General features: G+C 71.4%; 58 protein-coding genes (2 of these 58 running past the window's edge). 42 read left to right on the forward strand and 16 right to left on the reverse strand.

Annotated features, from left to right (window positions below; genetic code table 11):
• From MMF94_RS28295 to MMF94_RS28305, 3 genes are all read left to right on the forward strand, one after another.
• Positions 1-125: the 3' portion of a phosphoglyceromutase gene (locus tag MMF94_RS28295; protein WP_241040260.1), read on the forward strand. The gene continues 610 nt to the left of window position 1, outside the view; only the last 125 of its 735 coding nucleotides appear in the window; its start codon lies off the left edge, out of view; it ends in the stop codon at positions 123-125.
• Between the two features lie 153 nt (positions 126-278).
• Positions 279-1484, forward strand: coding sequence for an ATP-binding protein (locus tag MMF94_RS28300; RefSeq protein WP_277398844.1), 1206 nt, complete (start codon positions 279-281; stop codon positions 1482-1484).
• Between the two features lie 14 nt (positions 1485-1498).
• The gene (locus tag MMF94_RS28305; protein WP_241040262.1) at positions 1499-2188 is read left to right on the forward strand and encodes a response regulator transcription factor; all 690 of its coding nucleotides are present in this window, start codon (positions 1499-1501) and stop codon (positions 2186-2188) included.
• Positions 2189-2250: 62 nt separating this feature from the next.
• On the opposite strand, the gene MMF94_RS28310 is transcribed toward MMF94_RS28305, so the two are convergent.
• The 4 genes from MMF94_RS28310 to MMF94_RS28325 all read right to left on the reverse strand — a co-directional run bounded on the left by MMF94_RS28310 (position 2251) and on the right by MMF94_RS28325 (position 5034).
• Positions 2251-2559: a hypothetical protein gene (locus MMF94_RS28310; RefSeq protein WP_241040263.1), complete on the reverse strand. Its 309-nt coding sequence runs from the start codon at positions 2557-2559 to the stop codon at positions 2251-2253.
• 134 nt (positions 2560-2693) lie between these two features.
• A complete protein-coding gene (locus tag MMF94_RS28315; RefSeq protein WP_241040264.1) occupies positions 2694-4058 on the reverse strand; it encodes an MFS transporter in 1365 nt (454 codons plus the stop codon).
• Positions 4059-4390: 332 nt separating this feature from the next.
• On the reverse strand, positions 4391-4816 hold the full coding sequence (locus MMF94_RS28320; protein ID WP_379660300.1) for a DUF6941 family protein: 426 nt from the start codon (positions 4814-4816) through the stop codon (positions 4391-4393).
• Entirely contained in the window at positions 4816-5034 is a 219-nt protein-coding gene (locus MMF94_RS28325) for a hypothetical protein (RefSeq protein WP_241040266.1), read from the reverse strand. Before MMF94_RS28325 ends, MMF94_RS28320 begins: the two co-directional genes overlap by 1 nt.
• Before the next feature lie 202 nt (positions 5035-5236).
• Between MMF94_RS28325 and MMF94_RS28330 the strand changes: the two genes are divergently transcribed.
• The 9 genes from MMF94_RS28330 (at position 5237) to MMF94_RS28370 (ending at position 13532) form a co-directional block, all read left to right on the forward strand.
• Positions 5237-6247 (forward strand): Ppx/GppA family phosphatase, encoded by a 1011-nt coding sequence (locus MMF94_RS28330; RefSeq protein WP_241040267.1) that lies wholly within the window; start codon positions 5237-5239, stop codon positions 6245-6247.
• Positions 6244-7773 carry a hypothetical protein gene (locus MMF94_RS28335; protein ID WP_241040268.1) on the forward strand — a complete coding sequence of 510 codons (1530 nt, stop codon included), beginning with the start codon at positions 6244-6246 and terminating at the stop codon, positions 7771-7773. Before MMF94_RS28330 ends, MMF94_RS28335 begins: the two co-directional genes overlap by 4 nt.
• Positions 7770-8621 carry a sugar phosphate isomerase/epimerase family protein gene (locus tag MMF94_RS28340; RefSeq protein ID WP_241040269.1) on the forward strand — a complete coding sequence of 284 codons (852 nt, stop codon included), beginning with the start codon at positions 7770-7772 and terminating at the stop codon, positions 8619-8621. The genes MMF94_RS28335 and MMF94_RS28340 overlap by 4 nt, the downstream gene beginning before the upstream one ends.
• Positions 8622-8755: 134 nt before the next feature.
• Positions 8756-9553 (forward strand): thioesterase family protein, encoded by a 798-nt coding sequence (locus MMF94_RS28345; RefSeq protein ID WP_241040341.1) that lies wholly within the window; start codon positions 8756-8758, stop codon positions 9551-9553.
• A gap of 51 nt (positions 9554-9604) precedes the next feature.
• Entirely contained in the window at positions 9605-10417 is an 813-nt protein-coding gene (proC, locus tag MMF94_RS28350; protein WP_241040270.1) for a pyrroline-5-carboxylate reductase, read from the forward strand.
• Positions 10418-10641: 224 nt separating this feature from the next.
• Positions 10642-10851, forward strand: coding sequence for a helix-turn-helix domain-containing protein (locus tag MMF94_RS28355; RefSeq protein ID WP_169399268.1), 210 nt, complete (start codon positions 10642-10644; stop codon positions 10849-10851).
• 179 nt (positions 10852-11030) lie between these two features.
• Complete coding sequence (locus MMF94_RS28360) at positions 11031-11132, forward strand: 30S ribosomal protein bS22 (protein ID WP_010241351.1); 102 nt, start codon at positions 11031-11033, stop codon at positions 11130-11132.
• Positions 11133-11296: 164 nt separating this feature from the next.
• Positions 11297-12334: an NAD-dependent epimerase/dehydratase family protein gene (locus MMF94_RS28365; protein WP_241040271.1), complete on the forward strand. Its 1038-nt coding sequence runs from the start codon at positions 11297-11299 to the stop codon at positions 12332-12334.
• A 202-nt stretch (positions 12335-12536) separates the two neighbouring features.
• Positions 12537-13532 carry a lysophospholipid acyltransferase family protein gene (locus MMF94_RS28370; protein ID WP_241040272.1) on the forward strand — a complete coding sequence of 332 codons (996 nt, stop codon included), beginning with the start codon at positions 12537-12539 and terminating at the stop codon, positions 13530-13532.
• A gap of 23 nt (positions 13533-13555) precedes the next feature.
• On the opposite strand, the gene MMF94_RS28375 is transcribed toward MMF94_RS28370, so the two are convergent.
• From MMF94_RS28375 to MMF94_RS28385, 3 genes are all read right to left on the reverse strand, one after another.
• A complete protein-coding gene (locus MMF94_RS28375) occupies positions 13556-14437 on the reverse strand; it encodes an HAD family hydrolase (RefSeq protein WP_241040342.1) in 882 nt (293 codons plus the stop codon).
• A gap of 224 nt (positions 14438-14661) precedes the next feature.
• Complete coding sequence (locus tag MMF94_RS28380; RefSeq protein WP_241040273.1) at positions 14662-16167, reverse strand: DUF5667 domain-containing protein; 1506 nt, start codon at positions 16165-16167, stop codon at positions 14662-14664.
• A gap of 187 nt (positions 16168-16354) precedes the next feature.
• Entirely contained in the window at positions 16355-17158 is an 804-nt protein-coding gene (locus MMF94_RS28385; protein WP_241040274.1) for a sigma-70 family RNA polymerase sigma factor, read from the reverse strand.
• Between the two features lie 444 nt (positions 17159-17602).
• Between MMF94_RS28385 and MMF94_RS28390 the strand changes: the two genes are divergently transcribed.
• From MMF94_RS28390 to MMF94_RS28425, 8 genes are all read left to right on the forward strand, one after another.
• Positions 17603-19174 carry an AMP-binding protein gene (locus MMF94_RS28390; protein WP_241040275.1) on the forward strand — a complete coding sequence of 524 codons (1572 nt, stop codon included), beginning with the start codon at positions 17603-17605 and terminating at the stop codon, positions 19172-19174.
• The gene (locus tag MMF94_RS28395; RefSeq protein WP_379660299.1) at positions 19171-19428 is read left to right on the forward strand and encodes a glutaredoxin family protein; all 258 of its coding nucleotides are present in this window, start codon (positions 19171-19173) and stop codon (positions 19426-19428) included. Before MMF94_RS28390 ends, MMF94_RS28395 begins: the two co-directional genes overlap by 4 nt.
• 85 nt (positions 19429-19513) lie before the next feature.
• Positions 19514-21106 (forward strand): molybdopterin-dependent oxidoreductase, encoded by a 1593-nt coding sequence (locus MMF94_RS28400; RefSeq protein ID WP_338104375.1) that lies wholly within the window; start codon positions 19514-19516, stop codon positions 21104-21106.
• A gap of 228 nt (positions 21107-21334) precedes the next feature.
• Positions 21335-22015: a fasciclin domain-containing protein gene (locus MMF94_RS28405; protein ID WP_241040276.1), complete on the forward strand. Its 681-nt coding sequence runs from the start codon at positions 21335-21337 to the stop codon at positions 22013-22015.
• A 333-nt stretch (positions 22016-22348) separates the two neighbouring features.
• Complete coding sequence (locus MMF94_RS28410) at positions 22349-23098, forward strand: redox-sensing transcriptional repressor Rex (RefSeq protein WP_241040277.1); 750 nt, start codon at positions 22349-22351, stop codon at positions 23096-23098.
• Complete coding sequence (locus tag MMF94_RS28415) at positions 23095-24468, forward strand: glutamyl-tRNA reductase (protein ID WP_241040278.1); 1374 nt, start codon at positions 23095-23097, stop codon at positions 24466-24468. Before MMF94_RS28410 ends, MMF94_RS28415 begins: the two co-directional genes overlap by 4 nt.
• Positions 24465-25433, forward strand: a complete 969-nt coding sequence (gene hemC / locus MMF94_RS28420; protein ID WP_241040279.1) for a hydroxymethylbilane synthase — start codon at positions 24465-24467, stop codon at positions 25431-25433. Before MMF94_RS28415 ends, hemC begins: the two co-directional genes overlap by 4 nt.
• A complete protein-coding gene (locus MMF94_RS28425; RefSeq protein ID WP_241040280.1) occupies positions 25433-26974 on the forward strand; it encodes a bifunctional uroporphyrinogen-III C-methyltransferase/uroporphyrinogen-III synthase in 1542 nt (513 codons plus the stop codon). The genes hemC and MMF94_RS28425 overlap by 1 nt, the downstream gene beginning before the upstream one ends.
• Before the next feature lie 148 nt (positions 26975-27122).
• Here MMF94_RS28425 and MMF94_RS28430 read toward each other — a convergent pair whose 3' ends face one another.
• On the reverse strand, positions 27123-27911 hold the full coding sequence (locus tag MMF94_RS28430) for a hypothetical protein (RefSeq protein ID WP_241040281.1): 789 nt from the start codon (positions 27909-27911) through the stop codon (positions 27123-27125).
• Complete coding sequence (locus tag MMF94_RS28435; protein ID WP_241040282.1) at positions 27908-28333, reverse strand: hypothetical protein; 426 nt, start codon at positions 28331-28333, stop codon at positions 27908-27910. Before MMF94_RS28435 ends, MMF94_RS28430 begins: the two co-directional genes overlap by 4 nt.
• Before the next feature lie 123 nt (positions 28334-28456).
• Here MMF94_RS28435 and MMF94_RS28440 point away from each other — a divergent pair, with 123 nt between their 5' ends.
• From MMF94_RS28440 to MMF94_RS28490, 11 genes are all read left to right on the forward strand, one after another.
• Positions 28457-29143, forward strand: a complete 687-nt coding sequence (locus MMF94_RS28440) for a hypothetical protein (RefSeq protein ID WP_241040283.1) — start codon at positions 28457-28459, stop codon at positions 29141-29143.
• 9 nt (positions 29144-29152) lie between these two features.
• The gene (hemB, locus tag MMF94_RS28445; protein WP_241040284.1) at positions 29153-30133 is read left to right on the forward strand and encodes a porphobilinogen synthase; all 981 of its coding nucleotides are present in this window, start codon (positions 29153-29155) and stop codon (positions 30131-30133) included.
• Between the two features lie 111 nt (positions 30134-30244).
• Positions 30245-30736, forward strand: a complete 492-nt coding sequence (locus tag MMF94_RS28450) for a DUF4282 domain-containing protein (protein ID WP_241040285.1) — start codon at positions 30245-30247, stop codon at positions 30734-30736.
• 43 nt (positions 30737-30779) lie between these two features.
• Entirely contained in the window at positions 30780-31655 is an 876-nt protein-coding gene (locus MMF94_RS28455) for a DUF2157 domain-containing protein (protein ID WP_241040286.1), read from the forward strand.
• Between the two features lie 48 nt (positions 31656-31703).
• Complete coding sequence (hemL, locus tag MMF94_RS28460; RefSeq protein WP_241040287.1) at positions 31704-33050, forward strand: glutamate-1-semialdehyde 2,1-aminomutase; 1347 nt, start codon at positions 31704-31706, stop codon at positions 33048-33050.
• 70 nt (positions 33051-33120) lie between these two features.
• On the forward strand, positions 33121-33747 hold the full coding sequence (locus MMF94_RS28465) for a histidine phosphatase family protein (RefSeq protein WP_241040345.1): 627 nt from the start codon (positions 33121-33123) through the stop codon (positions 33745-33747).
• A complete protein-coding gene (locus MMF94_RS28470; protein ID WP_241040288.1) occupies positions 33744-34319 on the forward strand; it encodes a TlpA family protein disulfide reductase in 576 nt (191 codons plus the stop codon). Before MMF94_RS28465 ends, MMF94_RS28470 begins: the two co-directional genes overlap by 4 nt.
• Positions 34320-34418: 99 nt before the next feature.
• A complete protein-coding gene (locus MMF94_RS28475; protein WP_241040289.1) occupies positions 34419-35195 on the forward strand; it encodes a cytochrome c biogenesis CcdA family protein in 777 nt (258 codons plus the stop codon).
• Between the two features lie 2 nt (positions 35196-35197).
• Positions 35198-36994 (forward strand): cytochrome c biogenesis protein ResB, encoded by a 1797-nt coding sequence (resB, locus tag MMF94_RS28480; protein WP_379660298.1) that lies wholly within the window; start codon positions 35198-35200, stop codon positions 36992-36994.
• Positions 36994-37929 carry a c-type cytochrome biogenesis protein CcsB gene (gene ccsB / locus MMF94_RS28485; RefSeq protein WP_241040290.1) on the forward strand — a complete coding sequence of 312 codons (936 nt, stop codon included), beginning with the start codon at positions 36994-36996 and terminating at the stop codon, positions 37927-37929. The genes resB and ccsB overlap by 1 nt, the downstream gene beginning before the upstream one ends.
• A gap of 108 nt (positions 37930-38037) precedes the next feature.
• Complete coding sequence (locus MMF94_RS28490; RefSeq protein WP_241040291.1) at positions 38038-39351, forward strand: MinD/ParA family ATP-binding protein; 1314 nt, start codon at positions 38038-38040, stop codon at positions 39349-39351.
• A 439-nt stretch (positions 39352-39790) separates the two neighbouring features.
• On the opposite strand, the gene MMF94_RS28495 is transcribed toward MMF94_RS28490, so the two are convergent.
• Positions 39791-40018, reverse strand: coding sequence for a BldC family transcriptional regulator (locus tag MMF94_RS28495; protein ID WP_169400036.1), 228 nt, complete (start codon positions 40016-40018; stop codon positions 39791-39793).
• 158 nt (positions 40019-40176) lie between these two features.
• Here MMF94_RS28495 and MMF94_RS28500 point away from each other — a divergent pair, with 158 nt between their 5' ends.
• Positions 40177-40536: a DUF4229 domain-containing protein gene (locus MMF94_RS28500; protein ID WP_241040292.1), complete on the forward strand. Its 360-nt coding sequence runs from the start codon at positions 40177-40179 to the stop codon at positions 40534-40536.
• Here MMF94_RS28500 and MMF94_RS28505 read toward each other — a convergent pair.
• The 6 genes from MMF94_RS28505 to MMF94_RS28530 all read right to left on the reverse strand — a co-directional run bounded on the left by MMF94_RS28505 (position 40492) and on the right by MMF94_RS28530 (position 46542).
• Positions 40492-41373, reverse strand: a complete 882-nt coding sequence (locus MMF94_RS28505; protein WP_241040293.1) for a 1,4-dihydroxy-2-naphthoate polyprenyltransferase — start codon at positions 41371-41373, stop codon at positions 40492-40494. The two genes, MMF94_RS28500 and MMF94_RS28505, sit on opposite strands and share 45 nt — an antisense overlap.
• 9 nt (positions 41374-41382) lie before the next feature.
• Positions 41383-42645: a hypothetical protein gene (locus tag MMF94_RS28510; RefSeq protein WP_241040294.1), complete on the reverse strand. Its 1263-nt coding sequence runs from the start codon at positions 42643-42645 to the stop codon at positions 41383-41385.
• A gap of 115 nt (positions 42646-42760) precedes the next feature.
• The gene (gene menE / locus MMF94_RS28515; protein WP_241040347.1) at positions 42761-43912 is read right to left on the reverse strand and encodes an o-succinylbenzoate--CoA ligase; all 1152 of its coding nucleotides are present in this window, start codon (positions 43910-43912) and stop codon (positions 42761-42763) included.
• A gap of 59 nt (positions 43913-43971) precedes the next feature.
• The gene (locus MMF94_RS28520) at positions 43972-44895 is read right to left on the reverse strand and encodes a 1,4-dihydroxy-2-naphthoyl-CoA synthase (protein WP_241040295.1); all 924 of its coding nucleotides are present in this window, start codon (positions 44893-44895) and stop codon (positions 43972-43974) included.
• Between the two features lie 142 nt (positions 44896-45037).
• On the reverse strand, positions 45038-46282 hold the full coding sequence (locus MMF94_RS28525) for a PP2C family protein-serine/threonine phosphatase (protein WP_241040296.1): 1245 nt from the start codon (positions 46280-46282) through the stop codon (positions 45038-45040).
• Between the two features lie 53 nt (positions 46283-46335).
• Positions 46336-46542 carry a DUF4177 domain-containing protein gene (locus MMF94_RS28530; protein WP_241040297.1) on the reverse strand — a complete coding sequence of 69 codons (207 nt, stop codon included), beginning with the start codon at positions 46540-46542 and terminating at the stop codon, positions 46336-46338.
• 135 nt (positions 46543-46677) lie between these two features.
• Between MMF94_RS28530 and MMF94_RS28535 the strand changes: the two genes are divergently transcribed.
• From MMF94_RS28535 to MMF94_RS28580, 10 genes are all read left to right on the forward strand, one after another.
• Positions 46678-47376, forward strand: coding sequence for a GntR family transcriptional regulator (locus MMF94_RS28535; RefSeq protein ID WP_241040298.1), 699 nt, complete (start codon positions 46678-46680; stop codon positions 47374-47376).
• 106 nt (positions 47377-47482) lie between these two features.
• Positions 47483-48295 carry an N-acyl homoserine lactonase family protein gene (locus MMF94_RS28540; RefSeq protein ID WP_241040299.1) on the forward strand — a complete coding sequence of 271 codons (813 nt, stop codon included), beginning with the start codon at positions 47483-47485 and terminating at the stop codon, positions 48293-48295.
• 38 nt (positions 48296-48333) lie between these two features.
• Positions 48334-49629, forward strand: coding sequence for a hydroxyacid-oxoacid transhydrogenase (locus MMF94_RS28545; RefSeq protein WP_241040300.1), 1296 nt, complete (start codon positions 48334-48336; stop codon positions 49627-49629).
• Positions 49630-49685: 56 nt separating this feature from the next.
• A complete protein-coding gene (locus tag MMF94_RS28550; RefSeq protein WP_241040301.1) occupies positions 49686-50171 on the forward strand; it encodes an FmdB family zinc ribbon protein in 486 nt (161 codons plus the stop codon).
• Positions 50172-50175: 4 nt separating this feature from the next.
• Positions 50176-53058, forward strand: a complete 2883-nt coding sequence (locus MMF94_RS28555) for an FAD-binding and (Fe-S)-binding domain-containing protein (protein ID WP_241040302.1) — start codon at positions 50176-50178, stop codon at positions 53056-53058.
• A 102-nt stretch (positions 53059-53160) separates the two neighbouring features.
• Positions 53161-53985 carry a hypothetical protein gene (locus MMF94_RS28560; RefSeq protein ID WP_241040303.1) on the forward strand — a complete coding sequence of 275 codons (825 nt, stop codon included), beginning with the start codon at positions 53161-53163 and terminating at the stop codon, positions 53983-53985.
• Positions 53986-54073: 88 nt separating this feature from the next.
• On the forward strand, positions 54074-54736 hold the full coding sequence (locus tag MMF94_RS28565) for a DUF998 domain-containing protein (protein WP_241040304.1): 663 nt from the start codon (positions 54074-54076) through the stop codon (positions 54734-54736).
• Positions 54733-55572 (forward strand): patatin-like phospholipase family protein, encoded by an 840-nt coding sequence (locus MMF94_RS28570; RefSeq protein ID WP_241040305.1) that lies wholly within the window; start codon positions 54733-54735, stop codon positions 55570-55572. The genes MMF94_RS28565 and MMF94_RS28570 overlap by 4 nt, the downstream gene beginning before the upstream one ends.
• A 30-nt stretch (positions 55573-55602) precedes the next feature.
• The gene (locus tag MMF94_RS28575) at positions 55603-56430 is read left to right on the forward strand and encodes an aldo/keto reductase (protein ID WP_241040306.1); all 828 of its coding nucleotides are present in this window, start codon (positions 55603-55605) and stop codon (positions 56428-56430) included.
• Between the two features lie 62 nt (positions 56431-56492).
• A protein-coding gene (locus MMF94_RS28580) for an adhesin (protein WP_241040307.1) crosses the window boundary here: on the forward strand, positions 56493-56693 show its 5' portion. It continues 108 nt past the right edge of the window; only the first 201 of its 309 coding nucleotides appear in the window; its start codon is at positions 56493-56495; its stop codon lies off the right edge, out of view.

Raw genomic sequence — 56693 nt, forward strand, 5'->3', positions numbered from 1 at the left:
CCACGGGCATCCCGCTGCGCTACGAGCTCGACGACGACCTGCGGCCCACGGAGCCCGGCGGTACGTACCTGGATCCCGAGGCCGCCCTCACGGCCGCCGCGGCGGTGGCGGCGCAGGGGCGCTGAGGCCTGTCCGTTCGCGGCCGCCCTGTGCCGATTCCTGGCTGGGTGAACGCGCTGTGAACTGCGGTCGAAATCTGGCGTTCTGCGACGTCATCAGGATCACGACCTGCACATGAACTGGCCCTGACCGTTGCCGTGCTGCCTACGATGCGGTCTGTGAACCCGCTGGTGTGCGTGGCGATCGCCGTCGGCGCGCTCGTGCTCGGCCTCGTAGTCGGGGCCTGGCTGGCTCGTCGTCGGGCTGTCGCCACCCCGGCCGGCGTTGCACCCTCCCCCGGCCCGCCCATGGCGGACCTCCTCCAGCGGGTGTTCCGCTCGGCCGACGAGGGCCTGGTGGTGCTGAACCGTGGCGGTGAGGTGGTGCTGCACAACGCACGCGCCGTAGAACTCGGGGTCGTCCGTCTCGGTCGTCCCGACTCCCGCGCCGCCGCCGTCTGCCAGCAGGTGCTGGAGTCCGGGGCGTCGATCGCCGTCGACCTGTCACCGCTCGACCACCGCGGACGCCAGCCCGCCGCAGTGCTGGCTCACGTCCGTCCTCTCGGCGAGGGCTTCACCATGGTGGAGGCGGGTGACACGTCCGACGCCGTGCGGCTGGAGGCCACCCGGCGCGACTTCGTGGCCAACGTGAGCCACGAGCTCAAGACGCCGGTTGGGGCGGTCGGGCTGCTGGCCGAGGCCGTGCTCGACGCGGCCGACGACCCGGTCGAGGTGCGCCGTTTCGGCACCAAGATCCTCAACGAGGCCACGCGGCTGGGCAACCTCGTCACGGAGCTGATCGCGCTCTCCCGTCTCACCGGGGCCGAGCGGCTGCCCGAGATGGGCGTCGTCGACGTCGACGAGGTGGTGCGCGAGGCGCTCGCCCGCTCGCGGCTCTCCGCCGAGTCCGCGCATATCGAGATCATCGTGGACAGCCCGACCGGCCTGGAGGTCGAGGGCGACCTGACCTTGCTGGTCACCGCCCTGTCCAACCTCGTCGAGAACGCGATCGCGTACTCGCCGCCCGAGGCGTCGGTGTCGGTCTCACGGCGCCGCGCGGGTGAATGGGTGGAGATCGCCGTCACCGACCGCGGCATCGGCATCGCCCCCGAGCACCAGAAGCGGGTCTTCGAGCGGTTCTTCCGGGTCGACCCGGCGCGGTCACGCGCCACCGGGGGCACCGGGCTCGGTCTCGCGATCGTCAAGCACGTCCTCGCCAACCACGGCGGCGAAGTCCGGCTCTGGAGTAGCCCGGGCACTGGATCGACATTCACCATGCGGCTGCCGGCCCACGCGGAGCCTGACGACGAGTCCGGCGCGGACAGCGCCGGCAGCGCCCCGGCCGACCTCGTCCGGCGGCCAGAACTACCCGATCGAGTCGGGTGAGCTGGGAGGAACCCATGACCAGAGTGCTCATCGTGGAGGACGAGGAGTCCTTCGCGGACCCCCTCGCGTTCCTCCTCCGCAAGGAGGGTTTCACCACCGCCGTGGCAGCCACGGGACAGGACGCGCTCGAGGAGTTCGACCGCAACGGCGCCGACATCGTGCTGCTCGACCTGATGCTCCCCGGCATGAGCGGCACCGATGTCTGCAAGGCGCTGCGCTCCCGTTCCACCGTGCCGGTGATCATGGTGACGGCCCGCGACAGCGAGATCGACAAGGTCGTCGGGCTCGAGCTCGGCGCCGACGACTACGTCACCAAGCCGTACTCGGCCCGCGAGCTCATCGCGCGCGTCCGCGCCGTCCTGCGCCGCGGCGGCGACGGCGTCACCGAGACCGACGGGCTGCCCGGCGTGCTGGAGGCCGGCCCGGTGCGGATGGACGTCGAGCGGCACGTCGTGTCGGTCAACGGCGACGACGTGGCGTTGCCGCTCAAGGAGTTCGACCTGCTCGAGTACCTGCTGCGCAACGTGGGCCGGGTGCTCACCCGCGGCCAGCTGATCGACCGCGTGTGGGGAGCCGACTACGTCGGCGACACCAAGACCCTCGACGTCCACGTCAAGCGGCTGCGGTCGAAGGTCGAGGCCGACCCGTCCGCGCCCAAGCACCTGGTCACCGTGCGGGGGCTGGGCTACAAGTTCGAGAGCTGAAAGCTCGAATGATCACCCCCGGGGCCTCGGGTGAGGCTCCCGGGGGTGTCATGAAGGCACGATCAGTCGGTTTCGGCCAGACGTGGGACCACCACGAGACGATGTAGTGCCTGCGCGGCTCGCAGAGAGCGCTCTGCGTCGTACAGGTGTTGGCGAATGTCGCTACCGGCCGTGCTGTCTTCGTCGTACTGGACGATCTGCAGATTCATGCTCAACTCGTCGAGTTCGTCGAAGCTCACTGCGATGTCCGCCAGCGCTTTGGCCACGTTGGCGCTGAACTCTGTGCGTGCGTGCTCCACTCGCTCCTCGCGATCCGCGAGCTGGTCGGCGAGGCCCGTTGTGGGCTGACCGGTGCTTTCAAGATTCGTCATGCTGCGATCTCCTCCGCCTCGGAGAATGATCATCGCGGATCAAGCACTCTCGCCGAGAAGCGGGACAGCTGCCCGTTCGAGAGCTGACACGCGATCTCCCACCGGCAGGCGTCATGCCGACCCTGCCGGTGGCCTCACGCTGTGCGGCCCCGGAAGCCCAGCTGCCCCCGTGCGAGGGCCGGCGCATCTCGGTGTTCCCGCGCGAGGAGGCCGTCGCTGTAGTCGGCGGTGCGGGTCTCGGCCAGGAACGGCAGGCACACCAGGGAGAGCACCGCGATCCCGATGATGTACCAGGAGATCCCGGTCGTGGAGTGGGTGCCGGCGAGTATGTCGGTGGCCACCAGGGGGCTGATGCCGCCGCCGACGATCCCTGCCACGCCGTAGACGAACGAGGCGCCCGTGTAGCGGTAGCGCACGCGGAACAGTTCGGGACACCAGGCGCCGAGCGGCCCGTAGATCAGGCCGAAGCAGAGCAGCCCGACGACCATCGCGACCCCGATCAGCAGTGGCCGGTGGGTCTGCATCAGCCAGAAGAGCGGGAAGGCCCACACCGCGGACAGCACCGCCGCCGCGATGCACACCGGGCGCCTTCCGACCCGGTCCGAGAGCGCCGCGAATCCGAGCGTCGATGCGGCCATCACCGGTGCCGCCACGATCTCCTCGATCAGCATCGTGGTCTTGTCGATGTGCAGAGTTCCTGTGGCGTAGGACAGGCAGAACGTCGTGATGACGTAGAACAGCATGATCGCCAGCACGAACCCCAGCGTGGCCAGCACGAGCACTCCCGGCTGGCGCCGCCACACCTCGACGAATGGCACGCGAACCCGCTGGCCGGCGTCCAGCGCCGCGCGGAAAACCGGCGTCTCGGCAATTCGGATCCGGATGTAGTAACCGATGACGAGAAGCACGGCCGAGGCCCAGAACGGAATGCGCCAGCCCCACGAGGTGAACGCCGACGGGCTCATGACCGAGCCCATCACCAGGTACAACACGTTCCCGAGCACGAGCCCGATCGCTGGGCCGATCTGCGGATATGCGGAGTACAAGCCCCGGCTGCGCGACGGGGCGTACTCGGTGGCCAGAAGCACAGCGCCACCCCATTCGCCGCCCAGTCCGATGCCTTGCAGGAAACGCAGGACCGCCAGCAGAACCGGCGCCGCCACGCCGATCGAGGCGTAGGAGGGCACGCAGCCGATCAGCACCGTCGACAGCCCCATCAGCAGCAACGAGACGATCAGCATCCGCTTGCGACCCAGCCGGTCGCCGAAATGGCCGAAGATCACCGCGCCGAGCGGACGGGCGATGAATCCCACTGCGAACGTGGCCAGCGCGGCCAGCGTGCCGGCCGTCGCGGAGAACGACGGGAAGAAGAGCGTGCCGAACACCAGCGCGGCCGCGGTTCCGTAGATGTAGAAGTCGTAGAACTCGATCGCCGTGCCGATACAGCTTGCGACCGCGATCCGGCCGCGCGAGGGCGCCCTGGTGGCGACCGCGGTCATGCCGGCCGGGGAGCGTGGAGCGGCCCGTGGCCCCGGTTCTCGAGGTGCTCTCTCGGGTCATCGCTCATTGCTGTGTCCTGTTCCTCCCGGAACCGGTGCAGCGCGCAGAACACGCCGAAGTCCGTGCCTTCTCGCGATACACGCAGATGTCCGAGATTCTCGGATGCGCTCCCTGTCATGGGCCGGGATCGAGTATCAGCCGACCTTCGGCCGGGCCACAGTGGCTGTATCCAAGCTCACGCAGGCGTCGGGCCGCATTCGATCCGGCGCCACGGCATGGCCCGACCGGCACATCGGGTTGCAGTTCCGATTTTCCGGGTTCGGTGGCCCGGCTACTTGCGGCGCACCGTGAACGATTCGCTCACCGTGTGCTCGGCGAGCTCGAGCCGCCATTCGTAGCGGCCGGGTGGCAACGGCATCGGTGGAATGGAGATCGCCAGCACGGCGTCCAGCATGCTGCCCGCGGCGACCCCCGGTGGCCGGCCGGCCTCGATCTCGCCCGCATGTCCGATCGCCAGCTGATTGCCGTCCATTCCCGGCAGAGTGACCTGGTGGCCGTCGGGATCGAGCAGCTTCAGTTCGAGGCGCAGCCTCTGGTTCGCGCGATCCCACGGAATTTTGATCAACAGCGCCACGGCCTGTGGAGCCGTCGGTGAACTGGTGACCGACCAGCCCGCGCCGAGCATGTGCAGCTTCCCGGAATGGTCCGCTACAGCGGCGTCGCAGAGGATCAGCTTGATGTCGAGCGGTGATGCCATCAGTTGGCGCGCCCGATGGCGGCCAGGTTCTTTCCGCCGGGCAGGCCACCGAAGGGCAGTTCCAGGTGCACGTTCTCGGAGTAGGCGGGGGCCGTGGCCGCGCTCGGGCTCGTCGATGCCGTGTACTCGGCCCGGCTTGCGATGAGCCGTGCGAGGTCGCCCCCTGCCTGTGCCGCAGCTGTCCTGTCGTGGTCGTCCATCTCGGGCCCCTCAGCCATGACCACCATCCTGTCCCCACGAACCGGCGATGTCAGCACCCGACGCGCGCAGCGATCAACGCGCGGGTCGATCGAAACCCGACGTCAGACGCATAACCGGGCGTTCGGGCGGCCGGTGGACAGTGGCAGTACGTGATGGTCCGTCGCTGATTGTTACGGGATCGGTCACGGGCATGTCACGGGCGCGCAGTAGCCTGATCACGTGCGCCTTGGTGTGCTCGACGTCGGTTCCAACACCGTCCACCTCCTTGTGGTGGACGCTCACCGCGGTGGGCACCCGACGCCGATGATGTCCGACAAGGTCGAGCTACGGCTCGCCGAGCATCTCGATCCGTCGGGGGCGCTGACCTTGACCGGTGCGCAGGCGCTCGTCCGGGCCGTGCAGCGAGCACGTGCCACTGCGGCGGAGGCGGGGTGCGCCGACCTGCTCGCGTTCGCCACCTCCGCCCTGCGCGACGCCACGAACTCCGTGGCGGTGCTGGCCGAGGTGCGCGAACGCACAGGGGTGGCGCTGGAGATCCTCCCGGGCCCCGACGAGGCCCGCTACACCTTCCTCGCGGTCCGCCGCTGGTACGGCTGGTCGGCCGGGCGGCTGCTCGTGCTCGACATCGGAGGCGGCTCGCTGGAGCTCGCAGCGGGGCTCGACGAGCTGCCCGCTGTCGCCGAGTCGCTGCCGCTGGGCGCCGGGCGGCTCACGCGCGAGTGGTTCCGCAGTGACCCACCACCGCGTACCGAGATCGACCGGCTGCGCGAGCACCTCGACGATCAGCTCGCGCCCGTGGCCCGCAGCCTGCGCGTCGCCGGCGCCCCCGATCTCGCGGTCGGCACGTCCAAGACGTTCCGTTCGCTGGCCCGGCTCACCGGCGCCGCGCCCTCGGGGGCAGGCCCGCGAGCGCGCCGGGTGCTCACCCACGTCGGGCTGCGCCAGCTGTCCGCGTTCATCACGCGGATGTCGTCCGGCGACCTCTCCGAGCTCGACGGCGTGAGCCCCAGCCGGGCCCACCAACTCGTCGCGGGGGCGCTGGTCGCGGAGGCCGCGATGCGGGCTCTGGATGTGGTCCAGCTCGAGCTCTGCCCCTGGGCGTTACGCGAAGGGGTGATCCTCAGAAGGCTGGACACGCTCGATGGAATGGCCCAAACAGACCGCTCGGCGCAGGACGCCCTGAGTGGACTTGGATGCTTGACCTCGTACGAGGCACGGTGTACTGGATGAGTTCCGATACCGACCACCCGCGTCAGCGCACTGTCGCCGAGCTGCTTGCAGCGCATGGCGATTCCGGTGCGACCGGCCGTCGCCGTCGCCGGCGGGCTGCCGACGACGTGCCGGGTGAGGACGACGCGCCGCCGCCCGGCCATGTGACCGGGACGTTCGGGCCGCAGTGGCAACCCACGGCCGAGCCCGACCGGTCCATGCTGCGCGAGCGCGTGCCACCGGCCCAGTCGCCGCCGCTGCGGAAGCCGGAGCGGGAGCCACAGCCGTGGGAGTCGGAGCAGGAGCCGCGTGAGCGGCGGGCGCGCGAGGCGCCGCCGTGGGAGTCGAGCTCACGGGACGCTCCGTCCTGGGAGCCGCAGCCGCGGGAGCCGTTGCCGCGCGAGTCGTGGGAGTCCCGCACCCGGGACGCGCAGCCCCAGAAGCCGCAGCCGCGCGAGCCGCAGCAGCCGCGGATGCGGGAGGCACCGCCCTGGGAGTCGATCAAGCGCGACACACCGCCGTGGGAGTCTCGGCCGCGTGAGCCGCAGCCCTGGGAGGCACAGTCTCCGGGGCCGCAGGCACGCGTGCGCGAACCGCAGCCGCGCGATCCGCTCGGCCTGGACCCGTTGCCGCCGCGCGAGCCCCGTCAGCCGGAAGCCGCTCCGCGCCAGCCCGGGTCGCGCGATCCACTGGCGCGGGAGTTCCCGCCACGCGAGCCCCAGCGCGACAGCCGTCCGCGCGAGGGCGTGACATGGGAGCCCCGGCAGCGTGATCCACTGCCGCCGCCCCGCGTCGACCGTGACTCCGAGCCACGCCAGGCCCCGCCGGTCGTCCGCGATCGGCCTGCGCCGGTGGTGCGCGAACGTCCCACCGAGCTGATCGCACCGGTCCGGGATGCCCGCTCCGGTGTGCTGGACGCCCCGGCACCCGGCCGCGGCGCGCCGCCCCGTCCCGGTGCTCGGCCGGAGTTCGGCGCCGAGGGCGACTCCGGGCCGGCCACCGAGATCGGGATCGCCCCCGCGGGTGCGGAGGCGTGGCACCACGACCGCACGCTCGAGCGGCGCGGGGCCCCCGCCGACGACGGCGGGCCGCCCACCGAGGCAGCCGCGCCGCTGGACTTCGACCACCCGGCCGGCCTCGGTCGCACCGATCGCGAGGACTTCGACGGCGACGCGGACTACCACGGTGAGCTGGAGGACGACCTCGACGACGACCAGGACGGCGAGCCGGACGGTGCCGGCGAGCGGGCCGGGCGGCGGCAGCGCCTGCCCAACCTGGCCGACTCCGCGGGCCAGGTCTGGGCCGCCGTGGTCGCTCAGTGGATCGTCGGCGCGATCGGCGGTGCGGCCCTCTGGGTCGGCTTCCGCTTCCTGTGGCGCGGCCTCCCCGTGGTGGCGCTCGCGGCGGCGGTGCTGGTCACCGCCGGTCTGGTCGTGATCGTGCGGGCCCTGCTGCGCAACAACGACATGCGCACCACCCTGTTCGCAGTTCTGGTGGGCCTGCTCCTCACCGTCTCACCGGCGCTCCTCGTACTCCTCGGGAGATGACACCCGTGCAGTCCGAGGTCCGGCCTGCTGCGCCCGTTGCCCTCTCCAGCGCCTCTGTCTACCCCGAGCGGGCGGCGGCGGCGTTCGAGTTGGCCGCGGAACTCGGATACGACGGCGTCGAGCTGATGGTCTGGACCGACCCGGTGAGCCAGGACGTCGCCGCGATCGACCGGCTCGCCGAGCGCCACGGCGTGCCGGTGCTGGCCGTGCACTCGCCCTGCCTGGCCATCTCACAGCGCGTGTGGCACTCCGACCCGATCGTCCGCATCCGTCGGTCCGTGGCGGCCGCAGCCACTCTCGGGGCGCGCACGGTGGTCGTTCACCCGCCGTTTCGCTGGCAGCGCAAGTACGTGGCTCAGTTCGCCGACGAGGTGGCACGCGCCGGCGAGCATGTCGGCGTCGCACTCGCGGTGGAGAACATGTACCCGGTCATGCGTTCCACCGTGCGCACGGTGCCCTACAGCCCGGGCTACGACCCCACCGACGTCGGGTACGCGCACTACACGCTCGATCTGTCGCACACCGCGGCCGCGGGGTCCGACGCGCTCGCCATGCTGGAGCGGATGGGCAGCGCGCTCACCCACGTCCACCTGGCCGACGGCAGCGGGAGCGCCCGCGACGAGCATCTGGTGCCGGGACGGGGCACCCAGCCCTGCGCCGAGGTCTGCGAGCGGCTCACCGCGAGCGGGTTCGGCGGTGTGGTCGTCGTCGAGGTCAGCACGAGGCGTTGCCGCACGCGCGAGGACCGCACGGAGCTGCTGGCCGAGTCATTGTTGTTCGCGCGGCTGCACCTGCAGCCCACGGCCGGCGCCACGCTGGCGAAGAAGGCCGCGCACACCGGCTGGTAGACAACGTCACATCGCAACCGCTGGGGTCGGGTGCCCTCGCGGTGATAGTCCTGGTAAGTGCATCTTCGCGATCGACATCCTCTCCGCGGTGGCGGTGGGCGGTGACGGCCGGTGCCGACGTCCGCTCGGCGGCCATGCCGTTCAGTGCGGCCACGGCCCTCGAACCTCTCGGCGACGGCCGGTACAAGGCGGAGCTCGGACGAGACTGGTCCTTCGGCCCCAAGGCGCACGGTGGCTTCCTGCTCGCACTGCTCGCGAAGGCCGGGTTGGCCCGGCTCGATGCGGAGACGCCCGGAGCGGCCCCCGACCCACTGTCGGTGTCGGCGGACTTCCTGCGCGCTCCCGATCTCAGCCCCGTGGAACTGAGCACCGAGGTGCTCAAGGTGGGCCGCACCGCGTCGGTGGTGGCGGTCCGGATGATCCAGGACGGCAAAACGATGCTGGCGGCCACGCTGACCGCAGGCCGGCTTCCCGACGACGAACCGCGCTGGGCCGACCTGCCCGACCTGCCCGCCGAACCGCCTGCTGACGCCACCGACCCGAGCGCGGGGGCCGCGTCGAGCTCCCTCCACCATGCATGCGATCTGCGGCTCGACACCCCCACGCTCGCGTACCTCCGCGGGCAGCGGGGCCGGCCGGTGCTCCGCGGCTGGGCCCGTCCTCACGGGGAGCCGACGGACGTCCTTTTCGCCCTCCTGGCCGGCGACATCCTGCCGCCATCGGTGTTCAACCTGGGCGAGTCGGGCTGGGCGCCCACGGTGCAGCTCACGGCCCTCCTGCGGGCCCGTCCCGCCCCGGGGTGGCTGCGTATGGAGGGGCGGTCGAGCGCCGTTGTCGGCCCCTGGTTCGACGAGGACGTCATCGTGATCGACTCGGCGGGCCGGCTCGTCTGCCAGGCGAGACAACTGGCTCTCGCTCCGCTAGCGCGCTGACCGGGAGCGGCCGACGAGGGCGTGCGCGCGGCGCGGGCTACCGTCACGTGCATGACACGGATCGCGGTGCTCGGAGCGGGGAAGATCGGAGAAGCGCTGCTGGCAGGCTTGCTCGCCGCCGGCCACGGCGCCGACCAACTCGTGTTCACCGAGCGACACCCGGAGCGGGCCGAAGAGCTGACCGCGCGTCTCGGAGTACCCGCCGCCGACGTGGCGGCCGCCGCCGAGATCGCCGACATCATCGTCGTGGCCGTCAAACCCCAGGACATCGCGCCCGTCCTCGCCGAGTTGAGGCCTGCTCTGCGACCCGGCACGCTGGTGGTCTCGCTGTGCGCGGGGCTGCCGACCGGGCTCTTCGAAGGCGCGCTGCCGGCAGGCACCCCTGTCGTCCGGGTCATGCCGAACACGCCGATGCTGGTGGGCGAGGCGATGAGCGCCATCTCCCCGGGCAGCCACGCGGCCGACCACCACCTCGCCACGGTGGAGAAGCTGCTCACGTCCGTGGGAAGGGTCGTTCGCGTGCCGGAGTCGCAGCAGGATGCCGTCACGGCGCTGTCCGGCTCCGGGCCTGCGTACTTCTTCTTCCTCGTCGAGGCGATGATCGACGCCGGGATCCTGCTCGGCCTGCCAAGGGCGGTGGCGGCCGACCTGATCATCCAGTCGGCGTTCGGGGCAGCCCGCATGCTGCGCGAGTCCGACGACCACCCGGTGATCCTCCGCGAGGCCGTCACCTCACCGGCAGGCACGACGATCGCGGCCATCCGGGAGCTCGAGCGGCACGGGGTGCGGGCGGCGCTCATCGCGGCGATCGAGGCGGCGCGCGACCGGTCGGTCGAGCTGGGCAGGGCGGCGGAGCAAGGCTGATCATCCCTCCGTGGGGCTGCGGCCGGGCGGTGCTGACCCTTCGGACGGGCACTAGGCCCGAACGGCCTAGTGAGGTCACCCTGACGCGGGGCTGAATTCCGCCCCGGAGTGCCCTGGGGGTGTCGAAGCCGTCACAAGGGCACCGCTAAGCTCACGGGGAACATCTGGAGCCGTACCCGGCCGCAGCCGGGGACGTCCGGTGCGACCACGAAAGCGGTGATCGGATGCCGTCCGAGCCCCCTGAGATCCACCTCGCGCAGGTGCAATTCCTGACGGTGGCCGAGGTCGCGGCGATGATGCGGGTCTCGAAGATGACGGTGTACCGCCTGGTGCACGGTGGGGACCTGCCTGCCGCACGTGTCGGCCGCTCGTTCCGGGTGCCCAAGCGCGCGGTCGAGGAGTACCTCCGCACCGCGTACTTCGACGCGGGTTGAGGACGCAGTAGAGCTGACGTACGGCTGGCGGGCGCAAAGCGGTGTCAACTGCCCGGTAGAGTGGGCGCCCGGTCATCGCCCGGCCAGACGCGCGCCCGTCGCGCGGTAGCCGTCCGGGCACACCGCACACATCAGTGGCCCTTCTCGGGCCGCGCCACGACCAGGAAGGGTCGCCACGCATGGGTTCAGTCATCAAGAAGCGCCGCAAGCGGATGTCGAAGAAGAAGCACCGCAAGCTTCTGCGCAAGACCCGCGTGCAGCGTCGCAAGCTCGGCAAGTGATCGCAGCGGCCGGCGCATGTGTCGCCGGCCGCGCCGCGGTTCACCCGCTGGTGGTGCGATTGTCGCCCGCACCGGTGTGCCCGCTCACCTCGCGCCCTTTGGAGCCCCCGGGGGTCTAGCATCGGTCACTCGATGCATCCGATCGCAAGCCTGGGGTAGAGCCGATGACGCCATCCGTCGTGCTCGTCACCGGGGTCAGCCGTTTTCTGGGTGGTCACCTTGCCGCCCGTCTCGCGGCCAACCCCGCTATCGAGCGGGTTCTCGCCGTCGATACCGTGCCGCCCCCGCGAGATCTGCTGCGCCGGATGGGGCGTGCCGAGTTCGTACGCGCCGACATCCGTAACCCGCTGATCTCGAAGGTCATCTCCCAAGCCTCGGTCGACACCGTCGTCCACGCATCGCTCTCGGCCAACCCCGGCTCGTCCGGCGGCCGCACGACGATGAAGGAGATGAACGTCATCGGCACGATGCAGCTTCTCGCTGCGTGCCAGAAGGCGCCCACGGTGCAGCGGATGGTGCTCAAGTCCACCACCGCCGTGTACGGCTCGAGCCCGCGCGACCCCGCGATCTTCGACGAGTCGATGACGCCGAAGGACCTCCCGTCCGGCGGCTACGCGAAGGACGCCGCGGAGATCGAGGGCTATCTGCGTGGGTTCGCTCGTCGCCGTCCTGACGTGTCGGTCACTGTCCTGCGGTTCACCAACTTCATCGGGCCCCGCATCGACACCGTGTTCACCCGCTACTTCTCGCTGCCCGCCGTCCCCACCGTTCTCGGCTACGACGCGCGGGTACAGCTGCTCCACGAAGAGGACGCTCTCGCCGTGCTCGAACGAGCGGCCAGCGAGGACATCCCCGGCGTCTTCAACGTGGCCGCCGACGGCGTGCTGCTGTTGTCGCAGGCCATCCGCAGGGCCGGCCGCATCCCCGTCCCCGTTCCGAGCCCCGCGGTCGGGCCCGTCAGCCGTGTCTTCCGCAGCGCGCGGCTGGTCGACTTCTCACCGGAGCAGATGCGGCTGCTGAACTTCGGCCGCGTGGTCGACAACAGCAGGCTCAAGCACCAGTTCGGGTTCAGCCCGCGCTGGACCACTGGCCAGGCCTTCGACGACTACGTGCGTGGTCGCGCGCTCCGCCCCGTGCTGGGTCCGAAGCAGGTCGAGGCGCTCGAGCGACGGGTACTCGCCGCTGCGAGGACTCTGCGATGAGGGAGCGGGCGTGGTGGGGGAGTGCGATGAGGGAGCGTGCGAGCGAATCAGTGTCACAGCGCCTGCGCGCAGCGCCGACCGAGCGCAGCGAGGGAGTGCGATGAGCGAGGACATAGCGATGACACAGCGGCGCAGGTCGGCCCGGCGTGAGGGATTTCCGCCGCCGGGTACTCGCGCCAAGGCATCCGCAGGGGAGGGAGCCGTGTCCGAGGCCCGCATCATCCCGCTGCACGCCACCGACGACGAGGTGATTCCGCGGTGGCGCCCCGGCGAGTCCAGCGGTCGTTCCGCCGCCGCTGCGGATGACGACGCGGATCTCGGTCTGCCGCGCGAGCCGGACGCCGAGCCCGAACTGGCAGCCTGGGAGGAGGCGCTCGGCGAGACGCTCGCGTTCCTCCGGCGCCGGCTCTCCGGTGACTACGCGGTCGACGACTTCGGCTTCGACGCCGACCTCACCGACAACCTGTTGCTCCCTGCCTTGCGGCCGCTGTACCAGAAGTGGTTCCGCGTGGAGACGATCGGCATGCGGAACGTGCCGGACATCGGTGGTGCGCTGGTGGTGGCCAACCACTCGGGCACGTTGCCGCTCGACGCGCTGATGACGGCTGTGGCCCTGCACGACGACCACCCGGCCCGCCGCCACCTGCGGATGCTGGGCGCAGATCTGATGTTCCGGTTTCCCGTGGCCGGATCGCTCGCCCGCAAGCAGGGCAGCACCCTGGCGTGCTCGCCGGACGCGGAGCGTCTGATGTCCTCGGGCGAGCTCGTCGGTGTGTGGCCGGAGGGCTTCAAGGGCATCGGCAAGCCGTTCCGGGACAGGTACAAGCTGCAGCGGTTCGGCCGCGGCGGCTTCGTGTCGGCCGCGCTCCGCACAGGCGTGCCGATCGTGCCGTGCTCGATCGTCGGCGCCGAGGAGATCTACCCCAAGATCGGCGACGTGAAGCCGCTGGCCCGGCTTTTCGGAGCTCCGTACTTCCCGGTGACGCCGCTCTTCCCGCTGCTCGGCCCGCTCGGCCTGATCCCGCTCCCGTCGAAGTGGTACATCGAGTTCGGCGAGCCGATCCCGACCGACACGATCGATCCCGCTGATGCCGACGATCCGATGACGGTGTTCAACCTGACCGACCAGGTGCGCGAGACGATCCAGCACACCCTCTACCGGCTCCTGAGCCAGCGCCGCAACGCCTTCCTCGGCTAGTGCCGAGGAAACGACACTAGGGATCAGCGCTTGCGGGCCGCGAGACCCGCCGCCACGGCCCCGGCGATGGCACCGACACCGATCACCGACGGCACACCGATGCGCGCTGCCTTGCGGCCCGTACGGAAGTCGCGGATCTGCCAGCCACGTTCCTTCGCGACGTCCCGCAGCTCCGAGTCGGGGTTGACGGCGACGGCCGTGCCGACGGCCGAGAGCATCGGCACGTCGTTGACCGAGTCGGAGTAAGCCGTGCAGCGGCGCAGGTCGAGACCTTCCGTGACGGCGAGCGCGCGTACCGCATGCGCCTTCGCCGGACCGTGCAGGATCTCGCCGACGAGACGCCCGGTGTAGATCCCGTCGACGCTCTCGGCCACCGTGCCGAGAGCGCCGGTGAGCCCGAGCCTTCGCGCGATAATCAACGCGAGTTCGACGGGTGTGGCCGTGACGAGCCAGACCCGCTGTCCGGCGTCGAGGTGCATCTGGGCCAGTGCCCGCGTGCCGGCCCAGATCCGGTCGGCCATCAGTTCGTCGTAGATCTCCTCGCCCAGCTCGGTGATCTCCGAGACCGCACGCCCGGCGACGAACGACAGCGCGGTGTCGCGGCCGGTGGTGGTGGAGTACGCCGTCTCGCGGCCGCCCACCCGGAACTTGAGCTGCTGCCACGCGAAACCGGCGAGGTCGGCGGTGGTGAAGAACTTCCGAGCGGCGAGCCCGCGCGCGAAATGGAAGATCGATGCGCCGACCATCATCGTGTTGTCGACGTCGAAGAACGCGGCCGCGGTGAGGTCGGTGAGTGGAACGTCGGGCGGGAGGCCGTCGCCTGCCGCAACAGCGGCCGCAGCCGCCGCCTCGCCTGCGCGCACCGCGGGATCGGCCGAGTGGGCGGCCTCGAGCACGCCGGCCATCTCAGCGGCACCAGCCAGTTCACCGGAACCGATGGGCGAGAGGGGCTCGTCGGGTTCGTCTTCTGCAACCACGTGCGAGGCCTCCGGGTGCGGTTCGGGTCCCTCCCCAGCCTACTGGGCGGGTCCGGTCGGACAGTGCGTATCGGGCGGCGGGACCGACGACGAGACCGCCGCAGAGGGTCTCTCCGCGGCGGTCTCGTGGGTGTCTCCGGTTGTTCGGCAGGTCAGCCGATGGTGATTCCCGGCATGCCCGGAAGCAGCGGGGGCAGCGTGACCGGGGGCAGCAGCCGCGGCATGCCCGGCGGCGCCGGCTTGTCATCGTCGTCGCCGTTGCCGCTTTCCGGGTTGCGCGACCGTGTGGCCGTGGACGTGTCGTCCCCGTCCGACCCCTCGTTCGAGTCATTGTCGAACAGGTTGCCGTCGGAATCGAGATCAGGCAGCAGCGAGGGCGGCTCGTCGGCCCCGGGCGTCTGCGTTACGTCGCTGGTGGGGTCGTCGCTCTCGCCCGGGGTGGTCGAGGACGGGTCCTGATCGGTCTGGTTGCGCCCGTTGCCACCGGTGGTGTCCGTCTCCGGGGCGTCCGAGTCGTGCGGCCGTGGGGCGCACGCGCCCGCGGCGGGCAGCGGACCGAGGTCGTCGGTGCCGGAGGTGACCTCCGAGCAGGACGAACGCGCGGTCAGCGCCGTTGTGCGTCCGACGAGCCGATCGAGCAGCTTGATGGCGCCTTCGGCATCGGCGGCCGCCGTGTCGGGTAGGGCAGGTCGCAGCGTGGTGAGCCGGTCCGCCTCTTGGGAAGCCCAGCTCCGCAGGTCACCGAGAGCGGCGGTGTCGGCGGTGCTGCTCTCGTCGGCCTTGAGCAGGAGTCGTGAACCCTCGCCTGCAGCAGCGTCGAACTCCTGGATCGCCGACGCGTACACGTCGGGGGCGACGGGCGCCTGTGGAGTGCGATCGACCAGCTTCTGCACCTCGTCGAGCCGGGTGGTGGCGATGTCGAGGTGGCGCCGGGCCTTGGCCGATTCGTCGAACGTGAGGGCGAGGCCTGCGGACTCGGCCACCCGCTTCAGCGCGTAGAGGTTGTCGCCGGGAAGCGCGTCGCGGCTGGCGAAGACGCCGCCGCCTGCGATGGCGAGCAGCATGACCAGCGCTGCCGAACCCACGAACACCGCCCTGCGGCGAAGACCGCTGCCTGCCGGAGTGGTGGCAGGGCCGCGCGAGCCGCGGGTGCGGCCGGCGGGCCTGCTCACGGTGCGCCGCGAGCTGTGCCGTCCGGGCCGGGCTGCCGGTGTGGTCGGTGGCGTCCCCTCGGTCGTTGCGGGCTCGGTCGTCGTCGCCTCGACCGTGGTGCCGCCGCCCTCGTCGCCGCGCCCGGTGTAGGCCGGCAGCTTGCTGGTGACGGCGGAGGCGTTGACGCCCTCCTGTCGGGCCGGGAAGGACGGCTCGTTGATGCGGCCGAGCGGAGCGGTCTGCTCCTCGGCCGACGGTGGTGGCACCGGCGGCTGGGGGCCTCTCGGCCTCCGGTCACCCTGCTCTGCGGCGAGCACCGCCATGAGCCGCTGCTTCGCGCGCGCCTTGGCGTCCGGGTCCGGCGCGAAGGCCGCCCCTCGGGATCGCAGCATCGCCACGATCTCCAGCTCGCGGGCGAGGTCGCCGTCACCCGCGAAGCCGGGGGGTGTCCCCTGCTCCACGGCGGCGGCGAACCGCTCTGCGTCCTTGCCCTGTCCGGCGGGCATGTTGGCCGTCCTCACTGCATCCCTGCGCTGTCAGTCTGCGCGCCGTGGTGGTGCGTCGTGGCGCGACGTTCAGCTGTACAACGAGCCCGCGCCCGGCCGGTTACGGGAGCGGGACCGTTCACCGCATTGAGTCGTTCATTCGCCGCACCCGTAACAACCCGGATGACTTGTGCGATATCGCGCCCACTCATCGGATGCCTTCCGGTAGCAGCTGGGCGAGTCTGCGGACCGCGCGGTGCTGGAGCGCTTTCACGGCCCCTTCGTTGCGATCCATGATCTCGGCCGTCTCGGCCACAGAGAGGCCCTGCAGGAACCGGAGCTGGATGCATTCCTGCTGGTCAGGGTTGAGCTTCTTGACGCAGCGCAGCAGCTCGTCGTTGGTGGCGCCGTCCAGCACCTGCTGCTCGGGCCCGCTGGTGCTGGGCGAGAGCTCGATGATCTCGTTGGTGGTCTGCTCCAGCCGGTACCGGCTGGACTTCACGTGATCGAAGATCAGGTTGCGGGCGATCGTGACGAACCACGCACCGATGTCCCGGCCTTGGTAGCTCACCGAGCTGATGCGGCGCAGGGCCCGGACGAACGTCTCCTGGGTGATGTCCTCGGCGAGGCTGCGATCGCCCATCCGGAAGAGGACGTAGCGGAAGACGACCTCGTAGTACCGGTCGAACAGCTCACCGAAGGCGACCATGTCGCCGTTCTGGGACGCCTTGACCAGTGCCCAGGCCCCGGTCTCGTCGGGATGCCCGTAGGACTCGGCTGACTGCGCTGACTGCGCGCTCGCGGTCACGGAATGGTCCGAGCCGTCGGTGTCGTCGGAACCATCGGTGCGCTCGCCGGGGCCAGCGGGGTGCCCGGAGGGTGCGAGGAGCGCACCGGCCGAGCCGGGCTCGGAGGTGTACGGCCGCTGCCTGGGGAGCGGTGGGCCGTCAGGGGGAGCAGGGCGCGGCGGCCTGCGGGGCGCGCCGACGCGGGGAGCGGTGGTCGGGGGCATTTCTACCTCTCCAGCCGCCGGGGGACGGGCGGTCTCAGTGGGGAGCAACCGGGGCTGACGCGAGAACCGGGTCATGACTCCCGGCTGGTCCTGCAGCCGTGACTGACAGGACGCCGCGGGACACCCCGCGGTGTGCTGGCGGCAACGGTTCGCATGCCACTCCCTTGGGTGAGTCTCGCGGCGATCACTGAGTATCGGAACGTCGAGTCGGGTGTAGCGGCGGAGCATACGACCGGCAAAGTGGGGCGAAGCAGGCACCACCGCTTGCCGTGGCTACGTTCCGGTGAGTGGACGACTACCGGCGGTCAGCGTCACTGGTCGCTGCGTGTCGGTCAGGGGCAAGGGTTGCGCGTTTGCGATGAGCGTCGTCACGGCCGCGCCGCGCGGTTCGTGCCAGACTTCGCCGCAGGCTCCCCCGCCCACAGCGCCGACCCCTGGAGAACCGTGTACAGCCCGACCAACCGCCGAGAGGAGCGGGCGCCTGCCCACGTCGCCGATCTGGTGACCCGGGCGGCGGCCCGAGTGCCCAAGCACCCCGCGATCGTGGACGTGACCAGCGGAATCACCATGACGTGGGCCGAGTTGGACGGTGCCGTATCCGCGGAGGCCGCCCGTCTGCGCGATGCCGGGGTCGCCGCGGGTGATCGGGTGCTCGTCCGGCTCGGCAACGAAGCGGGTTTCTGCGTGGCGCTGCTCGGTGCGCTGCGCGCCGGAGCCGTGACCGTGCCGTTCGGCCCGATCGGCGTGGCCAGGGAGCTCGAGATCGTGCTCGCCGACTGCAGACCTGCCGTCGTGGTGGCTGCGGAGGGTGACGACACCGCGCGGACCTGTGCCGCTGCCACGGGCGCCACGGTGATCGCTCCGCCCGACCTCGGGGCGCGGGCCGAGGCTCCCGCTGCCGGTGCAGGCGGCGACGGGGAGGAGATCGCCCTCCTCGTCTACACATCGGGCACCACTGGCAGCCCGCGCGGCGTCCGGCTCTCGCACCGCGCGCTGCTCGCAAACCGGGAGCAGACTGCCGCGCTGCGGCCCTCACCGGTCATCCCTGTGGACCGCGTGCTGCTCTCGCTCCCGCTGTTCCACATCTTCGGACTGGCCGCGGGCCTCCTGCAGGTCTGCTGGGCGGGCGCCACCCTCGTGCTCGTCGAGCGGTTCGATCCCGACCACGTCGCCGACGTGCTCGTCGAGCAGCGGGTGAGCGTGCTCGCGGGCGTGCCCTCGATGTTCCGGGCGCTTCTCGACCTCCCGCCGGACGAGCTGCGTGCGGTCAGCGCCGGCATCCGGCTATGCACGTCGGGCGGCGCGCCGCTGCCCGCCGAGTGGTTCGCGGACTTCCGGTCGGCCACCGGCCTGACGATCGTGGAGGGGTACGGCCTCACCGAGGGAGGGCCCGTGCTGACCACCACGGCGGCCGACGGCGGCGGGAAGCCCGGTTCGGTGGGGAGCCCGCTGCCCGGCGTCGAGCTGCGGCTCGTCGACAAGGACGGCGTGCCGCTCGACGGTGAACCCGAACCCGACCTCGGCGACCTCGACGACCTCGATCTGGACCACTTCGACACCCACGACACAGGTTTGGTCGCCGTGCGGGGGCCGAACCTGTTCTCCGGGTACTGGCCCGACGGTGCGGGTGGCCCGGACGAGGAGGGCTGGTTCCGCACCGCCGACGTCGGCTTCTTCGACGCCGAGGGCGACCTGGTCCTCGTCGACCGTTCGTCCGATGTCGTGGTCGTCAACGGCTTCAACGTCTACCCGCGCGAGGTGGAGCAGGTGCTCGAGGAGCTCTCGGGCGTGGCGGAGGGCGCGGTCGTCGGGGTGCCGCACGACGTCACCGGCGAAGAGGTCAAGGCGGTCGTGGTGCTGGCCCAGGGCGCCGAGCTCACCGAGGAGGACGTGCGCGCCCACTGCGCCGAGCGCCTGGCCCGGTTCAAGGTCCCCACGGTCATCGAGTTCGTCGACGCGCTTCCGCGGACCCCCACCGGCAAGGTGGCCAGGCGGCAGCTGGCGGGTCAGTCGTGACGGCGGCGGACGGGACCGCGGTGCCGAAGGTCGTGCTGTACACGCGGGAGGGGTGCACGGCCTGTGCCGCGGCCGAGGCCGACGTGGCCCGGATCTGCGGCGAGCTCGGCCACAGCTGGGCCGCCGTCGACGTCGACTCCGACGCGGAGCTGTGCGCCGAGTACGGCGACCGGGTGCCGGTGATCGTGATCGACGGCAAGGAACACGGGTTCTGGAGGGTCGAGGAGGCGCGCTTCCGCGCCGCGCTGTCCTGAGTGGAGCTGCGTGACCGCAGGACCGTCCGCGAATCGTCATGATTCGGGCGGGCCATCCACCAGCTCGCAGCGCCACACTTCCCTTGTGAGCACGACGACCACGGTGCCGCACCGGTCGGCCAGGCCGACCGGCGCCGGTATCCCGCGCGGCTACTCCGTGCTCGTCGGCGTGCTGGCCGTCGCGGCGGCGATCTGCATCGGACATCTGGTGGCCGGCCTCGTCTCGCCCACGTCATCCCCATATCTGGCGGTCGGGGACACGGTGATCCGCTACGCGCCCCAGCCCGTCACCGAGTTCGCGAAGACCGCCTTCGGCACCTCGGACAAGGCCGTTCTGCTGAGCGTCATGGGGGTGATCCTGCTGGCCGTGGCGGCGGCAGCGGGCCTGATCTCGCGGCGCAGCCGCACCCCGGGTGTGCGCGTGGTCATGGTGCTGGGCGTGCTCGGGCTCCTCGCCGTGGTCACTGCGCCTGTCTTCTCCCCGCTCGACGTCCTCGCTCCGCTGGCGTCGATGGCCGCCGGTGTCGGTGTGTTCCGGCTGCTGCACAACCTCGCTCTGTCGCTCGACGATCCGCCGGCCTCGTCCGGGCCGACGGCCGGGGTGTCGCGCCGGGCGCTCCTCATCGGGTGCTCCGCCGCCATGGGTGCCGTCTCGATCGGAGCGGGCATCGGTGGCCAGGTGCTCGGCCGTGGTGTCGCCGAATCCCGGCAAGCCGTCACCGCTTCACTCGCGAGGCTCCGGCCGGCCCAGCCCGCTCCCGCGATCCCGCCGGACGCGGCCTTCCCACAGCTGGGCACCCCGACCTTCCTCACGGCGCCCGCGGACTTCTACCGGATCGACGTGGCGCTGCGGCTCCCGCGGCTGCTCGCCGAGGACTGGTCGATGCGCATCCACGGGATGGTCGCCAACGAGCTCACGCTGCGGTTCCAGGATCTGCTCGACCGGCCGCTGGTCGAGCGCACGATCACGATGACATGCGTCTCGAACCCGGTCGGGGGCGACCTGATCTCGACGGCGAACTTCATCGGTGTCGACCTGCGTGACCTCCTGCTGGAGGCGGGCGTCCGGCCGGGCGCCGACCAGCTGCTCAGCACCAGCACGGACGGCTTCACGGTCGGCACGCCCATGTCCGTGCTGCTGGAGGAGGGCCGGGGCGCGCTGCTCGCGATCGGCATGAACGGCGAGGCCCTGCCACAGGAGCACGGCTTCCCGGTGCGCATGGTCGTCCCCGGCCTCTACGGCTATGTGTCGGCGACGAAGTGGGTCACCGACATGGAGGCAACGACGTTCGCCGGCCGGAGCAGCTACTGGGTCGACCGCGGGTGGGCCGAGCTGGGGCCGATCAAGACCGAGGCGCGGATCGACGCCCCGCGCTCGTCCGCGTCCGTGCCGGGCGGGAGGGTGACGCTGGCCGGCATCGCCTGGTCGCAGCCGAGGGGGATCAGCAAGGTCGAGATCCGGGTGGACGGCGGTGCGTGGCAGGAGGCCGAGCTCGCGGCCGACGTCGGCGGGGACACCTGGCGGATGTGGCGCGCCGACGTGGTCCTCGCACCGGGCAGCCACACCGCACAGGCCCGGGCCACCGACGCCGACGGCAACATCCAGACGGAGACCGTCGCCGACACGGTGCCGGACGGGGCGACGGGATGGCCCGCCACGACCTTCAGCGTCACCTGAGCCGGATCCGGGTCCTCGATGGCAGGCAGCTCTGCGGTGGCGATCTGCCGTCGGCCGCGCCTTTCCTGCCGCTCGGCCGATTCGGCCGCCGCGCGCCGGGTGACGCGCGATGGGGGAGGCGCTGTGCCGTGACGGCAGCGTGACGCGCAGGATGTGAACCACATTCGGCGAAGCAGAACGTGGTGGCGACGCGTCCGGGGCGACCGGAGTGCCCGAGGAGGAACATCCGTGCGACAGACCCGGCGCCTGGCAGCACTCGCAGCGATGACGGTCCTGGCCGTGGCGCTGGCAGGTTGCAGCGCCTCCGAGGTGCCGCCCACGCCCGCTCCGACCAGCGCTCCGGACGCCGCCGCACCGACGTCCGGCGTGGCCACGGCCGACGACGGCGTGACCACCGTGGACGAGGCGTTCGGTCCGGGATGCAGCACGCTGCCGCAGGGGGACGCGCCGGGTTCGGCGGCCGCCATGGCGGGCCTGCCCGTGGCTGCAGCCGTCGGCTCCAACCCGTCGCTCACCACGCTGGCTCGCGCGATCTCCGCGGTGCCCGGCCTGGCCGAGACGCTGAACGCGCAGCAGGACGTCACCCTGTTCGCCCCGTCCAACGCCGCGTTCGACGCGACGAGATCCGCGCTCGGTGACGAGGCCTACAACGCGCTGATGGACGACCCGCAGCAGCTCAGCACGCTGCTCTCCTACCACGTCGTCGCACAGCGATTCGACGCCGCAGGGCTCGTGCGGGCCGGGACGACCACGGAGCTCACGGGTGGTGAGATCACCATCGGCGGCACCGCCGAGGCCCCGACGCTGACCGGCGGCGACGGCACGCAGGCCACGGTGCTGTGCGGTGATCTCCCCACGAAGAACGCCACGTTGTTCGTGATCGACAAGGTTCTGCGGCCGGCCGGTTGACGGCCCGGTGCTGCCCGGTTTGACCTCGCGGAACGCGACCGATCCCGTCTCGTCGCGGGCTCCGCTCGGCGGCCCTTTCCGGATGTTGCGCACGATGAGCGGGCGTCGTGGGGCGACTACCGGTCGTGACGTGCCGAACACCCACCCGAGCACGACCAGGTTCAAGATCGCAACTTTGTGCGTGCCTTCACAAGCGACTACCGTGTATTCCAGTCGCCGTCAACGCCCGATCCCGGGGTACTCGGCCGGGTGCATCGGCCCGTGGGTGTGTGGTTCGGTCGCCCGAGTACGCAGCAGGAAATCCGAGTACAGCACCATCGAGGAGACGTGAGCGTGACGAAGCCGCCGCAGGCCGGCTCCGAGGACGCAGCCGCCGCGGGGCTGCGGGCCATTCCCGAGGCCAGTGTCGCCCGGCTCGCCCTCTATCTCCGGATGCTCGGCGAGCTCGCCGAGCAGGGCGCGGAGACGGTCTCCAGCGACGAGCTGGCGGGCGTCACCGGGGTGAACCCGGCCAAGCTGCGCAAGGACCTCTCCTACATCGGCTCCTACGGCATCCGCGGTGTCGGCTACGAGATCTCCGCGCTGGTCCGCCAGCTCGAGCGCACGCTCGGGCTGGACCATCTGCAGGCCGTCGCGCTGGTCGGGGTGGGAAACCTCGGCCACGCGCTCGCGGGCTACACCGGATTCGGCGGTCGCGGGTTCCCGGTCACAGCGCTGTTCGATGTGGATCCCGATCTCGTCGGTATCCACATCAACGGCATCATCGTCGAGCACGTCCGGTCGATCCCACAGATCTGTGCGGAACGCGGGGTCACCATCGGCATGATCGCCACTCCCGGCCCCGCCGCCCAGGGTGTGTGCGACCTGCTCGTCGGCAGCGGCGTCCGCTGCATCCTCAACTTCGCCCCGGTGGTGCTGCAAGCGCCGCCGGAGGTCGAGATCCGCAAGGTCGATCTGGCCGTCGAGCTCCAGATCCTGGCGTTCCACGTGGCACGCAGACGCCTGGCCCAGCAGGACGGGGCCGTGCTCGACGGCCAGGTCAACGGACACGCGACGAACGGTTCCGGAGGGATGCTCACGTGAGCGTCTTGGTAGTTGGTCTCTCGCACCGCAGCGCTCCGGTTGAGGTGCTGGAGAGAGCCGCTGTGGTGGCGGACGAGGTACCCAAGTTGCTCGACGAGATGCTGCGCGCCACGCACGTGTCCGAGGCCGTGCTGCTCTCCACGTGCAACCGCATCGAGGTCTACGCCGTCGTCGACGCGTTCCACGGCGGCCTCGCCGACGTCTCCGCCGTGCTGTCCCGGCACGCCGGGATGCCGATGCCGGAGCTCACCGAGCACGTGTACGTGCACTACGCGGGGTCGGCCGTGCAGCATCTGTTCGCCGTGTCCGCGGGGCTCGACTCCATGGTGGTCGGTGAGGCGCAGATCCTCGGCCAGCTGCGCAACGCCTACGCCGCCGCCGACAAGGCAGGCACCGTCGGCCGGGTACTGCACGAGCTGGCCCAGCAGGCGCTGCGCGTCGGCAAGCGGGTGCACGCGAGCACCGGCATCGACTCGGCGGGCGCCTCCGTCGTGTCCGAGGCTCTCGCCGACGCCGCTGCCGCGCTCGGGGGGAGCCTGGCGGGCCGCCGGGCGGTCGTCGTCGGCGCGGGCGCGATGGGTTCGCTGGCCGCTGCCCACCTGCGGCGCGCGGAGGCCGCCGAGATCGTCGTGCTGAACCGCTCGCCGAAGCGCGCCGCCCGTCTCGCGGAGAACACCGCAGCGCAGGGCACTCCCTCCCGGGCCGGTGGGCTCGACGCCCTCGCAGGCGAGCTGGTGGACGCCGACCTCATGATCGCCTGCACCGGCGCCGTCGGCACCGTGGTCGACGAGGCCACCGTGGCGGACGCCGTCGCCGGCCGGTCCGCGCGCCCGCTCGCTGTCTGCGACCTCGGCCTGCCCCGCGATGTGGACGCGGCGGTCGCCGCTCTCCCCGGCGTCACGGTGATCGACCTGGTGGCCCTGCAGCGCAGGCTCTCCGACGGCCCGCGCGGTGCGGCCGTGGCCGCCGCCCAAGAGCTCGTGGCCGAGGAGGCGCAGGCCTACCTGGCCGCACAGCGCTCCGCCGAGGTCACCCCCACCGTCACGGCACTGCGCAAGCGCGCATCGGAAGTGATCGATGCCGAGCTGCTGCGGCTGGACTCCCGCCTCCCCGACCTGGACGCCCGGGTGCGTGATGAGTTCACCAAGAGCGTGCGGCGTGTCGTGGACAAGCTCTTGCACACCCCGACGGTGCAGGTGAAACGGTTGGCCGAGGGGCCGGACGGCGACAGCTACGCCGCTGCGCTGCGCGCTCTGTTCGAGCTCGACCCGCAGACGCCTGCCGCTGTGGCGCTCCAGCGCAGCGGTGACGTGATCGCCGCCCTGGAGGCTCGTACCGAGCCGACAGGTCCGGAGGAGGCGACCGGATGACTCTTCGCATCGGTACGCGGCCCAGCGCCCTCGCACTCGCGCAGTCCACTCTGGTCGCGGAGCGGCTGCGTTCGGCCGGGCACGACGTCGAGTTGGTGGAGGTGTCCACGTCGGGCGACCGGTCGATGGTCCCGGTCGCCGAGCTCGGCGTGGGTGTGTTCGTGTCGGCGCTGCGCGAAGCGCTGGTGAGCGGCCAGGTCGACCTGGCCGTGCACTCCTACAAGGATCTGCCGACCGCGCCCGACCCCCGGCTGCACCTGGCGGCCGTGCCACCGCGGGAGGATCCCCGCGACGCACTGGTCGCCCGCAACGGGATGGTGCTCGGTGAGCTGCCGCCCGGGGCGAGGGTGGGCACGGGCGCGGCGCGGCGGCGGGCTCAGCTCGACGCGCTGGGTCTCGGTATCGAGGTCGTGCCGATCCGTGGCAACGTCGACACGCGCGTCGGCAAGGTGCACTCGGGTGAGCTCGACGCGGTGGTCGTGGCCGCGGCCGGGCTGCGCAGGCTCGGACGCATCGACGAGGCCACCGAGCTGCTCGACCCACTACAGATGCTTCCCGCCCCGGCCCAAGGTGCACTCGCGGTCGAGTGCCGGGCCGACGACCTGGAGCTCGGTCGCGCGCTCTCACTGGCGCTCGACGACGAGTTCACCCGGGCCGCCGTCATCGCGGAACGCGCGGTGCTCGCCACGCTGGAAGCCGGGTGCAGCGCGCCGGTCGCCGCACTGGCCGACGTGGTGTCCGACTGGGAACCGATCGCCGGACCGAACGGCGAGGAAGAGGACGGACGCGCGGTAGACCGCCTGTCGCTGCGGGCCGTCATCGGCACGACCGACGGAGGCCTGTTGCGCGCCTCCGTCACCGGAAACATGGACGACGCCGAGAAGCTCGGAGCGGCCCTGGCCGCCGAGCTTCTCGACATGGGGGGCTTCTCCGCCCTCGGAGAACAGCTGGATCGGGAGATCTGATGAACCGAGCACCGAGTACCCCGGGACGGGTCGCCTTCGTGGGCAGTGGCCCCGGCGATCCCGGCCTGCTGACCGTCCGCGCGCGCGAGGCTCTCGCGAATGCGCCGTTGGTCATCACCGATCCGGATGTCCCCGAGGTCATCCTGGGCCTGGTCGCCGATGGCGCCGAGGTGCGGCCAGCGGTCGGCCAACCGGCCGACGTCGCCCGCGACCTGGTCTCCGAGGCCCGCTCCGGCCGTACCGTCACGCGGCTGGTCAGCGGCGACCCGCTGACCGTCGACTCGGTGGTGCAGGAGGCCATCGCGGTGGCCGCCGCCGACGTGCCGTTCGACGTCGTGCCCGGTGTGCCTGCCGGCACGGCCGTTCCGGCCTACGCCGGCGTGCCGCTCGGGTCGGGGCACATCGAGGCCGACGTCCGTGCCGGCGTCGACTGGCCCCGGCTCGCCGCGGCACCGGGCACGCTGGTGCTGCACGCCTCCCCGTCGCACCTGTCAGAGGTGGTGGGCGCCCTCACCGAGAACGGGATCGCCGCGCAGACCCCGGTGGCCGTCACCGCGGGAGGCACCGCCACCACCCAGCGGACGGTGCAGGCGACGCTGGCCACGATGGCTGCCGAGGCGGCCGATCTCGAGGGCCAGTTGGTGGTCACCGTCGGCCCCGAGGTCGGGCTGCGCAACGAGCTGTCCTGGTGGGAGTCGCGCGCGCTGTACGGGTGGCGTGTGCTGGTGCCCCGCACCAAGGACCAGGCCGGGGCGATGAGCGACCGCCTGGCTGTGCACGGCGCCACCGCGGAGGAGGTGCCGACGATCGCCGTCGAGCCCCCGCGCTCGCCCACGCAGATGGAGCGCGCGGTCAAGGGGCTGGTGGACGGCCGCTACCAGTGGGTGGTGTTCACCTCCACCAACGCCGTGCGCGCGGTGTGGGAGAAGTTCGCCGAGTTCGGTCTCGACGCGCGCGCCTTCTCCGGCGTCAAGATCGCCTGCGTCGGAGCCGCCACCGCCGAGAAGGTGCGCAGCTTCGGCATCGTGCCCGAGCTGGTGCCGTCGGTGGAGGAGTCGCAGGAGTCCTCGTCCGAGGGGCTGCTGTCGATCTTCCCGCCCTACGACGACGTGCTCGACCCGGTCGACCGCGTGCTGCTGCCGCGCGCCGACATCGCCACCGAGACGCTCGCCGCCGGTCTGCGCGACCGCGGATGGGAGATCGACGACGTCACCGCGTACCGCACGGTCCGCGCGGCGCCGCCGCCCGCCCCGATCCGCGAGGCGATCAAGACCGGCGGGTTCGACGCGGTGTGCTTCACCTCGTCGTCCACGGTGCGCAACCTGGTCGGCATCGCAGGAAAGCCGCACGCTCGCACGATCGTCGCGTGCATCGGCCCGCAGACGGCCGAGACGGCCCGTGAGTTCGGGCTGCGCGTCGACGTGCAGCCCGACGAGGCGCGCGTGCCCGCCCTGGTCGACGCCCTGGCGGCGCACGCGGCCCGGCTCCGTGCCGAGGGCGCTCTGCCGCCCCCGAAGAAGGCGAAGGCCCGCCGCCGCTGAGCCCGAGTGAGCGGCACTTCCGCCCGGCAGATCGGGCGGAAGTGCCGCTCACTTGCGGTTACATCAGCACCTGCCCGCCGGCCCGGCGCGCCCGCGCCGGCCGGCCCGACCCGAGCGGGCAGGCCGGCACAACCGCCGGCACGGGCGCTCAGTAGTTCTTGACCACCGACCGCGGGACGGTCCGCCACCGCCTGCGCCCGTCCGGGTCGACGACCGGTGGCTCTAGCAGCAGCACCGCCCGGCCGTCGAGCAGGACGGGGCGTACCCAGTCGCCGAGCTCGATGAGCTCGCCCGCCGCAGGTTCCTGCCGCTGGTGGTCGCGGACCTGGTCGATCGAGACGAGGTCGAGCAGCCTGCCGGCGGTCATGTCGCCGCTGATCTCGCGGATTCCCGGCATGAACAGAAACAGCCCGTCGCCGCCGGAGAGGTGCAGGCCCACGGCGGCGAGCGCACCCAGGACGCCGTCCTGCGTGCCACCGTGACCGCTCAGGTGCACGCCCGTCGCCGCCGCCAGCGTCCGCGCGGTCGCCGTGACCAGCACCTCGCGCTTCGCCCGTCGACCGAACTCGACGAGCCGCTCCCGCCGGCCGCTGCCCTCGGGCAGGTCCGGCAGCACCGCCACGGCCAGCCCCGGGTCCGCAGCGGGCGGGCAGACTCGCTCGAGAAAGCTCGCGGCGATCTCGACGACAGCGGGCACCACAGCCTCGGGATCAGCGGCCATGCTGCGCCATGCGATGCACGCGCTGGAGTTGTGGGACGTGTAGGGGATACGCGGGTCGACCAGGAGCTGATGACGGGTGGCGCCTGCCGCGCTGCCGAGCCCCGCCTCCTCCAGCTCCGTGATCAGCTGCCGGCAACGCCGGCCGGTACCCGGGCTCGCGAGGTCGTCGATGCCGATGAGCAGGTCGACGCCGAGCAGCGCTCTTCCGCTGGTCACGGGTTCGCCACCAGGGCGGTCACGTCGCGCACCCATCGGTTCGTGGGCAGGTCCGCGCCCGCGAGTTTGACGGTGCCGCGATTGGTCACGGCGAGGATCGGCTGGGCGGAGAGGTCCGTGGCGGACAGGGTCTGGGCGGGATCGCGACCCTCCACCCGCAGCGCCGACACGTCCGCCACTCCGGCCTTGTCGAGAACGCTACGGATGGTCGGGCCGGTCTGGACCTGGTCGCCCGCCGACTGGGGCGTGTCCACGTCCACCTGCTGCAATGTCTGAAGCGCGGCGAGATCGAACCGGGCGAGCTCCCGGTCGCCGTCCCGGATCACCACGGCGCCACTGCTCGACCCGTCGCCGCCGGCGCCCCCACCGGTGCCGGCGGATCCGCATGCGACCAGGGCCGCTGCCAGAAGAAGACCAACCACCGCTGTGAGACTCCGCCGCATCCGCGACTCCTTCGGACTTCGATCCTCAGGTATGAGGAGTTATATGCAAAATAAACTCGCACATGCGGTTCTATCATGGTCATCCAGAGCTATGCTGCCGCCATGAAGTCCTGGGCTCTGCCGGCCGTCTCGATCGGTAGCCGGGCAGCGGATCGCGCGCGAGATCTCGCACTGCCGCTCGTCGCCGTGGCCGGGATCGTGGCGGTGACCGACCTGCGCATACCCGTCGGGCTGCCCGGTCACCGAGGACTGATCTGGCTGACGCTGCTCGTCGCCGTGGCGCTGTCGGTCCGCCGGCCCGGCGTGGTCACCGCCGTCGGCGCGGCCTCGACCGTGCTCACCTTCGCGCTGGGCAGCGCTGTGGGCGACCCGCGGTATCTCGCCGCAGCGATCCTCCTGGACGCGACGCTGGCCGTCCCCATCGTCCGGCGCCATCCGGTGCTGCTGGGCCTCGCGGCATCGCCGATCCATCTCGTCGCGCTCGTCGCCCCGTTGCTGGGCGCGGTCGGAGCCGGCGGCGCGCTCGTCGGGCTCGGTTCGGGGCTCGCGACGAAGGCGGGCTTCCACCTCGCCTTCGGCCTCGTCGCAGGACTCCTCGGGTGGACGGTCGCAGCCGCCTTGGGGTGCTCCTGGACCGGCGGTGAGGGAGTGAGGTCGACGATGCGTCGCACCCTTGCTCGCCGTGGTGAGCGCCTGCGTGGCGGGAGCGCCACCGGAGGAACGTGCGACGCTCGCGGACACAGCATTTTCTTCTGCCCGCGCTGCCGGCGGTCCGCCGCCGAGTCGTAGCCTGGCGTCATGGCCTTCCCAGCTCATCGGCCGCGGCGACTGCGATCCACTCCGGCCATGCGCCGGCTCGTCGCCGAGATCGACCTGCGACCCCGTCACCTCGTGCTGCCGATGTTCGTCAAGGAGGGCGCGAGCGAGCCGGTTCCGATCGCGTCGATGCCCGGAGTCGTCCAGCACACGCGCGACTCGCTGCGAAAGGCGGCCACCGAAGCCGTGTCCGCCGGGGTGGGCGGGCTGATGCTCTTCGGCGTGCCCGAGAGCCGGGACGCCACGGGCACAGCGGGCGTCGACCCCGACGGGGTGCTGAACGTGGCCCTGCGCGATCTCCGCGCCGAGGTCGGCGACGCCACCGTACTGATGGCCGACACCTGCCTCGACGAGTTCACCGACCACGGCCACTGCGGAGTGCTGGACGCCGAGGGTCGCGTGGACAACGACGCCACGCTCGCCGTCTACGGGGAGATGGCCGTGGCACAGGCCGAGGCGGGAGCGCACCTGCTCGGCCCCAGCGGGATGATGGACGGCCAGGTCGGAGCCATCCGCGAGGCGCTCGACGCCGCAGGCCACGTCGACACCGGCATCCTCGCCTACACGGCGAAGTACTCCTCGGCGTTCTTCGGCCCGTTCCGTGAGGCGGTCGAGTCCCAGCTGCGGGGCGACCGCAAGACGTACCAGCAGGACAGCGCCAACGTGCGGGAGGCGCTGCGCGAGCTCGCGCTCGACCTCGAGGAGGGCGCCGACATGGTGATGGTCAAGCCCGCGCTCGCCTACCTCGACGTGCTGCGCGCCGTGGCCGAGACGGCCGACGTGCCCGTGGCGGCCTACCAGGTCTCCGGGGAGTACGCGATGGTGGAGGCCGCCGCGGCGAACGGGTGGCTGGACCGCGACCGCACGGTGCTCGAGACGCTCACCGGGATCCGCAGGGCCGGTGCCGACATCGTGCTCACCTATTGGGCCACCGAGGTGGCGACGCGTCTCACGACCGAGTGAACTTGCGCGGCCGTGACCGCTTCGCAACGCTCAATACGGCCGATAGAAACCTGAATGCGACCAAGCGGGCGATACGATCGCGAACCTCGTGAACGATCGTGGAGGCTCGCAATGACGTACGACCCCGGCAACCCCGGCGATCAGCCCCAACCGCCCGGCGGCCAGGGTTGGTCCGGGGGGCAGCAGCCGCCGTACCCGGGTGGGTACGGCCAGCAGCCTCCGCAGGGCTGGGGCCCGCCTCCCGGTCAGCCGCCTTACGGCGACCCCTCGGCGTACGGGCCGGGACCGGGACCAGGACCAGGGCCCGGCAACAGCCCGCAGGCGCAGGCCAAGGGTTTCTTCTCGGCGTTGTTCGACTTCGGGTTCAACCACTTCGCCACGCCGTCGGTCGTGAAGATCCTCTATGTGGTCGGCCTGGTGCTGCTGGGGCTCGCCTACATCGGCTTCGTCATCGCGGGCTTCGCGCAGGGCGTCGGCCCCGGGCTGCTCGTGCTGATCCTCGGTGCGATCGTGGCGCTGTTCTACCTCACGCTGTTCCGCATCACGCTCGAGTTCTACTACGCCGTGGTCCGGATGTCAGAGGACATCCACCACCGGCGCTGAGACCTGCGTGGACAGCGAATCGGACCGGCCCTACGGTAACGCCGTGAGCAGCACACCGTCCGATCCCGGGCGTGGGGACCAGAAGCCTGACGGCGGTCCTCACCGCGACGACCGTGCGGACGGCACGCAGCAACCTGCGCCGTCCGACAGCCAGGCGGAGGGCGCCCCCCAGTACGGCGCGCCGCCCGTCGGCCAGTACGGCGGTCAGCCCGGCCAGTACGACCCGTACGGCCAGCAGGCGGGCCAGCCGGGTCCGTACTACGGGCAGCCCGGCCAGTACGGCGCGCAGCCCGGTCAGCCGGGCCAACCGGGCCAGTACGGGCAACCGGGTCAGTACGGCCAGCCGGGCCAGTACAACCCCTACAACCAGCCCGGCCCCTACGGCGGCCAGCCCTACCCGGGCGGGCAGGGCGGCTACGCATACAACCCGTACAGCACGCCCTACCCGGCCGGGCTCGACGAGGTCGACACCGCTCCCGTCGAGCGCCCCCGGATCATGATCCTGTCCTTGGTGTTCGTGATTCTCAGCGCGCTGCCCTTCCTGGGCATCGGACTCGTGCTGCTGGTCGCGGCGGAGAACGGGGCGCAGGCCTTCGATCCCGAGCAGCTTCGCCAGATCGAGGAGGCCGGCGTCTCGGTCGCCGAGATCATCCGCGTCGCGGGCGGGATCCTCCTTGCCGTCGCCGCGCTCTACATCGGGTTCGCCGTGCTCGCCTTCATCGGACACAACTGGGCCCGCATCATCCTGACGATCATGACGGCGGGGTTCACGCTCCTGGCGCTGAGCACCGTCTTCTCCGGTCTCGGCGGCGACAACGCCAGCCTGTTGTTCATGCTGGTCGTCATGATCCTGTCGATCGCAGGCACCGTCGTCCTCTACACGCCGGACGCTCGTCAGTTCTTCGCCGGACGCCGCTGACCCGCACCCCTGCCACTTCGAGCACGCCGCGGTGCAAGACTGGCGGCCGTGGGAAGCTCGCCTACCTCGTCCATCACCGATACCGGCGCCGGCACCTCAGGCCGCCTCTTCGAACGGGCCTGCGCCGCGATCCCCGGCGGGGTGAACAGCCCGGTGCGGGCGTTCACGTCGGTCGGCGGCACGCCACGCTTCATGGTCTCCGCCGCCGGTCCGTGGCTCACCGACGCCGACGGCAACCGCTACGTCGACCTCATCAGCTCATGGGGGCCGATGATCCTCGGCCACGCGCATCCGGCAGTGGTCGAGGCCGTCCGCGCCGCGGCGGCCGACGGTCTGTCCTTCGGCGCCCCGACGCCGGCCGAGATCGAGCTCGCCGAGGAGATCATCTCCCGGGTCGACCCGGTGGAGCAGGTGCGGCTGGTCAACTCGGGTACCGAGGCGACGATGAGCGCGATCCGGCTCGCGCGTGGCATCACCGGTCGCCGGGTGATCGTGAAGTTCGCCGGCTGCTACCACGGCCACGTCGACGCGCTGCTGGCACAGGCCGGCTCCGGTGTCGCCACGCTGGGCCTGCCGACCAGCCCCGGGGTCACCGGGGCCCAGGCCGCCGACACGGTGGTACTGCCCTACAACGACCTCGACGCCGTCCGGGCTGTGTTCGCCGAGCGCGGTAGTGACATCGCCTGCGTCATCACCGAGGCCGCGGCCGGGAACATGGGCGCGATCGCGCCACGTCCGGGCTTCAACGCCGGGCTACGCGAGATCTGCCATGCCCACGGCGCCCTGCTCGTGGTCGACGAGGTGATGACCGGATTCCGCGTCTCGCCCGCCGGCTGGTTCGGCCTCGACGGGGTGGCGGGCGACCTCTACACCTTCGGCAAGGTCATGTCGGGCGGGTTGCCCGCTGCCGCGTTCGGCGGCCCGGCCGCGCTCATGTCGCACCTCGCGCCCGCCGGGCCCGTGTACCAGGCGGGGACGCTGTCGGGTAACCCCGTGGCCGTCGCCGCCGGTCTGGCCACCTTGCGCAACGCCACCGCCGACGTCTACGCGGCGCTCGACGCGCACGCTGCCCGGCTCGGCACGATGATCGGTGACGCGCTGCGCGCCGAGGGGGTGCCCCACCGGGTCCAGTTCGCGGGGAACCTGCTCTCGGTGTTCTTCACCGACGACGAGGTGCACGACTACGCAGGGGCGCAGGCCGCGGCCACGTGGCGGTTCCCGGCGTTCTTCCACGCGCTGCTGGAGCGGGGGGTGTACCCGCCCCCCAGCCCGTTCGAGGCGTGGTTCGTCTCGGCGGCTCTGGACGACGACGCCTTCTCCGCGATCGAGGTAGCCCTGCCGGCGGCGGCCAAGGCGGCGGCGACGGCCACCCCTCCGGCGGAGGCAGCACAGTGAGGCACCGCTGCTTCGCCATCGCGGTCGTGGCGGGGCCGGCTGCGGCGAGGGCCGGCGCGTGAGCAGCGGAGTGCGCACCGTCGTGCACCTGCTGCGCCACGGCGAGGTGTACAACCCCGGCGGGATCCTCTACGGCAGGCTGCCCGGGTTCCACCTCTCCGAGCACGGGCACAACCAGGCCGAGATCGTGGCCAAGGCGCTCGCCGACGCCGACATCACGGTCGTGCACGCCTCGCCGTTGCAGCGTGCGCAGGAGACCGCCGCGCCGATCGCTGCCGCCCACGGCCTGGAGGTCATCACCGACGAGAGACTGATCGAGGCCGACAACCGCTTCGAGGGGAAGACGGTCTCGGTCGGCGGCGGGGCGCTGCGCGTGCCGCGGTACTGGCCGCTTCTGCGTGACCCCTTCACACCCTCCTGGGGCGAGCCGTACCTGCGCATCGCCCACCGCATGCTCGCCGCGGTGCACAGCGCGCGCACGGAGGCCGAGGGCCACGAGGCGGTGTGCGTCTCGCATCAGCTGCCGATCTGGACGCTGCGTCGGTTCGTCACCGGCCAACGGCTCTGGCACGACCCCCGTCGCCGCCAGTGCGCGCTCGCGTCCCTGACGTCGCTCGTGTTCGTCGGCACCGAGCTGACCCAGCTGCAGTACAGCGAGCCCGCAGGCGGCAGCAGCCCAACGGTGACCGGCGCATGAGACGGATCGCGATCGCCGTGGCCGCAGCCCTGTTGCTGCTGGTGGCCGGATGTTCCACCACGAAGGACGCGGTGGACGAGGGCACGAACTTCGAGTTCGTCGCACCTGGCGGGCAGACCACGATCCTGTACGACCCGCCGTCGAGCCGCGGCCGGGCGCCGGCGATCAGCGGACCGAGCTTGCTGCACGACGGTCAGACCGTCGGGGTGAGCGACTACCACGGCAAGGTCGTGGTGCTCAACATCTGGGGCTCGTGGTGCGGCCCGTGCCGGGTGGAGGCGCCCGAGCTGCAGAGCCTGCAGGACCAGACGGGGGCCGTCGTCCTCGGTATCGACGTCCGGGACGACCGGTCCGCGGCCACCGACTTCGTCCGCGACCGGAGCATCACGTTCGACTCGATCTTCGATCCCCCCGGCCGCAGTCTCGCCGCGCTGAGCGGCTACCCCCGCAACACCGTGCCGTCCACGATCGTGATCGACCCGCAGGGCAGGGTGGCTGCCGTGTATCTGACGTCGATCCGGGTGAGCGAGCTGGCTCCGCTGGTGAAGCGTCTGCAGGCCGAGCAGGCCTGAATCCGCCACCCGGTAGGAAGGGTCCGAAACCGTTGATTCACTACACGTTGTAGAACCCGGTGCGCGCGGCGCCGGGCCCCGGGCCTACGCTCGTGGTCGATGGACCCCACGACCACCCTCGCGGTCTCCGGCCCGCTGCTGCTCGCGGTCGCCGTCGCCGTGCTGGCGGGGGCCGTGAGTTTTGCGTCTCCGTGCGTCGTGCCCCTCGTGCCCGGCTACCTCGCGTATCTCGCGGGGCTGGTGGGCGCCGACTCCCCTCCTGCCACGCTCACCGAGGCGCGGGAGCAACGCAGCGGGCGGTGGCGGGTGGCCGGGGCGGCGGCGCTGTTCGTGGCCGGGTTCACAGTCGTCTTCGGGGCCATTCTCGTCGGCGTCGTCTGGTTGTCCGACGCGCTGGTGGCCAACCAGGTCGTCCTGCAGCGGGTCGGCGGCATCGTCATGATCGTGATGGGGCTGGCGTTCGTCGGGCTCATCCCGGTGCTGCAGAACGAGCGCCGGGTGCACTGGGTGCCGCGGCTCGGGATCTGGGGAGCGCCCCTGCTGGGAGCGGTGTTCGGCCTGGGCTGGGTGCCGTGCATCGGCCCGACGCTCGCCGGGGTCGTCGCGGTGGCCGCAGGCACCGGCGGTGGCTCGTTGCGCGGCGTCGTCCTCACGGTGGCCTACTGCGCCGGACTCGGCGTGCCGTTCGTGCTGATCGCGCTCGGGGCGGCTCGGGCCGTGCGCGCCCTCGGCTGGCTGCGTCGCCACACACGTGCGATCCAGATCGCCGGCGGGGCGCTCATGCTGGCCGTCGGGTTCCTCCTCGTCAGCGGTCTGTGGGACGGGCTGCTCGCCCAGCTGCAGACCTCCGTTGCCGGCTTCACCCCGGTGATCTGACCATGGCGACTGCGACGGAACTGGCGACTCGCCCCCCGGAGAAGGGCGACCCGCGGCCTGCGAACGGGTGGATCGCGATCCTGCGCAACGCCTGGCGGGCGCTCACGTCGATGCGGACGGCGCTCATCCTGCTGTTCCTGCTGGCGCTGGGTGCGCTGCCGGGCGCGCTGCTGCCGCAGCGCTCGCTCAACCAGCAGCTCGTCGACCAGTACTTCACCGACCACCCGACGATCGCGCCGCTGCTGTCTCACCTCGGCTTCTTCGACGTCTTCGCGGCGCCGTGGTTCGCCGCGGTCTACCTGCTGCTGATGGTGTCGCTGGTCGGTTGCGTCCTTCCCCGGACCATCGAGCACGCGAAGGGCCTGCGCGCCGCACCCGTCGCGACGCCGCGCAACCTCGGGCGGCTGCCGCACCACGCCACCGCCACCCTCGACCTGTCCCCGGACGAGGCCGCCGAGCGGGTGCGCGGCCGGCTGCGTGGCTGGCGCAGGACGGAGAAGGAAGCCGGCTCCGGTCGCACGATCTCCGCAGAAAAGGGCTACCTGCGTGAGGCCGGCAACCTGCTGTTCCACCTGAGCCTGATCGGACTGCTCGTCGGGTTCGCCGGCGGCAAGCTGTACGGGTACGAGGGCCAGGTCATCGTCATGTCGGGCGGCGGGCAGTTCTGCAACACCGGCATCCTCGGCTACGACTCCTTCCAAGCCGGCCTGCGGGTGGACGGCACGAATCTCACGCCGTTCTGCGTGCAGGTGAACGACTTCGACGCCACCTACCAGCCCAACGGGCAAGCCGAGAGCTACCGCGCCGCCATCGGCTACCAGACCACGGCCGACCTGCAGTCCGGTCACGTGAACCAGTGGCGGCCCTACCAGCTCGAGGTCAACCACCCGCTGCGCCTGGACGGCAGCCGCGTCTACCTGCTCGGCAACGGCTACGCGCCGAGGTTCACGGTGACGTTCCCCAACGGGCAGCAGCGCGTCGGCGAGATCCAGTGGAAGGCCGTCGACCAGAACACGATGCTGTCGGAGGGCGCCACCAAGTTCGAGCCGCCGGGCGTCACCGACGAGCAGCAGCGCCGTTCCAGCCAGCTCGCCATCACGGGGCTGCTCGCGCCCACGAGCTCGCGGGGCAACGTCGTCACGTCGGTGTTCCCGGCGCTCGACGACCCCGAGGTCGCGATCGACGTGTACCGCGGAGACCTCGGGCTCGACGACGGGCGTGGTCAGTCGATCTTCGAGGTCGACCAGAGCCAGATCGACTCCGGTGCGCTCAAGCGGATCGTGCGGACGAATCTCGTGCCGGGCCAGTCGGTCACGCTCGACGACGGCACCACCGTGCGCTTCGACAGCGTGCAGAAGTGGGTGTCCCTGCAGGTCAGCCATGACCCCGGTCAGGACGCCGTGCTCGTGTTCGCCGTGCTCATGCTCGTCGGGCTGGGGTTGTCGCTGAGCATCCGGAGGCGCCGCTTCTGGGCCCGGCTCGTCCCCACCGCGGACGGCACCCGGACGGTCGTGGAGATCGGTGGTCTCGCCCGCACCGACCGGGCGGGCTATGGCGAGGAGTTCGATCGCATCCGCGCGGATCTCCTGGGCAGCCCGGCCGATGGCGATTCCGGGGTTGTATCCACGACCGGTGATTCCCCGGCAACTGATTCTTCGGACGACGATTCCCCAGGGCCCGATTCTCCTGACGAGGATCTTCCCGCAGGCGACTCCCGTCAGGACGCCTCCCACAGCGGCAGTTCGCCCGGCGACAATTCCGCCGCCGACGGCTCGGTCACGGCAGCGAAGGACGGCTGATGCTCTCCGAATTCGCCCTCTACAGCGATCGCCTCTTCATGGCGGCCGTCAGCGTCTACGTGCTCGCGATGGTCCTGCACGGCGCCGAGTACGCGGTGCAGAGATCCGCGAAGGCGGTGCTGGTGGGTGCGGGCGGTCCGGCACTCGACACGAGGTCCGACGGCCCCCGGCCGGACGCACCCGCCGGCCGCAGCCGGGCCGAGCGCTTCGGGCGGATGGGCGTGTCGCTCGTCGTGCTCGGGGCCGTGCTGCACGCCGCTTCGATCGTCCTGCGCGGGCTTGCCGCCCAGCGTTGGCCGCTGGGCAACATGTACGAGTTCACCTCGGCGATCTGCCTCGCGGCGATCGTGGCGTGGCTCGTGATGCTGCGCCGGTCGCCGGCAGCGCGCCCTGTCGGGCTCTTCGTGTTGTTGCCCGTGGTGATCCTGCTGTTCCTCGGCGGCACGGTGCTGTATGCGCCTGCCGCGCCGGTGATGCCCGCGCTGCAGTCGTACTGGCTGGTGGTGCACGTCACCACGGTCAGCATCGCGTCCGGCCTGCTGATGGTGCCCGGTGTGGCCAGCCTGCTGTTCCTGCTGCGGCGGTCCGGACGCCTGGCCGACTTCGCCGACAGACTGCCGAGCGCCGACGCGCTCGACCGGCTCGCCTACCGCATCACCATCGTCGCTTTCCCGCTCTACACATTTGCGATCATGGCCGGCGCGATCTGGGCGGAGGCGGCGTGGGGCCGGTTCTGGGGCTGGGACCCGAAGGAGACCGTGGCTTTCGTGGCGTGGGTCATCTACGCCGCGTACCTGCACGCCCGTGCCACGGCAGGCTGGCGTAACGGCCCGGCGGCATGGGTGAACGTCGCCGGTTTCGCCGCCATCGTCTTCAACTTCTTCTTCATCAATATGGTGGTTTCCGGCTTGCATTCCTATGCCGGACTCGGCTGATCGGACTCGTAACACTCGCCCTTGCGCGTGTGGCTCGACCGGACGCATGAGCGCGACTACCGTCGGCCTTTGTGCAGGTGATCAGCGGTCGGCCTGGTGGGATGTCGAATGACGGAGCGTAGCCCCGGGGACGATCGCGACTACCCGGACGGCTCCGTGGGTCGCTACGTACGCGAGCAATGGGGCACCCTGCCCAGCCGCACGCCTCCCTCCGGCAACCCGGCTGTGCCGGAACCCGACCCGCCGGGCCTGCCCTCTCCACCGGTGACGCCCGCCGCGCCGGCGGATTCCTCGCCCAACGGCTCCGGCCCCGCGGCCGGGATGCCGTGGGGTCATGCGGTTCCCGGTGGGGACCGGCCGTCCGACGCGCAGGCCACGCCTCCTCATCCGTGGCGATCGAGCGGGGCGGGTCCGCGTAGCCGTGGATGGACCGATCCCGCGGCGGTGGCTGCGCAGGAGGCGCAACAGGCGCGTAGCGGCTCGGATCAGCGTCATCAGGAAACGACGGACCTCTCGTCGGCCCGCCTGCTGCGCCAGACTCCGCGCCCCCCACAGTCCGGGTGGCGCCTGGCGGTCTACAAGATGTCCGGGCGTTTGATCAACCCGGGTGAGAGTCCCTCCGATGTCCGACGGCGCGAACTCACCGCTCGACTCAACAAGCCTTTGCTCGGCTGCTACAAGATCGCGATGCTCAGCCTGAAGGGCGGGGTCGGAAAGACCACCGTGACGGCCACCCTCGGTGCGACGTTCGCCTCACTTCGCGGCGATCGCGTGGTTGCGGTGGACGCCAATCCCGACCGCGGGACGCTCAGCCAGAAGATCCCGCTGGAGACCAGCGCCACCGTGCGCCACTTGTTACGGGACGCGCAGCGGGTGCGTCGCTACACGGATGTGCGCGCGTACACGTCGCAAGGACCGTCGCGCCTCGAGGTGTTGGCCAGCGAGCAGGACCCAGCGGTCTCCGAAGCATTCAGCGAGGAGGACTACCGGCGCACCATCGCGCTGCTCGAGCACTTCTACAACATCGTGCTCACCGATTGCGGCACAGGACTCATGCACTCCGCCATGTACGGCGTGCTGGGCCTGGCCGACCAACTGATCATCGTGTCGTCGGGATCGATCGACGGTGCACGCAGCGCGTCCGCAACGATGGACTGGCTCGATGCGCACGGGCACGGTGACCTGGTACGGAACTCCGTGGCGGTACTCAACTCCGTGCACCGGTCCTCGGGCGGCGTCGACCTGGACCGGGTGGCTGAGCACTTTGCGGCACGTTGCCGAGCAGTGGTGCGAGTGCCGTACGACCCTCATCTCGAGGAGGGTGCGGAGGTGGATCTGGACCGTCTGGCGCCTGCGACGCGGCTTGCGCTTCTGCAGCTCGGTGCTGCGGTGGCGGATGCCTTCGAAGGTGCCTCGGTCTGACGGCGGTCCGGTGGCCGCAGTGCCACAGGCCGCCGCCTGATGGTTTTCACCGCCGCTTCATGAGCGACGTCGTTCAGTGGTGATGAGCCGGAGCGCCCCGGCCGCGAGGGCCGGGGTGCCAGCTCAGGCGCCGGGAGGATCGTCCCGTCGCCGGACTCTCTCGTCGAGTTGACGAAGGAAGTCGGGGTCATCATCAGGACCGCTGACCCGTGGCCTCCCGGAACCCGTGATGGGCCGGCGAGGGGGCTGCGGGACCTGCGAACTGCTGGTGCTCATCGCTTTCCACAGCACCAGAGCGATGACCGCGGCGCCGACGAACGCGATGAGGAACAACACTCCAACCACCTCCGGCGTCGAGGTTAGCGGAGCAGGGGCGTCAGGGTGGCGGAGAGCCTGAATGCTGTCCGCACCGTCACGCGCATAGCTACTACCAGGGCGCTCAGGGGCGCGACGGCGGTAACGTGGCCTCACTGGTGAGGTCGGCCAGCATGCTCCGCACCTCCGACTCCCGGAAGCGACGGTGCCCGCCGGGAGTGCGGATGGAACCGATCCGACCGGCGGACGCCCAACGCGTCACGGTCTTGGGATCGACGCGGAAGAGAGCCGCCACCTCGCCAGGGGTGAGCAGGCGCTCGTTGCTGCTGGCCTGAGTCGTCGTGATTGTCATGTGGACCTCCAGAGCCGCGGGGCGTTTCCGGGCCATCGTGACACCTGGGACCCCACGTACTCGAACGGTTGTCCGTAGGTAAAGGGCTCTTCAAGGACGAACCGGACACGAATCGGACACCGCAACGCGCCGCCAGCCGGCGGACGTAGGCTCACGATATGACCTCGCCACCCACCGGGCACCCCCCCGCGGGGCAGCGACTGGGTCTCGCTGCCACCGTAGGGCTTTACGCGCTGGCCCGGCTCGGTCTCGTTGCCATCGTGACGGCGCTCATGCTCCTGACGGGCACGCCGTTCCTGATTGCGCTGCTCATCGGCCTGATCGTCGCCCTGCCGTTGTCCATGGTGCTCTTCCGCGGACTGCGCGGCCGCCTCGACACGGCGCTGTCGGAGAGCCGTAGCCGGCGGTCGAGAGAGCGCTCCGCATTGCGGGCGCGGCTGCGTGGTGAGGGGGATCTCCCTGCCTCACCGGGCTCAGGCGACCTGCCCGAGCGCCAGCCCGATCCCCGTGAGGACTGACCAGGCGAGCAGGAGAATGCCCGTTTGGGACAACACGCGAATCAGTTTACGACCGGATGCACCGCTCAGGACCTCGCGCGCCAGCATCACAACGAGCGGCAGGGTCAGCAAACCGAGCAGCATTGGCCAGCTGCGCAGGCCCGCTAGCAGCGACAACAGTAGTGGGACGGTCACGAGTGCGACGTACAGGCGGCGGGTGTCGGTGTCGCCCAGCACGACCGCGAGCGTGCGCTTACCCACAACAGTGTCTGTTGGGATATCCCGCAGGTTGTTTGCAACCAGCACCGCACATGTGACCATGCCCACTCCGACGGCGGTGACGATCGCGAGGGGCCCGGGCGGACCGCTCTGCGTGAGCACCGTTCCCAGCACCCCGATGGGGCCGAAGAACACGAAGACGGCCACCTCGCCCAGGCCGGAGTAGCCGTAGGGCCGCTTCCCGCCGGTGTAGAACCACGCCCCGGCGATGCAGAGGGCGCCGACGGCGATCAGCCACCACTGCCGGCTGAGTGAGACCAGCGTGAGCCCGGCCAGTCCGGCGATCGAGAGAACGACGATCGCGATGGTCCGCACCGCTGCCGGCTCGGCGGCCTTCGACCCCACCAGCCGCAGCGGGCCGACCCGCTCGTCATCGGTGCCGCGAATGCCGTCGGAGTAGTCGTTCGCGAAGTTCACCCCGACGACCAGCGCCACCGCGACGATCAACGCGAGCACGGCGCGCCCCGGCGCGACGACGCCTGCGCCGATCGCCGCGCCGGTGCCGGCCAGGACGGGGGAGACGGCGGTCGGCAGGGTGCGAGGGCGTGCGCCCTCGATCCATTGCGCGATGGTGGCCACGGGCAAACGTTATCCGGCTGGGGTGCCGGTGTTCACCGGTGCACCGGCGCCTCCCGTCGTGCAGGCCGTCACCGCGCCCAGGTCGGGCACCGCCGAAGCGTCGAGGTACTCGGCGGTGCCGATGCGCAGCCACCGGTCCGCCCCCTGGCCGACGGCGCACTGCACGGGCACCATGGCCTGCTGCGCGACGATCCCGGTCACCTCGGCGTCCGCGTGCGGAGCCGCCAGCACCTTCGGGGTGCCGACAACCTTGGACAGGCGCTCGGAGCCGGTCCACAGGTAGTCCACCGTGACCCACGCGTTGTCGTCGAGTTCGAGCGCGTCCCAGAAGAGACCGTCGGCGAGGTCGATGCCTGCGGGGTTGAGGACCTCCCGGTCGGACTGATCCTTCCCGTCGTTGTAGTCCTCCTTGTACGCGGCCTGGGCCTGCGGAAGACCTTGGGGGAGGTCGGTCCACTCCTGGCGGACGTCCTCGGGGTTCCAGTAGTCGTCCCGCGTGTTCCATGGCCCGACGTCCCAGACCGGGGCGAACGCGCAGCGGCCGTTCGGCGCGCAGACCTTGACCGAGTAGTCGCTGGTGTCGCGCGGCGACAGTCCGCGCCGGGACGGCAAGGCGACGAAGTGGTCGCGTTCGGTGATCACGTGCCCGTTCGCCGTCGTGCCACCGACCAGGCCTTCGCGGGTGGCGAAGACGCGGAACCGGAGCGCGCCGTGCTCCCCGACGGGCGCGGCGAGCGGCCTCGTTGCGGGCCGGGCCGTGAGGGTGACACTGCGCACGGTGGGTCCGGCACCCGGTGGGCCTGCGAGCACGAGCCTGCCCTGCACCTCGGACGAGGGTTCGGGCAGCTCTGCGACCAACGCATCGGGGGCCGGCTCGGCGGGCACCCACTCGGTCCAGCCACCGTTGCTGCGCCGACCCCGCACGTCGACGACGGCCGTGCTACCGGCGGGAACGTCGCCGATGACGGTGGCGACGACCTGGTCCGTCGGGGCGGGTAGCCGCTGGGACCTGAGCGTGAGCAGCCCGGTCGGGACGGCGGCGCCTCCGAGCACCGGTGCGTCCTCGACGGGGGCGAGGAAGGCGCCTGCGCCCTCCAGCCGGACGGTCCCGCCGACGATCCGGACGCCCGCAGGATCGCCGGTGGCGAGGTCGGGTGCCCAGGAGGCGATGGCCACCGGTTGTGCGACCGCCGGTGTCGCCAGACCTGCGGATAGTGCGCTCACGAGGACGAGTGATGCCAGTGGTGCTGCCGTCGCGACCAGGCCACGCATGGCGCTCCCTGTTACTCGTGTGACTGGAGTGGTCTACGAGGCGCAGCACATATCACGAAACTGTAGTGGTCAATCAACGGAGAGTGAGGGCCACGATGGGGTGGTCCTGACCGGGTCAGTTCCCCGGGATCTGTTGCACGGCGAGAAGGGCCGCCACCGCGCGCCGGTCGGGCTTGCCCACGCCGCGCAGCGGGATCTCGGCCACGGTGCGCAGCAGCCGCGGTACCGCGGCCCGGCCGAGCTCGTCGCGCACCGCGTCCCGGAGCCGGTCGAGGCGTGCCGCTGCCGGTTCGTCTCCGTCCGGGGCGTCCACGACGAACGCCGCCGCCACGACCTGGCCCCACTCCGCGTCCGGGAGCCCGACGACGCACGCTGCACGCACACCGGGCTGCGCCACCAGCACGCGCTCCACCGCGGCAGGTGCCACGTTCTTCCCGCCGGTGACGATCACGTCGTCGGCGCGGCCGAGCACCTCCAGCCGCCCGTCGCGCCACCGGCCGAGGTCGCTCGTGCTGAACCAGCCGTCGCCGAACACCGCTGCGGTCCCTGCAGGGTCGCCGAGGTAGCCCTCGGCGAGGGTGGGGCCGCCCAGGCGGATCCGGCCGCTCTCGTCGATGCCGACCACGACCCCGTCCAGCGGGACGCCGTCGTAGACGCAGCCGCCCGCTGTCTCGCTCATGCCGTACGTGGTGACGATCCGTGCACCCGCGTCGCGGGCGCGGGAGCGAAGCGCGGGTTCCAGGGCGGCCCCGCCGACGAGCACGGCGTCGTAGCTGCACAGCGCGTCGAGAGCGGCGCCACCGGCGTCGAGGATCCGGGCGAGCTGGGTGGGCACCAGGCTGGTGCACCTCCTGCCGGCGGCGAGTTCTCCGGTGGCGGCCGCGAAGTCGGCGGGCCGGAATCCGTCGCGCAGGTCCTGCAGCACCGGAGCTGATCCTGCGAGCAGGGAGCGCACGATCACCTGCACTCCGGCGACGTGTTCGGCGGGAAGCGCGAGCAGCCACGACGCAGGCCCGCCGAGCCGATCCGCGGTGGCCGTGGCGGACACGCGCAGCGCCGCGGCCGAGAGCACCACGAACTTGGGATCACCCGTGGAACCCGAGGTCGGGATCACCAGCGCCGTACCCGGCCCGGGTGCGGCCGTGGGCGTGGCGGAGGAGCCGGGCGCCCGTGGCAGCAGGGCCGGGCCGCCGTCGAGCGCCTCCCGGAGCGCGGTGGCGAGTTCGGCGATCGCGGCCGGCGACCCGTCCACGGGAACGATCCGCAGGTTGTTCACCCGTTTGCCTCGCTATCGCTGTGAACCCGACGGCCGGTACCGGCGTGTGCTCAGTAGTGCCATGGAAACGGGGACCAGTCGGGGTCGCGCTTCTGCAGGAACGCGTCGCGGCCCTCCACCGCCTCGTCGGTCATGTACGCGAGCCGCGTGGCCTCGCCCGCGAAGAGCTGCTGCCCGACCAGCCCGTCGTCCTGCAGGTTGAAGGCGTACTTGAGCATCCGCTGCGCGGTGGGCGACTTGCTGTTGATCTCCCGGGCCCACTCCAGCGCCACCTTCTCCAGCTCCGCGTGCGGCACGACCTCGTTGACCATGCCCATCCGGTGCGCGTCGGCTGCCGAGTACTCGCGGCCGAGGAAGAAGATCTCGCGGGCGAACTTCTGGCCCACCATCCGCGCCAGGTACGCCGAGCCGTACCCGCCGTCGAAGGAGCCCACGTCGGCGTCGGTCTGCTTGAACCGGGCGTGCTCGGCGCTCGCCAGCGTGAGGTCGGCCGTGACGTGCAGCGAGTGGCCTCCGCCCGCCGCCCAGCCGGGCACGACCGCGATCACCACCTTCGGCATGAACCGGATCAGGCGCTGGCACTCCAGGATGTGCAGGCGCCCGGCCCGCGCAGGGTCGACGGTGTCGGCCGTGTCCCCCGAGGCGTACTGGTAGCCGGTGCGCCCCCGGATGCGCTGGTCGCCGCCGGAACAGAACGCCCAGCCGCCGTCCTTCGGAGAGGGCCCGTTCCCCGTGAGCAGCACGCACCCGACGTCCGGGGTGGTGCGAGCGTGGTCGAGCGCGCGGTACAGCTCGTCGACGGTGCCGGGACGGAAGGCGTTGCGCACCTCGGGCCGGTTGAAGGCGATGCGCACCGTGCCGCCCTCCGGCCCGGCGGCCACGGCCCGGTGGTAGGTGATGTCGGCGAAGTCGAAGCCCTCGACCACCCGCCAGGCCGCGGGGTCGAACAGCTCGGACGGGGCAGCGGTGTTCACGAGCACCGACCCTATGTGGGACGTGCCCGGGCCGGAGCCGCCACCTGCCCGTTCAGTGCGTGCCCGCCGTGATCGGTGCCACGTCCCGCGGGTTCACATCCCGCAGATCCGGTGCGGTCTCCGGCGCACCGGATCTGCGCGACTACCGATCCCGGCCGTTGTCGGCGAGGTGCGCGAGCAGGCGTTCCGCTGCGCTCCCGGACCACTCGACGAGCACGAGCGTGGCATCGTCGCGCAGCTCACCTCTGCGGTGCTCCCGCACGGCGTGGGCGAGGCGGCGCAACGTCTCCGGAGCCGGGAGCTGCGCTGCGGCTGCATGCTCGGCCAGCTCGACGAGCCGGTCGACGCCGAACTCCTCGCCGCTCTCGTCCCTGGCCTCCACCACGCCGTCGGAATGCAGCAGGATCCGGTCTCCGGGCTCGAGGAACTCCTCACCGAGCTCGCCGGGCTGCGGGATCATCGTCGCCACCCGCCCGAACGGCATGCGGAGCACGGCGTCGAGCCTGCGCACTGCCTTTCCCCTGCGCAGGAGCACCGGAGGCGGGTGCCCGGCCACGAGGTAGCGCAGCCGGCCCGACTCCAGGTCGAGCCGGGCGAGCACGCCGGTGACGAACCGGTGGTCGCTGAACTGCTCGGTGAGCGCGGCGTCGATCCGGCGGGCGATGGCGGGCAGCCCGTGGCCTTCGCGGCGGGCGGAGCGGGAGGCCGCGAGGGTCACCGAGGTGGTGAGGCCTGCGCTCAGGTCGTGGCCGGACGCGTCGAAGATCGCGAAGTCGGCGCGCGAGGTGGCGACCGCGTAGTCGAAGGCGTCGCCGCTGACGTCGTAGGCGGGTTCGAGCACCGCGGCGAGCGCGAGCCCCTGACCGCCGACGGTCAGCGGGGGCAGGAGCTGCCAGAGCAGTTCCCCGGCCACCGACATCGGCCGGGAGCGCCGAGCCACGGCCAGCTCGTCGTTCTGCATGGCCTTGGAGACCGTGAGGTGCGCGACGAGCGCCGCGACCGCCAGGCAGTGCTCGGCCAGCACCGGGTCCGTGGAGTTCATGTGGGCGGGCAACACCACCCGGCACACCCCGAGGCGTTCCGCACCGTCGATCAGCGGCACCCAGAGCACGCGGCGACCGTCGTCGTGCCCGCCCTCGTGCACTGCCCCGAGCTGGTAGGCCCGCCCCGCCAGCGTGCCGTCGATGCGCAGTGGCTCGCCTGCGCCGGCGCGCAGCGGGCGTAGATGCTCCTGCTCACGATCGGCGACGAACAGCTCCGGGTGCAGGCCCAGCGGGGCGAGAGCCGCCTCGAGCATGTCGCCCAGGGAGTTGCCGGCGATCAGGTGGGAGGCCGCGAGCACGTCGAGTATCGCCCGGTGCCAGCCGGGGTCCAGGCGTTCCACCACCTCCCGAACCTAGCGCGGGCGCACGCCGTGCCTGCCCGGCTGGACCAGGGCGGTCAGCCCACCGGACGTTCCAGCGTGACCAGGAGCCCGTCCACCCCGCCGGGGCCGACCCGGCCCTTCACCTCGGTGGACGTGATGGCCTTGAGCTGCCAACCCTGCGCTGCCTCGTCGTTCAGCAGCTTCTCCAGCTTGTCGGCCGAGAGCTTCCCGCCGATGAGGCTCTCGCGCAGCTGCAGAACCCGGTACTCGTATCGCGCCATGATCCAAGGTTGCCAGCAGATCGTCAGTCGGCGAACGGACCCCGGGCGAGGTGGCGCCGCTGGCAGGATCCCTCCCGTGCAAACCCTCTCCCAGGCCGCGGACGCACCCCTTCCGTCCCGTCCCGGGGCGGCGGGGTGAAGCAGGTCCGGCAGACCGAGGCGGTCAACGCACAGGTGCTCGACGCGCTGCGCGCCGCCGTCATCACGGGAGAGCTGCAACCCGGCACGCTGCACTCGGTGCAGACGCTGGCCACGCAGCTCGGCGTCTCGCGCACGCCCGTGCGGGAGGCGCTGATCAAGCTGTCCCAGCAGGGCATGGTCCGCTTCGAGCGCAACCGCGGGGTGCGGGTGCTGCAGACGTCCTTGCACGACCTGGAGGAGGTCTTCGCGCTGCGCCTGCTGCTGGAGGTGCCGGCCACGCGCCGCGCGTGCCGGCAGATCGACGAGGCGGGCCGCCGTGAGCTGCGCAGGCTCCACCAGGCGATGGAGCGCGCTGCCCGTGCCGGGAACGAGTACCGGATGTGGGAGCACGACCGCCGGTTCCACCTCGTGCTGCTGCAGGCGTCGGGGAACCTGCGGCTCGCCACGTACGTCGACGGGCTGCGGGACATGGTGCTGCGCCGCGGCGTCTCGACCGTGAGCCGGTCGCGCAGCCTCGACGACATCGTGGCCGAGCATCGCGAGGTGCTCGACCGCATCGAGGCCCGTGATGTGGCGGGCGCCGCCGAGGCGATGAGGGCGCACCTCCTGCGCACCGCGGAGCTGCTCATCGCGCAGGAAGCGGGGGCGCCTGCGGGCAGCGTCGACGTCGATCTGGGGTGGACCGGACCCTGATCCATGGTCGAGTGCGAATGCATTGACGAGTGGCATGCCACATGCCACGGTCGGCCCTGGAACGTGCTGGGCGCGCGGGCCGTATCTCAATGTCGAGAGGACCACGATGGCGACTGCGAACAAGGTGAGCGTGATCCCGTGCGGGGCGATGACCGCGGACCTGACCTGGTTGCTGTTGAAGCCAGGGCGCTCGATCGTCGATCGGAGCCACAAGAACAACCCGGCGCCATGGGTGGACGTCCCCTCCCACTGCGTGCTCGTGGAGACCGACGAGGGCAAGATCCTCTGGGACACCAGCTGCCCGCGTGACTGGGAGGAGCGCTGGGGGCCGACCGGACTGCAGGAGTTCTTCCCGTACGACAAGGTCTCCGACGACGAGTACCTCGACTCCCGCCTGAACCAGATGGGCGTGGGGCTCGACGAGATCGACTACGTCATCCTGTCGCACCTGCACTTCGACCACGCCGGCAACGCCCAGATGTTCAAGAACACCAACGCGAAGCTCGTCTGCCACGAGAAGGAGCGGGAGTTCGCCTTCGGGTTCGGCGGCCTGTTCAACGGCGCACACCTCAAGACCGACTACGAGGGCCTCGACTTCCAGACGGTCTCCGGCGACACCGAGTTCCTACCCGGGGTGAAGCTCATCGAGACGCCGGGGCACACCGTGGGCACGATGTCCATGCAGGTCACCCTCCCCGACTCCGGCACGATGATCTTCACCTCCGATGCGGTCTACATGGGGGAGAGCTACGGCCCTCCCGCCACGCCCGCGGCCATCGTCAACAACCTGGAGCAGTTCTACGCGTCGGTGGAGAAGCTGCGGGGCATCCAGGAGGACACCAACGCGACGATGGTGTTCGGGCACGACGCCGAGCAGATCCACCAGCTGCGCCTGGCGCCGGAGGGCTCGTACACGTGACGCCCGTCGACGTACTTCTTCCCGCGGAGGCGAAATAAATGACAGTGCCCGACGTGGAGCTCACCGAGGAGACGATCTTCACCTGGGGTGCGCCGCCCTTGAAGTTCGGCGCCGGCGCTTCCGACGAGGTCGGCTTCGAGATGGCCGGTCTCGGCGCGAGGCGCGTGCTGATCGTCACCGACCCGGGGATCCATTCGCTCGGGGCGCCACAACGCATCGCCGACAACCTGCGGCGCTACGACATCGAGTCGGAGATCTTCGACGGCGTGCACGTCGAGCCCACCGACGACTCGATGAACAAGGCCACCGAGTACGCCCGCGCGCAGGGGCCGTGGGACGGGTTCATCGCCGTCGGCGGCGGGTCGGCGATCGACACCGCGAAGGCGATCAACCTGCTCACCAGCCACCCCGGCGAGCTGATGGACTACATCAACAAGCCGATCGGCAACGCCAAGGTGCCGCCGGGGCAGCTCAAGCCGCTGATCGCGATCCCGACCACGGCGGGAACCGGCTCGGAGTCCACCGCGATGTGCGTGCTGGACATCCTGTCGATGAAGGTCAAGACCGGGATCAGCCACTGGCGGCTGCGCCCGGCCCTCGCCGTGATCGACCCGCTGCTGACGATGAGCCTGCCGGCCCAGGTCACCGCGGCGTCCGGCATGGACATCGTCTGCCACGCGGTGGAGAGCTACACCGCACGCTGGTACACCACGTTCGACCGCAAGAAGCCCGAGGAGCGGGTCACCTACTGCGGTTCCAACCCGGTGTCGGACCTGTGGTGCGAGAAGGCGATGAACCTCATCGCGCAGTCGTTCCGCAAGGCGGTGCACGAAGGCGCCGACAACCTCGAGGCGCGCTCGAACATGATGATGGCCGCCACCTTCGCCGGAATGGGATTCGGCAACTCGGGCGTGCACATCCCGCACGCCAACGCCTACCCGATCGCCGGGATGGTGAAGGACTACCACCCCGCGGGCTATCCGGAGGAGGAGCCGATGGTCCCGCACGGGCAGTCGGTGTCGCTCACCGCGCCCGAGGCGTTCCGGTTCTCCTTCGAGAGCGCGCCGGAACGCCACCTGCGGGCGGCCGAGCTGATGGATCCGCGCGCGGACAAGGCGAACGACCCGCGCGAGCAGCTTCCGTCGGTGCTGATCTCGCTCATGCGTGACATCGACATCCCCAACGGGATCGGCGCCGTCGGCTACACCGAGTCGGACGTGCCCGATCTCGTGCCGGGCACGATGAAGCAGCAGCGGCTCCTGGCCACGTGCCCGAAGATGCCGACCGAGGACGACATCGCCGACATCCTGACGAAGTCGATCCAGAACTGGTGAGGGTGGCGGCGGTCGACCGGCCACGTCGACCGCCGCCGTTCCGCTCGGAGGGGCACATGCCGATCTACGTTTTCAAGTGCGAGTGCGGGATGCGTTTCGAGCACCTCGCTTCGTTCGGCGCGGCCGCTCCGGCCTGCCCGTCCTGCGGCGGGGAGACGCGCAAGATCCCGGCGGGGTTCAGCCTCGGCGGCCAGGCCGACACGGGGCTCGGGAAGGAGCAGATGCCCCAGACCTGGCGCGGCACCTACGAGGGGAACCGCGAGTACGTCACCGGGCTGCGCCGCCAATGGGAGCGGCGCCAGCGGCTCGAGGCCAAGCACCCTGAGCTGGCAGGTGACCAGCGGCCGATCATCGCCCATGAAGGCCGCTACCACGACGTACCGCTGCGGGCGGGCGACCCGGTGCCGGGTGCGGTGAGCGGACACGGCCACGGGCATGGACATGGCCACGGACATGGCCACGGTGACAAACCGGCCGCGCCCCCTGCGGCCAAGCCCACGTCCGGCTCGGAACGTGCGTCATCGTCGAACACCCCAGACTGAACCCGTGAGCACGCCCCATCCCACCTCCTCCGACACCTCCGATCTGCACGCCGACCTCGCCAAGGCCGTCCGTGGGCCCGTCCGGTTCGACACCGCCACCCGCGCGATGTACTCCGCCGACGCCTCGAACTACCGGCGGGTGCCGATCGGGCTGGTCACCCCGCTCGACCCCGACGACGTCGAGGCCGCTGTGTCGGTCTGCAGCACCCACGGGGTGCCGGTGCTCCCGCGCGGCGCAGGCACGAGCATCGCCGGGCAGGCGGTCAACACGGCGGTGGTGCTGGACTTCACGAAGCACCTGAACCGGGTGCTGGAGATCGATCCCGAGGCCCGCACGGCGCGGGTCCAGCCCGGCCTCGTGCTCGACGCGCTGCGCGACGCGGCTCGCCCGCACGGCCTGACGTTCGGGCCCGACCCGTCCACGCACAACCGCTGCACGCTGGGCGGGATGATCGGCAACAACGCATGCGGCTCGCACTCGGTGGCCTGGGGCAAGACGGTCGACAACGTCCACGCGCTCGACGTGCTCACCTACCGCGGGGAGTACCTGCAGCTGGGCCGGGGCGTGCCTGCCACCGGACGCGTCCCGGACGCGCTCCGCAAGCTCGCGGAGCGCGCCGGCGACGGCGTTCGCGCGTCGTTCCCGGATCTCACCCGGCGGGTGTCCGGGTACAACCTCGACCAGCTGCTCCCGGAGAAGGGGTTCGACCTGGCCCGGGCCGTCGTCGGCACCGAGGGCACCTGCGTGACGGTGCTGGAGGCCACGGTCCGGCTCGTCGAGTCGCCTCCGGTGCGCGCGCTGGCCGTGCTCGGTTTTCCCGACGCCTACCTGGCTGCTGACCACGTCACCGTGGTGCGGGATCTCCGCCCGTTGACGATCGAGGGCATGGACGCCGGGCTGATCGCGGCGCTGCGCGCGCACAACCCAGCGGAGACGGCATCGCGCACGCTTCCCGAGGGCGGCGGCTGGCTCTACGTCGAGACCGGCGGTGCCACCCGGGCCGAGGCCGAGGCCGCGGCGCACGCCGTCGTCACGGCGATGAAGCCCTACGGGGCGACGAGCGTGGTCGTCTCCGATCCGGCGGCGATGAAGGCGCTGTGGCGGATCCGGGAGGACGGCGCCGGCATCGTCACGCGCTCGCCCGACGGCGGTGAGGCCTGGCCCGGGTGGGAGGACGCGGCCGTGCCGCCGGAGCGGTTCGGTGCCTACCTGCGCGAGTTCGACGCCCTGCTCAGCCGGCACCGTCGGCGGGGCGCCTACTACGGGCACTTCGGGGACGGCTGCCTGCACATCCGCATCGACTTCGACCTGGCGAGCTCTACCGGGATCGCCGATTTCCGCAGCTTCATGGAGGACGCGGCCGACCTCGCCGTCGCGCACGGCGGCTCGCTCTCGGGGGAGCACGGCGACGGCGCCGCGCGCGCCGAGTTGCTCCCGCGCATGTACCCGCCGGAGATCATCGCGGCGTTCGAGGAGTTCAAGGGGGTCTGGGATCCCGACGACCGGATGAACCCCGGCCGGGTCGTCCGCCCCGCGAAGCTCGACGAGGACCTGCGCGTGTTCGTCGGCATGCCGACCCTTCCCGACGAGCCGGTGCTGGCGTTCGGGCACGACCGCGGTTCGTTCACCCGCGCCACCCGCCGCTGCCTCGGCGTGGGCAAATGCATCACCGACCACGGCGGGGTGATGTGCCCGAGCTACCGCGCGACGGGCGAGGAGATGCACTCCACCCGCGGACGCGCCCGGCTGCTGTTCGAGATGGCCTCCGGAGAGGTCGTCACCGGCGGCTGGCAGTCACCCGAGGTGGCCGAGGCGCTGGACATGTGCCTGTCCTGCAAGGGCTGCAAGCGCGACTGCCCGGTGGGCGTGGACATGGCCGCCTACAAGACCGAGTTCCTCGCTCAGCGCTACCGGCGCAAGCTGCGACCGGCGTCGCACTACTCCATGGGCGCCCTGCCGCGATGGCTACTCCTGGTGGGATGGCTCCCGGCCCGCATGGTCGACGGCCTGAATGCCGCCGGGCGGGGCAGGCTGGGGGCGCTGGCGAAGCGGGTGGGCGGGATCGACCCGCAGCGCGCGATCCCGCCGATCGCCCGCCGCCGCTACACCGGTGGCCGGCGGAGTCGGCGCCATGCCGGCGCGGCCAACGCGTCGCGGGGCCGTCTTCTGCTGTGGCCCGACACGTTCACCAACCACTTCGACCCCACGGTCGCCGCCGACGCCGTCGCCGTGCTCGAACGGCTCGGCTACGCCGTGGAGCTGCCGCCACGGGAGGTGTGCTGCGGGCTCACCTGGACCTCCACGGGCCAGGTCGACACCGCGCGCCGTGTGCTGCGCCGCAGCCTGCGCACGGTCGAGCCGTGGCTCCTGGAGGGTGTGCCCGTCGTCGGGCTCGAACCGTCGTGCACGGCAGCGCTGCGTGCCGACGCCGCCGAGCTGCTCCCCGGCGACCCGCTTGCCGGGCTCGCGGCCACGGGCGTGCGCACCTTCGCCGAGCTGCTCGCCGAGCACGCCGACGAGCTGAGGGACGGCGTCGTCACGCCGGGCCTGCGGGCGCTCGTCCAGGTGCACTGTCACCAGCACGCCGAGCTCGGAACCGACGACGACCGTGCCGTCATGGCCGCACTCGGCGTCGAGGCAGAGGTGCTCGACTCGGGCTGCTGCGGGCTGGCAGGCAACTTCGGGTTCGAGAAGGGCCACTACGACGTGTCGATGGCGTGCGCCGAACGGGTGCTCCTCCCCGCGGTGCGCGCGGCGGACCCGGCCGTTGCGGTCGTCGCCGACGGCTTCAGCTGCCGCACCCAGCTCCGCCAGGCCGGCACCCGCGAACCGGTCCATCTCGCGCAGTTGGCCGCCCACGCGCTCGGCCTCACCCCGACCTCCTGACCTGGACCGGCCAGGAGCCCGACGGCGCCTCGTCGCGTAACGCATGACGTGGCACGGCGAGCTCACTCCAGGACGCTCGTTCCACCGGGGACGGGAGGGGACATGACCGGCGACTCAGCGGCGACACCGGCGACCGGCAGCCCGAGCCGCCTCGGGCGGATCCTGGACGGACCGCTCACCGGCCTCTCCCCCTGGATCGCGCTGGGCGTCCTGGAGGGGGAGGGCTGGATCGAATGGGCCGCGGGGATCGCCCTCGCACTGTCCGTGGTCTTCCTCGTCGCCGACATCGCCCGCGGGCGTTCCCTGAAGCTGCTCACCGTGGTCGACGTGATCTTCTTCGCCGGCCTGCTCATGCTCGTGCTGCTGATCAACCCCGCCGGCAAGGCGTGGCTGGAGACCTGGATCGGGGAGATCAGCAACATCACGCTGGTGCTCATCGCTGCCGGTTCCATGCTCGCGCGCAGGCCGTTCACCCTGCAGTACGCCCGCGAGCAGGTCGACCGGAAGTACTGGCACCTGCCGACCTTCCTCCACACCAACTACGTGATCACCGGGGTGTGGGCGGGTGCGTTCCTCGTCTCCGCCGTCGCGGGTTTCTACGGCGACGCCGTGCTGCAGAACAGCGACAACATCTGGACGGGCTGGGTCATCCAGATCGGAGCGATCATCGTCGCGCTGCAGTTCTCCGAGTGGTACCCCGGCGTCGCACGGGCTCGGGTCGCGCGGGAGCAGGGCCGCACCGAGCCGTCGCCGTCGCTCGTCTCGCTGCTCGACCCGCTGGCCAGGTGGCTCGTCCCGATCGGCGTCCTCAGCCTCGTCCTCGACGGTGGGCCGACCTGGCTCGGGATCGCCTTCATCGTCGCGGGCGTTGCGATCCCGGCGCTGCTGCGTCAGGCAGACCGAACGACCCCGGCAAGCGCCGGATGACCGCCGGTTCCCCGGCTCGGATCGTGGGGAACGGCGCCGCCCCGGTCGTCGTTCACGGTGCAACCCCACGCTCCCCAGGAGGAAGCCCGTGTCCGCTCCTGCACCACCTGACCCTGCGATGACGAGGACGCTGGCGGCGTTGGGGCTGGTGGGCGCGGGGATCGCGGTGGTGCTGGTGGGGCTGCTGCACGTCGTTGCGGCAGAGCAGGTCAACCCCGTGCGGCGCACGATCAGCGAGTACGCGCTCGGCGATTCCGACTGGATGTTCGACGTCGGTGTGCTGGGGCTCGCGGCCGGTTCTGCGCTCGTGCTGCTGGCACTGGTGCGGGCCGGGATCGTGTCAAGGCGCTCGATCGCCGCGGCCCTCCTGACGGTCTGGACGGTGGCACTCGTGGCCGTCGTCGCGTTCGACAAGGCCAACTGGTCCGTGGGGCCGACACCGAGCGGGTACGTGCACCGCTTCGCGAGCCTGGCCGCGTTCAGCAGCCTGCCCCTGGCGGCGCTGGCGCTGGGCAGGCGGTGGCGCGCCGATCCGCGGTGGGGCGCGTTCGCGGCCTGGTCGCGGTGGTCGGGCGCGCTCACACTGGGGTGGCTCGGCGTGATCCTCGCGGCCGTCGCGTTGCGCCCCTTCACCGGTGTGCCCTGGTGGCAGCTGGTGCCGCTCGGGCTGGTGGAGCGCGGGTTGGCGATCACCGCCGTCGTCACTGTCGTCGTGCTCGGCCGGTGGGCCGCAAGGGAGGTCACCCCATGACGGATCGGGCGCTCGTACTCGGCGGTGGGGGCATCACCGGAATCGCGTGGGAGCTCGGGCTCCTCGCCGGGCTGGCCGAGCGGGGCATCGACCTCACCGGCGCCGACCTCATCGTCGGCACGTCGGCCGGTGCCGTGGTCGGCGCCCAGATCGCCACCGGCGTCGACGTCGAGGAGCGGTACGGGGCGCAGCTCGCCCAGCCCCCAGGCGAGCGCGCCGCGGCGCTCGACAAGGGCACGATGCTGCGGCTGGGGCTCGCGATGATCGGGCGACCCGACGCGCAGCGGGTGCGGGCCCGTATCGGGAGGCTCGCGCTGCGGGCGAGCTCTGTGCCCGAGGCCGAGCGGATCAGGGTGATCGGGGAGCGGTTGCCGGTGCACGAGTGGCCGGAGCGCGCGCTGCGCATCACCGCCGTCGACGCCCACACCGGCGAGTTCGTCGTGTTCGACCGCGACACGGGCGCGCCGCTCGTCGAGGCCGTGGCGGCCAGCTGCGCGGTGCCGGGGATCTGGCCGCCGGTGACCACGGCGGGCCGCCGCTTCATCGACGGCGGGGTGCGCTCGCCGGTCAACGCCGACCTCGCCGCCGGGTTCCCCCGGGTCGTCGTCATCGCGCCCGTCGTGCGGGGGATCGGGCCGCTGGTCGGCGTGGACGCGCACGTTGCGACGCTGCGCGCCGACGGATCCCGGGTCACGGTGGTGAGCCCGGACACCGCGGCGGTGACGGCCATCGGTCGCAACGTGCTCGACCCCGCGCGCCGGGCCCCCTCGGCACGGGCCGGGCGAGCGCAGGCTGCTGCGGCTGCCGAGGCCGTGGCCGAGGTGTGGAGCAGTTAGCGCCGGGGCCTCGTGGGTAGCCTCCGGTTCATGTCGCGCGTACCGAAGGTTCGACTCAACAACGGCGTCTCGATCCCCCAGCTGGGATTCGGCGTTTTCCAGATCGACCCGGCCCAGACCGCCCCCGCCGTACGCATGGCGTTGGAGGCCGGCTACCGACACATCGACACCGCGCAGGGCTACAACAACGAAGAAGGCGTCGGGCAGGCGATCCGCGAGTCGGGATTGCCGCGCGGCGAGGTCTTCGTCACCACCAAGCTGGCCAACAGCCGCCACGGTCACGACGAGGCGATCGCCGCCCTCGACGAGAGCCTGGAGCGCCTCGGCCTCGACCACGTCGACCTCTTCCTGATCCACTGGCCGCGTCCGAAGGCGGACCTTTTCGTCGAGACCTGGCGGGCCTTCGAGAAGATCGCGTCGGACGGCAAGGCGCGCGCGATCGGGGTCTCCAACTTCCGCGTCCCCGACCTCCAGCGCCTGGCCGCGGAGACCGGCACGGTGCCCGCGCTGAACCAGATCGAGCTGCACCCCTGGCTCCCGCAGACCGAGCTGCGCGCCTACCACCAGCAGCACGGGATCGCGACGGAGGCCTGGAGCCCGCTGGGCAAGGGCGGGGACCTGCTCGCCGAGCAGGTGGTCGTGGCGCTCGCCGAGAAGTACGGGCAGAGCCCCGCCCAGATCGTGCTGCGCTGGCATCTCCAGCTCGGCAACATCGTCATCCCGAAGTCGGTGACGGCCTCGCGCATCAGCGAGAACATCGACGTGTTCGACTTCGAGCTCTCCGACGACGACGTGGCGAGCATCAGCGAGCTCGAGAACGGCCGTCGCCTCGGACCGGATCCCGACGTCTTCGGCTGATCGGCCACCGATCGGGCTGCTCCACGCTGCGGGCGAGGCCTCGTCGCCCTACCGTTGCGCCGATGTTGGCAATCACCGATAACGCGGCCGAAGCCATCAAGTCCCTGACCACCGACGCCGAGCTGCCCGACGGTGGGGGCCTGCGCATCTCCGCCCCCGACCCCGAGCAGGGCCTAGAACTCTCCCTCGCAGGCCAGCCTGCTGCGGAAGACGTGGTCCTTTCCGGTGAGGGGGTGAGCGTCTTCCTCGAACCGACGGCGGCG

Source organism: Pseudonocardia alaniniphila (genome assembly GCF_022524485.1).
Lineage (GTDB): Bacteria > Actinomycetota > Actinomycetes > Mycobacteriales > Pseudonocardiaceae > Pseudonocardia > Pseudonocardia alaniniphila.

Coding starts and splice junctions, on each gene's coding strand:
- MMF94_RS28305 (WP_241040262.1), top strand. CDS start 1,499: ATGACCAGAGTGCTCATCGTGGAGGACGAGGAGTCCTTCGCGGACCCC.
- MMF94_RS28310 (WP_241040263.1), bottom strand. CDS start 2,559: ATGACGAATCTTGAAAGCACCGGTCAGCCCACAACGGGCCTCGCCGAC.
- MMF94_RS28315 (WP_241040264.1), bottom strand. CDS start 4,058: ATGACCGCGGTCGCCACCAGGGCGCCCTCGCGCGGCCGGATCGCGGTC.
- MMF94_RS28320 (WP_379660300.1), bottom strand. CDS start 4,816: ATGGCATCACCGCTCGACATCAAGCTGATCCTCTGCGACGCCGCTGTA.
- MMF94_RS28325 (WP_241040266.1), bottom strand. CDS start 5,034: ATGGCTGAGGGGCCCGAGATGGACGACCACGACAGGACAGCTGCGGCA.
- MMF94_RS28335 (WP_241040268.1), top strand. CDS start 6,244: ATGAGTTCCGATACCGACCACCCGCGTCAGCGCACTGTCGCCGAGCTG.
- MMF94_RS28340 (WP_241040269.1), top strand. CDS start 7,770: ATGACACCCGTGCAGTCCGAGGTCCGGCCTGCTGCGCCCGTTGCCCTC.
- MMF94_RS28345 (WP_241040341.1), top strand. CDS start 8,756: ATGCCGTTCAGTGCGGCCACGGCCCTCGAACCTCTCGGCGACGGCCGG.
- proC (WP_241040270.1), top strand. CDS start 9,605: ATGACACGGATCGCGGTGCTCGGAGCGGGGAAGATCGGAGAAGCGCTG.
- MMF94_RS28355 (WP_169399268.1), top strand. CDS start 10,642: ATGCCGTCCGAGCCCCCTGAGATCCACCTCGCGCAGGTGCAATTCCTG.
- MMF94_RS28360 (WP_010241351.1), top strand. CDS start 11,031: ATGGGTTCAGTCATCAAGAAGCGCCGCAAGCGGATGTCGAAGAAGAAG.
- MMF94_RS28365 (WP_241040271.1), top strand. CDS start 11,297: ATGACGCCATCCGTCGTGCTCGTCACCGGGGTCAGCCGTTTTCTGGGT.
- MMF94_RS28375 (WP_241040342.1), bottom strand. CDS start 14,437: ATGGCCGGCGTGCTCGAGGCCGCCCACTCGGCCGATCCCGCGGTGCGC.
- MMF94_RS28380 (WP_241040273.1), bottom strand. CDS start 16,167: ATGCCCGCCGGACAGGGCAAGGACGCAGAGCGGTTCGCCGCCGCCGTG.
- MMF94_RS28385 (WP_241040274.1), bottom strand. CDS start 17,158: ATGCCCCCGACCACCGCTCCCCGCGTCGGCGCGCCCCGCAGGCCGCCG.
- hemC (WP_241040279.1), top strand. CDS start 24,465: ATGACTCTTCGCATCGGTACGCGGCCCAGCGCCCTCGCACTCGCGCAG.
- MMF94_RS28425 (WP_241040280.1), top strand. CDS start 25,433: ATGAACCGAGCACCGAGTACCCCGGGACGGGTCGCCTTCGTGGGCAGT.
- MMF94_RS28440 (WP_241040283.1), top strand. CDS start 28,457: ATGAAGTCCTGGGCTCTGCCGGCCGTCTCGATCGGTAGCCGGGCAGCG.
- hemB (WP_241040284.1), top strand. CDS start 29,153: ATGGCCTTCCCAGCTCATCGGCCGCGGCGACTGCGATCCACTCCGGCC.
- MMF94_RS28450 (WP_241040285.1), top strand. CDS start 30,245: ATGACGTACGACCCCGGCAACCCCGGCGATCAGCCCCAACCGCCCGGC.
- MMF94_RS28470 (WP_241040288.1), top strand. CDS start 33,744: ATGAGACGGATCGCGATCGCCGTGGCCGCAGCCCTGTTGCTGCTGGTG.
- MMF94_RS28475 (WP_241040289.1), top strand. CDS start 34,419: ATGGACCCCACGACCACCCTCGCGGTCTCCGGCCCGCTGCTGCTCGCG.
- resB (WP_379660298.1), top strand. CDS start 35,198: ATGGCGACTGCGACGGAACTGGCGACTCGCCCCCCGGAGAAGGGCGAC.
- ccsB (WP_241040290.1), top strand. CDS start 36,994: ATGCTCTCCGAATTCGCCCTCTACAGCGATCGCCTCTTCATGGCGGCC.
- MMF94_RS28490 (WP_241040291.1), top strand. CDS start 38,038: ATGACGGAGCGTAGCCCCGGGGACGATCGCGACTACCCGGACGGCTCC.
- MMF94_RS28495 (WP_169400036.1), bottom strand. CDS start 40,018: ATGACAATCACGACGACTCAGGCCAGCAGCAACGAGCGCCTGCTCACC.
- MMF94_RS28500 (WP_241040292.1), top strand. CDS start 40,177: ATGACCTCGCCACCCACCGGGCACCCCCCCGCGGGGCAGCGACTGGGT.
- MMF94_RS28510 (WP_241040294.1), bottom strand. CDS start 42,645: ATGCGTGGCCTGGTCGCGACGGCAGCACCACTGGCATCACTCGTCCTC.
- MMF94_RS28530 (WP_241040297.1), bottom strand. CDS start 46,542: ATGGCGCGATACGAGTACCGGGTTCTGCAGCTGCGCGAGAGCCTCATC.
- MMF94_RS28540 (WP_241040299.1), top strand. CDS start 47,483: ATGGCGACTGCGAACAAGGTGAGCGTGATCCCGTGCGGGGCGATGACC.
- MMF94_RS28545 (WP_241040300.1), top strand. CDS start 48,334: ATGACAGTGCCCGACGTGGAGCTCACCGAGGAGACGATCTTCACCTGG.
- MMF94_RS28550 (WP_241040301.1), top strand. CDS start 49,686: ATGCCGATCTACGTTTTCAAGTGCGAGTGCGGGATGCGTTTCGAGCAC.
- MMF94_RS28560 (WP_241040303.1), top strand. CDS start 53,161: ATGACCGGCGACTCAGCGGCGACACCGGCGACCGGCAGCCCGAGCCGC.
- MMF94_RS28570 (WP_241040305.1), top strand. CDS start 54,733: ATGACGGATCGGGCGCTCGTACTCGGCGGTGGGGGCATCACCGGAATC.
- MMF94_RS28575 (WP_241040306.1), top strand. CDS start 55,603: ATGTCGCGCGTACCGAAGGTTCGACTCAACAACGGCGTCTCGATCCCC.